This window comes from Psychrobacter cibarius (assembly GCF_016107535.1).
Classification (GTDB): domain Bacteria; phylum Pseudomonadota; class Gammaproteobacteria; order Pseudomonadales; family Moraxellaceae; genus Psychrobacter; species Psychrobacter cibarius.
In genome coordinates this window covers 1-57,671 of the sequence record NZ_JABASQ010000009.1, presented here as the reverse complement: position 1 = coordinate 57,671, position 57,671 = coordinate 1, and the positions used below count along the sequence as shown (strand labels likewise).

Annotated in this window: 50 protein-coding genes (1 of these 50 running past the window's edge); 29 read left to right on the top strand and 21 right to left on the bottom strand. The window is 42.7% G+C overall.

Going from position 1 to position 57,671, the window contains the following annotated elements:
• From clpX to rdgB, 4 genes are all read right to left on the bottom strand, one after another.
• On the bottom strand, window positions 1-200 hold the beginning of the coding sequence (gene clpX / locus JFC08_RS07490) for an ATP-dependent protease ATP-binding subunit ClpX (RefSeq protein WP_193008521.1). 1,114 nt of this gene lie to the left of the window's left edge; the window shows 200 of its 1,314 coding nt (coding positions 1-200); its start codon is at window positions 198-200; its stop codon lies beyond the left edge, outside the window.
• A 115-nt stretch (window positions 201-315) separates the two neighbouring features.
• Window positions 316-945, bottom strand: a complete 630-nt coding sequence (clpP, locus tag JFC08_RS07485) for an ATP-dependent Clp endopeptidase proteolytic subunit ClpP (protein ID WP_045448048.1) — start codon at window positions 943-945, stop codon at window positions 316-318.
• A 523-nt stretch (window positions 946-1,468) separates the two neighbouring features.
• A complete protein-coding gene (tig, locus tag JFC08_RS07480; protein WP_198330283.1) occupies window positions 1,469-2,812 on the bottom strand; it encodes a trigger factor in 1,344 nt (447 codons plus the stop codon).
• Between the two features lie 504 nt (window positions 2,813-3,316).
• Window positions 3,317-3,970 (bottom strand): RdgB/HAM1 family non-canonical purine NTP pyrophosphatase, encoded by a 654-nt coding sequence (gene rdgB, locus JFC08_RS07475; RefSeq protein WP_198330282.1) that lies wholly within the window; start codon window positions 3,968-3,970, stop codon window positions 3,317-3,319.
• Between the two features lie 555 nt (window positions 3,971-4,525).
• On the opposite strand from rdgB, the gene JFC08_RS07470 reads away from it, so the two are divergent.
• On the top strand, window positions 4,526-5,155 hold the full coding sequence (locus tag JFC08_RS07470) for a superoxide dismutase (RefSeq protein ID WP_198330281.1): 630 nt from the start codon (window positions 4,526-4,528) through the stop codon (window positions 5,153-5,155).
• A 55-nt stretch (window positions 5,156-5,210) separates the two neighbouring features.
• Here the strand turns inward: JFC08_RS07470 and JFC08_RS07465 are convergent, their stop codons facing one another.
• The 3 genes from JFC08_RS07465 to JFC08_RS07455 all read right to left on the bottom strand — a co-directional run bounded on the left by JFC08_RS07465 (window position 5,211) and on the right by JFC08_RS07455 (window position 7,989).
• Window positions 5,211-5,897 carry a hypothetical protein gene (locus JFC08_RS07465; protein ID WP_198330280.1) on the bottom strand — a complete coding sequence of 229 codons (687 nt, stop codon included), beginning with the start codon at window positions 5,895-5,897 and terminating at the stop codon, window positions 5,211-5,213.
• A 134-nt stretch (window positions 5,898-6,031) separates the two neighbouring features.
• Window positions 6,032-6,850, bottom strand: a complete 819-nt coding sequence (locus tag JFC08_RS07460; protein ID WP_198330279.1) for a DUF72 domain-containing protein — start codon at window positions 6,848-6,850, stop codon at window positions 6,032-6,034.
• Window positions 6,851-6,891: 41 nt separating this feature from the next.
• Window positions 6,892-7,989, bottom strand: a complete 1,098-nt coding sequence (locus JFC08_RS07455) for a polyprenyl synthetase family protein (protein WP_198330278.1) — start codon at window positions 7,987-7,989, stop codon at window positions 6,892-6,894.
• Window positions 7,990-8,777: 788 nt separating this feature from the next.
• Here JFC08_RS07455 and fadB point away from each other — a divergent pair.
• The 7 genes from fadB to JFC08_RS07420 all read left to right on the top strand — a co-directional run bounded on the left by fadB (window position 8,778) and on the right by JFC08_RS07420 (window position 17,471).
• The gene (gene fadB / locus JFC08_RS07450) at window positions 8,778-10,937 is read left to right on the top strand and encodes a fatty acid oxidation complex subunit alpha FadB (RefSeq protein ID WP_198330277.1); all 2,160 of its coding nucleotides are present in this window, start codon (window positions 8,778-8,780) and stop codon (window positions 10,935-10,937) included.
• A gap of 260 nt (window positions 10,938-11,197) precedes the next feature.
• Complete coding sequence (fadA, locus tag JFC08_RS07445) at window positions 11,198-12,370, top strand: acetyl-CoA C-acyltransferase FadA (RefSeq protein ID WP_198330276.1); 1,173 nt, start codon at window positions 11,198-11,200, stop codon at window positions 12,368-12,370.
• A gap of 123 nt (window positions 12,371-12,493) precedes the next feature.
• Window positions 12,494-13,423 carry a hypothetical protein gene (locus JFC08_RS07440; RefSeq protein ID WP_198330275.1) on the top strand — a complete coding sequence of 310 codons (930 nt, stop codon included), beginning with the start codon at window positions 12,494-12,496 and terminating at the stop codon, window positions 13,421-13,423.
• A gap of 17 nt (window positions 13,424-13,440) precedes the next feature.
• Window positions 13,441-15,162, top strand: coding sequence for a rhomboid family intramembrane serine protease (locus tag JFC08_RS07435; protein ID WP_198330274.1), 1,722 nt, complete (start codon window positions 13,441-13,443; stop codon window positions 15,160-15,162).
• 202 nt (window positions 15,163-15,364) lie between these two features.
• Complete coding sequence (locus tag JFC08_RS07430) at window positions 15,365-15,940, top strand: isochorismatase family protein (RefSeq protein ID WP_198330273.1); 576 nt, start codon at window positions 15,365-15,367, stop codon at window positions 15,938-15,940.
• 180 nt (window positions 15,941-16,120) lie between these two features.
• Entirely contained in the window at window positions 16,121-16,750 is a 630-nt protein-coding gene (locus JFC08_RS07425) for an HD domain-containing protein (RefSeq protein WP_198330272.1), read from the top strand.
• Between the two features lie 115 nt (window positions 16,751-16,865).
• A complete protein-coding gene (locus JFC08_RS07420) occupies window positions 16,866-17,471 on the top strand; it encodes a DUF1287 domain-containing protein (RefSeq protein ID WP_045447939.1) in 606 nt (201 codons plus the stop codon).
• Between the two features lie 290 nt (window positions 17,472-17,761).
• On the opposite strand, the gene asd is transcribed toward JFC08_RS07420, so the two are convergent.
• Window positions 17,762-18,595, bottom strand: coding sequence for an archaetidylserine decarboxylase (gene asd / locus JFC08_RS07415; protein ID WP_060491899.1), 834 nt, complete (start codon window positions 18,593-18,595; stop codon window positions 17,762-17,764).
• Between the two features lie 112 nt (window positions 18,596-18,707).
• Between asd and dtd the strand changes: the two genes are divergently transcribed.
• From dtd to phoR, 3 genes are all read left to right on the top strand, one after another.
• Complete coding sequence (gene dtd / locus JFC08_RS07410; protein ID WP_198330271.1) at window positions 18,708-19,163, top strand: D-aminoacyl-tRNA deacylase; 456 nt, start codon at window positions 18,708-18,710, stop codon at window positions 19,161-19,163.
• Window positions 19,164-19,319: 156 nt separating this feature from the next.
• Window positions 19,320-20,024, top strand: coding sequence for a phosphate regulon transcriptional regulator PhoB (phoB, locus tag JFC08_RS07405; RefSeq protein ID WP_055125876.1), 705 nt, complete (start codon window positions 19,320-19,322; stop codon window positions 20,022-20,024).
• Window positions 20,025-20,104: 80 nt separating this feature from the next.
• Window positions 20,105-21,208 carry a phosphate regulon sensor histidine kinase PhoR gene (gene phoR / locus JFC08_RS07400; protein WP_198330270.1) on the top strand — a complete coding sequence of 368 codons (1,104 nt, stop codon included), beginning with the start codon at window positions 20,105-20,107 and terminating at the stop codon, window positions 21,206-21,208.
• Here phoR and JFC08_RS07395 read toward each other — a convergent pair.
• Complete coding sequence (locus tag JFC08_RS07395; RefSeq protein WP_198330269.1) at window positions 21,205-21,807, bottom strand: M23 family metallopeptidase; 603 nt, start codon at window positions 21,805-21,807, stop codon at window positions 21,205-21,207. The two genes, phoR and JFC08_RS07395, sit on opposite strands and share 4 nt — an antisense overlap.
• 297 nt (window positions 21,808-22,104) lie before the next feature.
• On the opposite strand from JFC08_RS07395, the gene JFC08_RS07390 reads away from it, so the two are divergent.
• Window positions 22,105-22,794, top strand: coding sequence for a putative quorum-sensing-regulated virulence factor (locus JFC08_RS07390; RefSeq protein ID WP_198330268.1), 690 nt, complete (start codon window positions 22,105-22,107; stop codon window positions 22,792-22,794).
• 36 nt (window positions 22,795-22,830) lie between these two features.
• Here JFC08_RS07390 and JFC08_RS07385 read toward each other — a convergent pair whose 3' ends face one another.
• Window positions 22,831-23,721, bottom strand: a complete 891-nt coding sequence (locus JFC08_RS07385; RefSeq protein WP_198330267.1) for an alpha/beta hydrolase family protein — start codon at window positions 23,719-23,721, stop codon at window positions 22,831-22,833.
• Window positions 23,722-24,195: 474 nt separating this feature from the next.
• On the opposite strand from JFC08_RS07385, the gene JFC08_RS07380 reads away from it, so the two are divergent.
• Complete coding sequence (locus JFC08_RS07380) at window positions 24,196-24,873, top strand: LOG family protein (protein WP_198330266.1); 678 nt, start codon at window positions 24,196-24,198, stop codon at window positions 24,871-24,873.
• 138 nt (window positions 24,874-25,011) lie between these two features.
• On the opposite strand, the gene JFC08_RS07375 is transcribed toward JFC08_RS07380, so the two are convergent.
• On the bottom strand, window positions 25,012-26,616 hold the full coding sequence (locus JFC08_RS07375; protein WP_198330265.1) for an FAD-dependent oxidoreductase: 1,605 nt from the start codon (window positions 26,614-26,616) through the stop codon (window positions 25,012-25,014).
• A 526-nt stretch (window positions 26,617-27,142) separates the two neighbouring features.
• Between JFC08_RS07375 and JFC08_RS07370 the strand changes: the two genes are divergently transcribed.
• Window positions 27,143-27,577 carry a COG4315 family predicted lipoprotein gene (locus JFC08_RS07370; RefSeq protein ID WP_198330264.1) on the top strand — a complete coding sequence of 145 codons (435 nt, stop codon included), beginning with the start codon at window positions 27,143-27,145 and terminating at the stop codon, window positions 27,575-27,577.
• 109 nt (window positions 27,578-27,686) lie between these two features.
• Here JFC08_RS07370 and JFC08_RS07365 read toward each other — a convergent pair whose 3' ends face one another.
• Both JFC08_RS07365 and JFC08_RS07360 read right to left on the bottom strand, forming a co-directional pair.
• Window positions 27,687-28,775 carry a peptidoglycan bridge formation glycyltransferase FemA/FemB family protein gene (locus JFC08_RS07365; RefSeq protein WP_198330263.1) on the bottom strand — a complete coding sequence of 363 codons (1,089 nt, stop codon included), beginning with the start codon at window positions 28,773-28,775 and terminating at the stop codon, window positions 27,687-27,689.
• A gap of 227 nt (window positions 28,776-29,002) precedes the next feature.
• The gene (locus tag JFC08_RS07360; protein ID WP_198330262.1) at window positions 29,003-29,626 is read right to left on the bottom strand and encodes a YceI family protein; all 624 of its coding nucleotides are present in this window, start codon (window positions 29,624-29,626) and stop codon (window positions 29,003-29,005) included.
• Between the two features lie 466 nt (window positions 29,627-30,092).
• On the opposite strand from JFC08_RS07360, the gene JFC08_RS07355 reads away from it, so the two are divergent.
• Window positions 30,093-30,374 (top strand): type B 50S ribosomal protein L31, encoded by a 282-nt coding sequence (locus JFC08_RS07355; RefSeq protein WP_011281173.1) that lies wholly within the window; start codon window positions 30,093-30,095, stop codon window positions 30,372-30,374.
• Window positions 30,375-30,514: 140 nt separating this feature from the next.
• Here the strand turns inward: JFC08_RS07355 and JFC08_RS07350 are convergent, their stop codons facing one another.
• The 4 genes from JFC08_RS07350 to JFC08_RS07335 all read right to left on the bottom strand — a co-directional run bounded on the left by JFC08_RS07350 (window position 30,515) and on the right by JFC08_RS07335 (window position 35,084).
• Window positions 30,515-31,363 (bottom strand): SGNH/GDSL hydrolase family protein, encoded by an 849-nt coding sequence (locus JFC08_RS07350; protein ID WP_198330261.1) that lies wholly within the window; start codon window positions 31,361-31,363, stop codon window positions 30,515-30,517.
• A 4-nt stretch (window positions 31,364-31,367) separates the two neighbouring features.
• Window positions 31,368-32,765, bottom strand: a complete 1,398-nt coding sequence (locus JFC08_RS07345) for a nicotinate phosphoribosyltransferase (protein ID WP_198330260.1) — start codon at window positions 32,763-32,765, stop codon at window positions 31,368-31,370.
• Window positions 32,766-32,897: 132 nt separating this feature from the next.
• Window positions 32,898-33,947, bottom strand: coding sequence for a bifunctional nicotinamide-nucleotide adenylyltransferase/Nudix hydroxylase (locus JFC08_RS07340; protein WP_193008924.1), 1,050 nt, complete (start codon window positions 33,945-33,947; stop codon window positions 32,898-32,900).
• Window positions 33,948-34,124: 177 nt separating this feature from the next.
• Window positions 34,125-35,084: an alpha/beta fold hydrolase gene (locus tag JFC08_RS07335; RefSeq protein ID WP_198330259.1), complete on the bottom strand. Its 960-nt coding sequence runs from the start codon at window positions 35,082-35,084 to the stop codon at window positions 34,125-34,127.
• An 859-nt stretch (window positions 35,085-35,943) separates the two neighbouring features.
• On the opposite strand from JFC08_RS07335, the gene nfuA reads away from it, so the two are divergent.
• Window positions 35,944-36,627: a Fe-S biogenesis protein NfuA gene (nfuA, locus tag JFC08_RS07330; protein ID WP_198330258.1), complete on the top strand. Its 684-nt coding sequence runs from the start codon at window positions 35,944-35,946 to the stop codon at window positions 36,625-36,627.
• A 206-nt stretch (window positions 36,628-36,833) separates the two neighbouring features.
• The gene (locus JFC08_RS07325; RefSeq protein WP_060491886.1) at window positions 36,834-38,156 is read left to right on the top strand and encodes an O-acetylhomoserine aminocarboxypropyltransferase/cysteine synthase family protein; all 1,323 of its coding nucleotides are present in this window, start codon (window positions 36,834-36,836) and stop codon (window positions 38,154-38,156) included.
• Window positions 38,157-38,295: 139 nt separating this feature from the next.
• Here the strand turns inward: JFC08_RS07325 and JFC08_RS07320 are convergent, their stop codons facing one another.
• Together JFC08_RS07320 and rsmI are read right to left on the bottom strand one after the other, a co-directional pair.
• Window positions 38,296-39,315 carry an adenosine kinase gene (locus tag JFC08_RS07320; RefSeq protein ID WP_198330257.1) on the bottom strand — a complete coding sequence of 340 codons (1,020 nt, stop codon included), beginning with the start codon at window positions 39,313-39,315 and terminating at the stop codon, window positions 38,296-38,298.
• Between the two features lie 54 nt (window positions 39,316-39,369).
• A complete protein-coding gene (gene rsmI, locus JFC08_RS07315; protein ID WP_198330256.1) occupies window positions 39,370-40,338 on the bottom strand; it encodes a 16S rRNA (cytidine(1402)-2'-O)-methyltransferase in 969 nt (322 codons plus the stop codon).
• 135 nt (window positions 40,339-40,473) lie between these two features.
• Between rsmI and JFC08_RS07310 the strand changes: the two genes are divergently transcribed.
• From JFC08_RS07310 to hisC, 8 genes are all read left to right on the top strand, one after another.
• Window positions 40,474-40,959 carry a YraN family protein gene (locus JFC08_RS07310; protein WP_198330255.1) on the top strand — a complete coding sequence of 162 codons (486 nt, stop codon included), beginning with the start codon at window positions 40,474-40,476 and terminating at the stop codon, window positions 40,957-40,959.
• Between the two features lie 216 nt (window positions 40,960-41,175).
• The gene (locus tag JFC08_RS07305; RefSeq protein ID WP_045455256.1) at window positions 41,176-42,006 is read left to right on the top strand and encodes a BON domain-containing protein; all 831 of its coding nucleotides are present in this window, start codon (window positions 41,176-41,178) and stop codon (window positions 42,004-42,006) included.
• A 275-nt stretch (window positions 42,007-42,281) separates the two neighbouring features.
• Window positions 42,282-43,289 (top strand): alpha/beta hydrolase, encoded by a 1,008-nt coding sequence (locus JFC08_RS07300; RefSeq protein WP_227697695.1) that lies wholly within the window; start codon window positions 42,282-42,284, stop codon window positions 43,287-43,289.
• Between the two features lie 122 nt (window positions 43,290-43,411).
• A complete protein-coding gene (locus JFC08_RS07295; RefSeq protein WP_010200621.1) occupies window positions 43,412-43,663 on the top strand; it encodes a BolA family protein in 252 nt (83 codons plus the stop codon).
• Between the two features lie 105 nt (window positions 43,664-43,768).
• Window positions 43,769-45,037, top strand: coding sequence for a UDP-N-acetylglucosamine 1-carboxyvinyltransferase (murA, locus tag JFC08_RS07290; RefSeq protein WP_109592419.1), 1,269 nt, complete (start codon window positions 43,769-43,771; stop codon window positions 45,035-45,037).
• A gap of 147 nt (window positions 45,038-45,184) precedes the next feature.
• Window positions 45,185-45,880: an ATP phosphoribosyltransferase gene (gene hisG, locus JFC08_RS07285; RefSeq protein WP_045447985.1), complete on the top strand. Its 696-nt coding sequence runs from the start codon at window positions 45,185-45,187 to the stop codon at window positions 45,878-45,880.
• A 289-nt stretch (window positions 45,881-46,169) separates the two neighbouring features.
• A complete protein-coding gene (gene hisD, locus JFC08_RS07280; RefSeq protein ID WP_198330254.1) occupies window positions 46,170-47,465 on the top strand; it encodes a histidinol dehydrogenase in 1,296 nt (431 codons plus the stop codon).
• A 79-nt stretch (window positions 47,466-47,544) separates the two neighbouring features.
• Window positions 47,545-48,678 carry a histidinol-phosphate transaminase gene (gene hisC, locus JFC08_RS07275; protein ID WP_198330253.1) on the top strand — a complete coding sequence of 378 codons (1,134 nt, stop codon included), beginning with the start codon at window positions 47,545-47,547 and terminating at the stop codon, window positions 48,676-48,678.
• Window positions 48,679-48,802: 124 nt separating this feature from the next.
• Here the strand turns inward: hisC and JFC08_RS07270 are convergent, their stop codons facing one another.
• Together JFC08_RS07270 and JFC08_RS07265 are read right to left on the bottom strand one after the other, a co-directional pair.
• Window positions 48,803-50,473, bottom strand: a complete 1,671-nt coding sequence (locus JFC08_RS07270) for an anthranilate synthase component I family protein (RefSeq protein ID WP_227697694.1) — start codon at window positions 50,471-50,473, stop codon at window positions 48,803-48,805.
• Between the two features lie 38 nt (window positions 50,474-50,511).
• Window positions 50,512-51,747 (bottom strand): beta-ketoacyl-ACP synthase II, encoded by a 1,236-nt coding sequence (locus JFC08_RS07265; RefSeq protein WP_198330251.1) that lies wholly within the window; start codon window positions 51,745-51,747, stop codon window positions 50,512-50,514.
• A gap of 496 nt (window positions 51,748-52,243) precedes the next feature.
• Here JFC08_RS07265 and JFC08_RS07260 point away from each other — a divergent pair, with 496 nt between their 5' ends.
• The 4 genes from JFC08_RS07260 (at window position 52,244) to fusA (ending at window position 57,413) form a co-directional block, all read left to right on the top strand.
• Window positions 52,244-53,428, top strand: coding sequence for an EcsC family protein (locus JFC08_RS07260; protein WP_198330250.1), 1,185 nt, complete (start codon window positions 52,244-52,246; stop codon window positions 53,426-53,428).
• A 458-nt stretch (window positions 53,429-53,886) separates the two neighbouring features.
• The gene (gene rpsL / locus JFC08_RS07255) at window positions 53,887-54,261 is read left to right on the top strand and encodes a 30S ribosomal protein S12 (protein WP_011281154.1); all 375 of its coding nucleotides are present in this window, start codon (window positions 53,887-53,889) and stop codon (window positions 54,259-54,261) included.
• Window positions 54,262-54,467: 206 nt separating this feature from the next.
• The gene (gene rpsG / locus JFC08_RS07250; RefSeq protein WP_021814163.1) at window positions 54,468-54,941 is read left to right on the top strand and encodes a 30S ribosomal protein S7; all 474 of its coding nucleotides are present in this window, start codon (window positions 54,468-54,470) and stop codon (window positions 54,939-54,941) included.
• A 345-nt stretch (window positions 54,942-55,286) separates the two neighbouring features.
• A complete protein-coding gene (gene fusA / locus JFC08_RS07245; RefSeq protein ID WP_055125899.1) occupies window positions 55,287-57,413 on the top strand; it encodes an elongation factor G in 2,127 nt (708 codons plus the stop codon).
• Window positions 57,414-57,671: the final 258 nt, after the last annotated feature.

Genomic DNA, 57,671 nt, shown 5'->3' with positions numbered 1-57,671 from the left:
GGCGTTGGTAGCTTTTTATTGACCCAAGAAGTATCAATGTCGCTCTCATCATCACCATCTTCGGCGCTATCAGCGATTAAATCGGTACATAGCTCAATACATTCATTACAGATATTGGCATCGTCAGCGGCAATCAGCTGCTGTACATCGCTTTTGGCTTTGCCGCAAAACGAGCAATGCGGGGTGTTATCTTCTGCCATAAAAGGCGCTCCTAAAATTTAAAACTTACAAATATTTTGATTTTTTACATCAAAGCCAAAACGTATAACGCTCAGGCTTTTGATGCCCATCAAAGCTTTTGCTCTTATGCGGTAATTATAAAGAAGTAGGGCGGCGCTCTAATACTTCATCAACCAGACCGTATTCTTTGGCTTCTTTCGCATCTAACCAAAAGTCACGCTCAACGTCTTTTTCAATTTTCTCTAATGGTTGACCAGTACGTTCTGCCAAAATCTCATTTAAACGGGCACGCGTTTTTAGAATTTCACGCGCATTAATTTCGATATCGGTTGCTTGACCTTGCGCGCCGCCTGAAGGCTGATGAATCATGACACGAGCATTGGCAAGAGAGTAACGCTTGCCTTTTTGACCAGCCGCTAATAAGAATGAACCCATGCTATAAGCGCCGCCCATACAGATGGTCGATACTTCAGGTTTGATAAAGTTCATGGTATCAAAGATTGCCAAGCCTGCACTCACTGAGCCGCCTGGTGAATTGATATACAAATGAATGTCTTTGTCTGGGTTTTCTGCTTCTAAAAATAGCAACTGTGCGACGATTAGATTGGCCATATGGTCTTCGACTTGACCGGTCAAAAAGATAACGCGCTCACGCAATAGACGAGAGAAAATATCAAACGAGCGTTCACCGCGAGAGGATTGTTCAACGACCATTGGCACTAATGCTGCATGCGCAGCTTGAGGGGCGCTTTGGGTATATTGCATGCCTTGTGCGTCATTGTGCGCACTCATCAGCATATCAAAATGTGGGTTGGCAGTGATGCGATCATAATCTGTCATAAAGATGTCCTGTTTATAAGTACATAAAATAAAGGGATTGAAGCTAGCGAGCGGCTACGCTTTTATGGCTGCTCATCATGCTAGATGTTGCCGCTTTTTAATAATATTCGCTGGCTGAAATAATAAGCGCCAGATATCGCTAAAAATAATTGAGCTAATGGTAACTTTTTTATTGAGGCAATAGTAACTTTTTCATGTGAAAAATAATTTTCTATTTATAACATGAGTGCTATTAATAAAATGATTGACTCACTATTAATAAGGCGTCTGTAACCATTTATCAAGGGGCTTGGTGATAAACTGTCCATAAAGATAGCATATAAATCCCCAATAAAAATGCCCTAACACATATGTTAGAGCATTGCGTTAGAGCATTATGTTAGAGCATGTTTAGATTGAGATTAGCAAGTTGCCATTGAATGGCAACTTGCTAAGTTATCTCACTAAATTACATGCCTTGCTGCTGTTGTTGCTGTGCAGCTAATAGGTCTTGGTAGCTAACTTCTTTGTCAGTTACTTTGCCTTGCTCGATTAAATAATCAACTACTTGGTCTTCTAGTACCACAGACTCAATGTTCGCGCGCTGCTGCTTGTCATTGGTGTAATACTCGATTACTTCGCTTGGATCTTCGTAGTTTTCAGCGGCTTCTTTGATGAAGGTTTCAACGCGTTCTTGATCGACTTCTAAGCCTTTGGTATCGATAACGCGAGCAACGATAATGCCAAGACGGGCAGCACGTAGCGCTTGCTCTTCAAATAGCTCATTTGGCAGCATGTCTTTATCAAAGCTATCAGCATTGGCACCGAACTGCTGAGAAAAACGTTGCATCATCATGTTGCGTTGACGCTCGATTTCTTGCTCTAGCATAGCATTTGGTACGTCAAACTCGTTCTTTTCTAACAATGCGTCAAAAGTCGCTTGCTTAACTTGGCTACGCGCAGCGTTTTTGATTTCGCGTTCCATGTTTTTGCGTACATCTTCTTTCAGCTTCTCAACGCCGCCTTCTTTTACACCGAATAGCTCAAGGAACGCATCGTCGATTTCAGGTAGCTTAGATTTTTCAACCAATTTTACGTTGATTTTGAACTGTGCTTCTTTGCCAGCTAGGTTCTCAGCTTGATAATCTTCTGGGAAAGTTACGTCGATAGTTTTTTCTTCGCCAGCTTTCATGCCTTTGATACCCGCTTCAAAACCTGGGATCATCTGGTTGCTACCGATAACCAGTTTGAAATCTTCAGCAGAACCGCCTTCGAATTTTTCGCCATCGATAGAGCCTTCAAAGTCAAAAGTTACTTGATTGCCTTTGTCCGCTTTACCTTTTTTCTCAACGAATTCTTCACGTTGCTTTTGAAGGTTTTCGATCATAGTGTCGACGTCTTCTTCGCTTACTTTAGCCGTGTGACGCTCAACTTCGATCTCATTGATACCTTGCACGTCTACTTCTGGGAAGATTTCAACAGTGGCTTGATAAACCAAGAAATCATCTTCAAGTTTTACGTCGTCGATGTTAGGCATGCCAACCGCGCGGATGTCTTCAGATTTGATCGCTTCAAAAACGGTATCACGGATCACATCGTTGATGACTTCTTGTTGAATGCCAGCACCGTACTGTGAACGGATATGTGACATAGGGACGTTACCTTTACGGAAACCGTCAATCTTGGCAGTTTTCGCAACTTGGCGAATACGACCTTCGACTTTGTTTTGAATTTTTTCGACAGGTACTTTAACTGTCAATTGGGTTTCTTTATTAGATAACTTGTTGGTTGTGACTTGTAAATCTGTAGCCATGTTAATTACACCTTTAGGATTAAATAGTACGTTTGATTAAATAGTACTTAGGGTTAAATGGTAATAGACAAACCGTGCCTCAAATTACGGGCGTGTACCATGGGTTGCCGTTGGAATAAATAGGGGATAGCGATAGCGCGCAATGTCAAAGTCAGTACCTTGAGCAATCGCCTTTGGTCACCACTGGCGCTGACTGATACTAAAATGTGAAACGGTTATCTTAGTAATAGGCGCTATCAGATATCAATCATAAACCGTTAATGCACCGCATAATAACGCTTTTTGGTGAATTATACAGACAAATAACGGCTTTCAACAAAATTTTAAAAGTAGAACAGTATAATCTATCTGTTTATTAAAGTAAAAATTATCTCTTTATCGTCCATTCCCTTTGAATCTGCTACATCGTCAATCTTGCTTAAACTACGATTTGTGCCTCTGTGCTCGACTTTCTTGTAATAGCTAAAGGAATAAATTGAATCGACTATAGGTTTTAGGGGTTATCTACAACGGCAACTGCGCCAATAATTGCTGAATCGCCTGACCACGATGACTGATGCTATTTTTATCAGCAGCACTTAAGCTTGCGGCGCTAGCTTGTAACTCTGGCAACCAAAACAGCGGATCATAACCAAAACCACCGTCACCATGCGCTGTCTCTAAAATCTCACCCTGCCATAGACCTTGCGCGATAATCGGTAGCGGATCATCAGCATGGCGCACCATCGCCAGTACGCAAACAAATAACCCTTTAATAGGTTTGTTAGCTTGCGCATCACGGATAGGCTGCAAGTCAGCGATGAGCTTGATGTTGTTTTTATCATCATTACCATGCTCACCAGCATAGCGAGCAGAATAGATGCCCGGTGCGTTACCTAATACTGGCACACATAGTCCTGAGTCATCAGCAATCGCAGGTAGTCCGCTGATACGGCTGGCATGACGCGCTTTAATCATGGCGTTTTCTACAAAACTTAAACCATCCTCAACTGCATCTTCGATATCAAGCTCACCCTGCGGGATAATCGTCACATCCAAATCTGCCTCGGCAAACAGCCTTTTAAACTCAGCCAGTTTGCCTTTATTATTACTGGCGAGCACCCATTGATTATCAGGGGTCGATTGGGTAGAGGAGCGTGAGGTATTCGTGGTGCTCATAGGGTTATTCCGTTATGTCATTATTAAGAATATGGTTAGTGAAAGTATCATTGTTGAAAGTATGGTCAGTTTTTAAATTATAGCTGTCTCTTAATGCCAATTTCATCAGTTTATCAGTCAGCTAATTGCCTAGCACGATAGGCATGGCAAGGCATTCTGCGCTTAGTCTATAGGCATCCAAAGGCTATACTAACAGTGTTATCCATAACATTTGGTAACTGATATTTGTCGCTACTGTTGCTATAATAGCCGCCAAGCTACCGTGAATGATATCTTATGGCTTGTGAATATTAAGTTAATAAATGCTTATGAAGTCAAGCATTTGGCTTTTGAGCAAACTGTAACAAAAGTAAGTTAATTTTGGATTCATAATAATACGTGATACTGTGTTAAACAATAAACGGTATTAAGCAATAACATTCATTTCAAACAATAAACTCAGCCAATTTAGTCCGCTATTTTATAGTGTTTTTTGCGGTGTAAAAATAGCGTAAAATTCAGTTTCTATAATGAGTTTTTATCAAATGACGGCTAAACAGCAAGGATAAAATAACTATGTCAAACATTACATTGCCAGAACTACCATATGCAAAAGACGCACTAGAGCCACATATCAGTGCCGAGACGCTAGAATACCATCACGACAAGCATCACAATGCATACGTAACTAAGCTTAACGAATTGCTACCTGGTTCTGGTCTAGAAGACAAAACATTGCCAGAAATCATCCTAGCGACTGCTAACGATGATAGCAAGCAAGGTATGTTCAACCAAGCGGCCCAAGTATGGAACCACACGTTCTATTGGAACTGCATGACGCCAACGAACGGCGGCGGCGAACCTACTGGCGATCTAAAAGCTAAAATCGAAGAAGATTTCGGTAGCTATGACAAGTTCCGTGAAGAGTTCAAAAATGCAGCATTGACTCAGTTTGGTTCAGGTTGGGCATGGTTAGTTGCTGATAAAGTCGGTGGCAAACTGTCTATCGCCAAAACGGCTAACGCTGATACACCACTTGCACATGACCAAGTTGCTGTATTGACTTGTGATGTATGGGAACATGCTTACTACATCGATTATCGTAACCGTCGTCCTGACTATGTTGATACGTTCCTAGACAAACTAGTGAACTGGGACTACGCAAACGCAAAATATAAAGGTCAAGATGCTGGTGTTGAAGAGTAATCTTTAACCACTAAGTATTTGATTAATAAAAAAGGACGCTGAGAGGCGTCCTTTTTTATTTCATTCTGACTATTGTTTCAGGTTGCAGACTGCCATTGAAAGCCAATATACCAGATGTATTCATTTTTTGTAATTCATTGACAACATCCATCTCATGGAAAAATCCATCCAATTTTTGAACTATATCATCGGCTACAACAACCTTGTTTGTTCTTTGTAATCCGTCAATTACCTTTATGATATTATTTTGCAATATCTCTTCACGTGTTTCACTTTCTACCATACTAGAAGTTTGTATGGCATTTTCTAATAAGTTTTCTAACTCATTGCCCAATCCTGAAACTTTATTATCAGCGATTTCTTGCTTTCGTAATATTTCGGTCAACTTATTATCAAAAACTGACTTAATACCTTGAATTTTTTCTTCTGACTTTCGTTCAGCTTCTTCTAAGATATTATTTTTAATATCCTTATTAGAACTAATACTATCATCCCCATTCCAAATATGGTTTCTCATATCAGAAACTGTATCTTTCACCATAGAAAATGTATCTGAGTAAAGCTTATCGAAAAGTTTCTCTAGCTTCTGTACACTAGCGTCAATATCAGATGCAGCCTTAGTTGTGACCTTGGAAGATGCATCTGACATTTTAAAAAACACTAAAGATAACCAAATCGCTCCAACAGCGAGTATTAAAGAGGCTATTGAAGCGATTAAAGCTAAAAGCTCTATATTTGACATACTTTCTTCCAGTTATTCTAATAATTACAGTTGATAAGAACGATATTAAAAGTCCGTACAGATTTATATATTTGTTTTCAAAGTAATAGACTCTGAGAATATACGAGTCAGTCGCTAGTAACAAACTTTAGAAGCTACAACACCTCAAATTCAAACCTACCCAACGCTTCTCTTAACATCGCAATATTATAATAAGCATGCGCATTAACGGTATTTTGAAAGAAAATATACAGCGTATCAAAATGCTGACGCTGATTGGCAATCGCTTGCGCCCAGTCCTGCATTTCCGCCTCGCTATAGCGATAATCATGGCGGTCAGCGGCACTCATCGCATCCCACCAGTTTAGATTGTTACCATGCATACGCAGATAGCCCGTGCGCTCGGTAAATATCAATCGTGACGGTGGTAGACCACTGACTTTGGGATAATCAACGCTACACCAAATCAGACCTTGTTTGACAAAACTATCGACCACTTGCGGGGTATGCCAACCATTATGACGAAACTCAACGGCTAGTGGATAATCTTGAAACCAACTGACCAGGTTTGCCAGATATAGACGATGCTCGCGGGTACGATCAAAGCCGTGTGGGAATTGCAGTAGTAGTGGCGCGAGAGCGTTGGCTTCGATAAGCGGGGATAGGGCATTTAAAAACGCTTGCGCATGTTCGGCTGTGCCCTTGCGCGCATGAGTAAAGTCTTGATGCAGTTTGACCGCGAACTTCAACTCACTGTCTGCTTGCACGTAGGCTTTATCGACCATGCCAGCAAAGGCTTTTTGCCCGATGGGCGCGTAAAAGGTGCTATTAATCTCAACTGCGCCGTATTGCTTGGCGTACTCGCGTAAGAAGTCCGTTTTCTTTGTGCCAGTTGGATACAGCGTACCGAGCAAATCGGTATCGCTATAGCCACCAGTGCCAAGATAAATACGCGGGATAGGGTTACTGTCCATGTTGACCACTCATTACCGTTCTTTGATGGTTAAATTTTTGGCTATTTTTTACGTGCCCATAGCCATTCTATTAATGCCAGTAAAGCATCATTGTTTGCGTCATTGCGAAGCTCGCTACTGCTTGATTCATGACGACTCATTTCACGAATGATGGCTGTGCGTCCGTCATTAAATAGCGATTGCGCATAGCTAGTCGCGTTTTCGACACCCATCAATTTCACATAAGTAGATTTGTCTAATTTTTCATCGCTGCCAGCAGGTTTGCCAAGGGTATCAGTAGAGGTCGTGACGTCTAAAATATCGTCTTGAACCTGAAAGGCGAGACCAATATGTTGGGCGCACTCTTGTAATGCCATACGCTGCGGAGCGGTCGCACCAGCACAGATGCCGCCCATAAGCATAGCGGCTTCAATCAATGCGCCAGTTTTATCACGGTGGATAGCTTCTAGATCGCCTTGTGAAATATTAGCACTAGCCTCAGCATTCAGGTCAAGCATTTGACCAGAAACCATACGCCGTGCACGTGGCGCAAATATTGCGATGAGCTGGCTGGCGATAGCTGAATTATAAGGCGCAAAGGTTGGCAGCTCTGCGGTCAATACTTCAAAGGCGAGCGTCTGTAGCACGTCGCCAGCGAGTAGGGCGGTCGATTCTTCAAAGACGATATGCGCTGTCGGCTGACCACGGCGCAAGTCATCATCGTCCATACAGGGCAAGTCGTCATGTACTAATGAATAGGTATGCAGCAGCTCCACCGCCAATGCCGCACGGCGCGCCATATCATAATTGGAGTCGTTTTCTAATAGAGCTTCCAAACCATCAGCGTTAGCCATGCTGTTTTTATTGTCAGTGCTTTTATCTGTATTGTCATTAGCATTGCTTTGATTGACACTATCAAAGGCGCTGGCGACCAATAGTGGACGCACCAATTTACCTTGACCGGTCATCACATAACGGCAGGCATCAATCAACGGGCTTGGCAGGTTGGCATACTCAAACAGCACGTCTATATCTTGTGCAAGTTGCACCCGCACGGCGCTATGAAATTGCTCGGTGTTGTTATTAAAGCTAGTAAAAGATACAAGTCTTGAAGGCATAAGGCTTTCAGGTATAAAGCTTGGCGTAGAAGAAACAGTCATAACCCAACCATTTATCAGGTGAATAATAAAAATATCGCTAGTGTAGCATGATAGATTATATAGCTTATGGGCTGAGCATCATCAATGCCATATTTTTGGCAGCTTACTATTAAAAATTAGATTAAGTACACCGAAATAATGCAACAAGCCCTCGTTACGTATTGGTGATTTAACTTAGTCAGTGGATATGTTTTGATAAAGAATCAAGTTAAGCGTGTGACGGCGTGTGATGATAGGCATCTGTCATTATAATCTTTAAAAGACGAATTTTTAGTATACAATTTCAGTATACAAACCGTCACTTAAAGCACATTACTAGTCAGGTAAAGGGCTGCTGCTGATTTAAGAGTGACTTGCGAGTATGGTATTAGCTTGTGACAGTTAGGGGCATAATCCCCTACACTAATTGGCGTAAAAATGATCTGATGATTCAGGGCTAGAGGTTTGCGAGCTTATTTCAGCGAAAAATTTGCTCAACTCTCAGTCCATATTTTTAATGTTAGTATGTTCAATATCAGTACTGGTCACAATATATATAAATGAAGCGCCGTATTCACTTGTGCTAACGCGGTAACATTAAGCATAAAAAATGAATATATAACCATGAGCGCTGGATAATAAAGACATCTTCACTGCTTACTCTATACTGACTTTATAACACAGTATATTGGCAGTGTTATTACTCGTTTTACTAACAATAACTGGCTATATACTTTAATTTTAAAACTTTTAATTTTAAAACTTTTAATTTTAAAACGTAGCTTTCGTTATATAGCAAGGAGTTCCAAATGGTATACCAAGGAAATCGCATCACGGTGACAATGCTAGAGGATGGCATCGCCAACATGCAGTACAACGCCGAAAATGAGAGCGTGAACAAGTTTGATGCTGAAACCAATAAGCAATTTGGTGAAGCCGTTACTGCTTTAGAAAAAGCCGATGACGTTAAGGGTTTAATTGTTACTTCGAGCAAAGGCGTGTTTATTGCTGGTGCTGACATTACAGAATTTGTGGCGTCTTTTAAACAGCCAGAAGAAGAGATTAAAGATTGGGTTATTAATATTAATGACGCCTTTAATCGCTTTGAAGACCTGCCTTTCCCGAAAGTAGCGGCCATCAATGGCGCGGCGCTTGGCGGTGGTTGTGAGATGACCTTGGTTTGTGAATATCGCGTCATGAGCGACAAAGCCATCATCGGTCTACCAGAAACGCAATTGGGTATCTTCCCAGGTTTTGGTGGTACGGTTCGTAGTACGCGTGTCATCGGTATCGATAATGCGCTTGAGTTGATTGCGACTGGTACACCAAAGAAACCACTTGATGCCCTAAAACTGGGCTTGGTTGATGCGACCGTTGCTGCTGATGACTTGCAAGATGCGGCTATTGATTTGGTCAAAAAATGTATCTCAGGTGAGCTTGATTGGAAAGCGAAGCGTGAAGAGAAGCTGAATCCAGTTAAATTAAATCAGCTTGAGCAAGCTATGGCGTTTAACAGTGCAAAAGGTATGATCTTTGCTAAAGCCAATCCGAAGCAATATCCTGCGCCAGCACTTGCTATCGCTGCGATGGAAAAACACGTTAATTTACCACGTGATAAAGCGATTGAAGTAGAAGCGGCTGGTTTTGCAAAAGCGGCGAAAACCCCACAAGCAGAAAGCTTGGTTGGTTTGTTCTTAAGCGATCAGTTGGTTAAAAAATTAGCCAAACAGCACAGCAAAAAAGCACATGAGATCAATGAAGCAGCTGTATTAGGCGCTGGTATCATGGGCGGCGGTATCGCTTATCAGGCAGCCAGTAAAGGCTTGCCAATCATCATGAAAGATATCAAGTCTGAGCAATTAGACCTTGGTATGGGCGAAGCCAGTAAATTACTGGGTAAAATGGTCGATCGCGGCAAAATGACCCCAGCAAAAATGGGCGAAACCTTAAGCCGTATCCGTCCAACGCTTAACTATGGTGACTTTGCTGAAACTGATATCGTTATCGAAGCAGTCGTAGAAAATCCAAACGTTAAGCGTGCGGTTCTTAAAGAAGTAGAAGGTCTAGTAAAAGACGACTGTATCCTAGCGTCAAACACGTCAACGATTTCTATTACTTTCTTGGCTGAAGCACTTGAGCGTCCAGAAAACTTCGTTGGTATGCATTTCTTTAACCCAGTAAGCCGTATGCCGTTGGTTGAAGTTATTCGTGGTGAAAAGTCCTCTGAAGAAGCCATTTCTACTACGGTCGCCTTGGCTACTAAAATGGGTAAAGTGCCTGTTGTCGTTAACGACTGCCCAGGTTTCTTAGTCAACCGTGTGTTGTTCCCATACTTTGGTGCCTTTGATTTGCTCCTTAAGCAAGGTGCGGATTTTGCTCATGTCGATAAAGTCATGGAAAAATTCGGCTGGCCGATGGGTCCTGCCTATCTAATCGACGTGGTTGGTTTAGATACGGGTGTACATGGTGCAGAAGTCATGGCTGAAGGTTTCCCTGACCGCATGAAGCCTGATTATAAAGGCGCGATCGAGCTTTTATATGAAAACAAACGCCTAGGTCAGAAAAACGGCGTTGGTTTCTACAAGTATGAAATGGACAAACGCGGCAAGCCAAAGAAAGTTGCTGATGAAGCCACCTATGAGCTATTAAAAACCACCACAGATAGCGACAAGCAAACGTTTGAAGATCAAGCGATTATTGACCGCACTATGCTAGCGTTCTGTAATGAGACTGTACGTTGCCTAGAAGACAACATCGTCAGCACGCCATCAGAAGCTGATATGGCGATGATTATGGGCGTTGGTTTCCCGCCATTCCGCGGTGGACCTTGCCGTTATATCGACCAAATGGGTCTAGATAACTACTTGGCACTGTGTGAAAAATACGCGTACCTTGGCAAAGCCTATGAAGCCCCGCAAAAGATTCGCGACATGGCAGCAGCAGGCGAGACCTTTTACGCCACCGCGTAATGGGTAGTCATTACTAGGATGAAGTGCCGTACGTGTACTGTTTGAGGGTGAGAGCTATTAATCTATTTATATTTAATGGCACTATTTTTTAATAACAAATCTTTAATAGCACACGTACGATTATAGTTGGCATTCACTTAATGCTAGTACAAGGAAATCGAGCGCAGAGGTACGTATTGTACTTCAAGCGAGATTGACGAGGTAATAGCACTAAAGCGGACTGACTACACTGACAATAAAAATTGAAAAGGAAGTATAGTATGACAATCTTAAGTCCAAAAGACGTGGTCATCGTAGATGGCGTACGCTCAGCGATGGGTAAAACCAAAAACGGTATGTTCCGTCATGTCCGCGCTGATAGCATGTCTGCTGAATTGGTTCGTGCATTGGTTGAACGTAATGACTTTGACCCACGTGACGTCGAAGACATCATTTGGGGCTGTGTCAATCAGACCTTAGAGCAAGGCTTGAACATCGGTCGTAACATCGGTCTGCTAGCTGGTATTCCAAAAACTGCTGGTGGCCAAACAGTCAACCGTCTGTGTGGTTCTTCTATGCAGGCGCTACATACTGCTGCGGCGCAGATCATGACCAACCAAGGTGATGTATTCATCATCGGTGGTGTTGAGCATATGGGTCACGTTGGTATGATGCATGGTGTCGATTTGAACCCTGAAGCGTCAAAGCATTATGCTAAAGCCTCAAACATGATGGGCTTGACCGCTGAAATGTTAGGTCGCATGAACAACATCAGCCGCGAAGAGCAAGATGCCTTTGGTCTTGAGTCGCATCGCCGCGCATGGGCTGCGACCACTGAAGGTCGTTTTGACAATGAAATCATCGGTATCGAAGGTCATGACGAAGCGGGTCGCTTGCAACTATGTACTGTTGATGAAGTGATTCGCCCTGATGCGACCATGGAACAAATGCAAAAGCTACGTCCAGCCTTTGATCCAGTAGGCGGTACAGTAACTGCTGCTACCTCATCTGCACTATCTGATGGTGCATCAGCAATGTTAGTGATGAGCGCGCAAAAAGCTAAAGAGCTAGGTCTAAAGCCACGTGCTCGTATTCGTAGCATGGCAGTCGCTGGTTGTGATGCTGCTATCATGGGTTATGGTCCAGTACCTGCGACGCAAAAAGCACTTAAGCGTGCTGGCATGAGCATCGATGATATGCAAACGATCGAGCTAAACGAAGCATTCGCAGCGCAAGGTCTATCAGTACTAAAAGCATTGAACTTGACGGATAAGCAAGACATCGTCAACATCAACGGTGGCGCGATTGCATTAGGGCATCCACTAGGTTGTTCAGGTGCTCGTATCACGGTTACCTTGCTAAACGCCATGGAGCAGTCTGATACTGAAATCGGTCTTGCGACTATGTGTATCGGTCTTGGTCAAGGTATTGCAACTATTATTGAGCGTGTTTAAGTTTCAGCTAAGCTAATATTTGTTGATTAATATGCTTTAATATCTTGTAAGATGAGCGCCTCTAACTTAATGTTGGAGGCGCTTTTTTTGGTTTAAGTCATAGTAATGAAAGGTAGAGTATAAATGGCACATCATAAATCGTCAGATAAGAGGCGCTTAGATTTAGAGGTGTTTAAGTTAAAAATGCGCTATATCTTTCTTCCTTTTTTAGGTTTTAGTATTGGCGCCATTTTATTCTACAACATCATAAGATGGATGTTGGACATCTGTCTAGGGATATGGCCTCTAAAAGATACGGTCTGGAACTTAATTATCCCAATAATTATCAGTGTTATTTTAGTGCTTGTCATAATGCGAACAAGGATTCGACTGCTAAGATTTGAATTATTTGACGATAATAGCGCTAATGTATTTTACTTGGTGATGATACTTGCTTTATTTCCGCCTATATCAATCAGTCAAGCTTACTTATATGAAGCAGCATATGACATTATTGATATAAGTAATATAAGTGACATTAAATTATATCCAAAACAAAAATACTTCCAATTTGATAATAAAAGTATTGAGAAACAAGGGGTTGTTTCTTACTTCAATACTAGGGAGATGGGGAAATCTAGACAAGAGTTAAAAATATACTTATATTTTGCTACTCCTTTTTATAGAGATAAAGATATCTGGTGGGGACAGGCTTTTACTAAGGTTATTGATAATGATCTTGAAGAAAAAGAGAAAGTTCAACAAATAGAAAATTTTAAAAAGATTTCTAGACAACAATATGCAAATGAAGAGATATCTGCTGCTGATTATTTTGAAAAATTGCAAAACTCAGATACTAAGCATGGTTATTTAGAAGCGATTAGATTGTCAGGTCAGCAACATATTAATGACCCAATAATACTTGTATCTCAGTTGGGCACACTTAACGAAAAAGCATATAAAGAGTTAGCAAAATTCTTTAGGTTTTTTATCATTGGAATGTTTATTTGCTTACTATTAGTCTTAAAAGCAACGATTGATAAAAAAGCATTTCAACAGTTTAAAGTACGCTAGATTAGTGGTGATAGTGCATGGATGATAATAGCAAGCAAAGCCAGTATAGGTATAAAGATAAAAATAGAAGCAGAAACAAAAAAAGAGTAAGCAAAAGGGATAAACAGAAGCGAACACAAAGCCTAAGCGCTAAAGAATCGATCAAACTAAAACTAAAGCAAGTATTCTTGCCATATTTAGGTCTTAGTATCCTGACTATTCTGCTTTTTGGGGCTTTACGCTGGTTGCTAGATATTTATCTAGATATTCTACCTTTAAAGGAAGGCTATTGGGATTTTGGTATTCCTTTTCTGTTAGCTGTTTTAGTCGTTAGTATTTGGATGTGGCCGAGGTATGAGCTTTTAACCTTAAAGTGGGTTAAGCGCAGTAGTTCAGGCTACTTTTTTATAACGATGGTTCTAGCATTAGTGATACCGCTCGTTCTCAGCCAAAACTATTTGTCCAAAGCGGCTTACGAGGTCATTGAAGTAAATAGCTTGAATGATATTCGTCATTATCCAAAGCAAAAGTATTTCAGAGTAAATGATTTTGAGCCACTCAAATTAGAGAGCGTTTCTTATATAGAAACACAAGTAATTAGTGGACGAAATTTTGACTCAACATTGCATATTGATTATTACATTGCGACGCCATTTATAGCCGCTGAGAATATTTGGCTAGGTTCTAGCTACCACACGAAATACGATAATCGTGCAGACCAAAGTATTAAAGACAGTCAATATTCAGCATTTATTAACGACTCGCGCCATAAGTACGCAGCCAAAGACTTCTCTAATATCAGCTACTTTAAGAAACTTAAATCATCAAATAGCAGAAATGCTTACTTACACACGATTTCTACGGCTAATAGGCAATCTAATCTGCCACCCTTGGTATTAATGCCTGAAACAGGATTACTTACTGATAGTTTAGGTCGTGGTTTGGTTTGGGGATTTGGTTCGTTTTTTATTGGTATGGTGCTGTGCTTGTTGCTCGTTCTTGCAGCAGAGTTTGATAGTCAAGAAAAGAAAAGTACGCAAAAACATATACAAAAGCGAAAACATATACAAAAACAAAAGCCCGTAAAAAAACGAGCACCAGTAAGTGATGTATCAAAGAGCCTAGTAGTTTGGTTTAAAGATAATAAAGAACGACCTGCAACGTTGGTGTTAATACTGACCTGTATAGGTACATTTATACTGACCGTATTCATGGGTATGGATATCATTGATCCTTTATCTAGACAGGTAAATGGTGTAGGTGGGTTGACGATGGATGCGCTGCAAGCTGGTAAGCATTGGCGAGTAGTGACATCGCTTTTTGTACACGCAGGGATTATGCGTTTAGTAATGAGTCTGGGGATGCTTTTTGCGACAGGTTATATTTTGGAAAAAGTATTGGGTCCTATACGTTTTACGATTGCCTTTTTTATATGTGGTATTTTCGCTAATGTTTTAGGGGTGCTATATTTTGATATGGACATGGCAGGTGTTTGGGGTGCTACATTTGGCTTGTTTGGTATCGCGATACCGTTGGTGGTCTTTAAGATTTTTAATAAAAAATATCGAGAGCTATTCGGCGGTACTATCACTGCGATATTAATCATTACTTTAACCAGCATGTTCTTTGCATTTATAAACATGCTCATTTATATGGTGTATTATCTTTTAACCTTGTGTTTTGGTATTGTTTTCGGTGTGGTCATAGTCATGACTCAAAAACAGTCTTTATTACGTAATGCTAGGCGTCATAATATATAGTTATTGGCTATTCTTCATTAAGAAACTATATCAAGCAATATGAATCAAACGTGATGAATTGTTATTAATCATTATTAGAGACTATCTCCATTGACGCCCTCAGCAAACTATGACTAAATAACAGTAAGGCTAATAAAGACAATATCAATGATAAAATTAACATAGCCTTTAACAATAAAGTCAGCCGTACAAGGAGTGTGCCATGTCTACTATGATTACCGACCGTACCTATCGAATCGCTCGCGAAAATACCCAAGCGATGATAATCGATGTTCAAGAACGCTTAACACCGCATATTTATGACCATGAAAACATCGTCAAAAAAACAGTGACGCTTATTAAAGGTCTACAAGCACTGAATATCCCGATCATGCTCAATGAACAGTATAAAAAAGGGCTCGGCGATACGCTACCTGAAATACGCGAGGTGTTAGAAGGCGATAACGCCAAAAGCTTTGAAAAGGTCTCTTTTAGCGCTTGTGATAATGATGATTCGTGGCATTATTTAGCGCAGCAAAATCGAAGTATTGTTTTGCTATTTGGCGTAGAGACACATGTCTGTGTACTACAAACAGCGCTTGATTTGCTAGATAATGGCATGCAGCCCGTCATCATTGGTGATGCGGTCGGCTCACGCTTCCCATATGATAAAAAGCAAGCGATTCGCCGTATCCGCCGTGCTGGTGGCGTGATTACCACGGTTGAAACCATTCTGTTTGAGCTGTGCCGAAGCAGTCAAGACCCTGCTTTTAAAACCATCAGTAACTTGATTAAATAGTTATTTTATTCAAGATAGAACCGATAGCGCTTACTCACATAAGCGCTATTTTTTATAGTGGTGTTCATTAGCTATAGGTTGGCATGCTCTTTTATAGCGCTCATAAAATGTATAATAATTGCTTATGCGTAAAGGTAAAATGAAGCACTATATCTTCGTAGAAAAATTAAGAGAAAATTTATGCCATCAATAAAACCCCTTTTATTAACCAATCCAACGCTTGCCTCAAACATTAATATAGATCATGTCACTCATTTCTTATTAGAGCTTGATGCGCTTAAACGTATCAATCGTCGTAGCTATGTGACGCATACCACACGCAAAGAAAACTCTGCCGAACATTCATGGCATTTAGCGATGGCGTGCTGGTCTATCGCTGAACAGTTTGAGCTAGATGTCAATCATGAAAAACTACTCAAGATGGCATTGGTACATGACTTGGGTGAGATTGACGCAGGCGATACGTTTTTATTCGCAAACAGTCGTAGCGAGGCGCACATTGAAGAACGTGCGGGCATTGCTCGATTGCAAGCTGAGCGTGGCAATGGCATCATGGATTTAAATGAGATTTGGGAAGAGCAGGAGACGGGTAGCAGCAATGAAAGTCAGCTGCTCAGAGTGGTTGATCGCTTATTGCCTTTTTTATTGAATTTAAATACCAATGGAAAAACGTGGATTGATGCTAACGTCACGTGCTCGCAAGTGACTGCGGCACTTGCTTTTATCAAAGACAGCTTTCCTCCCATTCATGATTGGCTATCAAAAAATATCGACTATGCGACTCGGCAAGGGTGGTTGATTGATGCTTAAATAGAGCCATCGTTTTGCCGTTTACATGTTTGCAAACATTCATCTTTTTCAACTAGTAAAGCATTTATAGTTAGCTCAATGAGCGATTAAGTACATTATATAGAGAGATTATTAAATGAGAGTCACTGGCACTTATAAGGTTTTTGCTAAATCGCTCGTCTTTGTTAGCCTATTAACTTTGGCGCAACTAACGCAGGCTGCCGCACCTATTAGTAATGGTGACAAACTGGCGCACGATGCTAAAAAACAGATCGGCATTACCACCAGCTATGATCCTGCTTACCGCAAGTTGGATTTTCCGCGTGGCGATGTACCGATAGAAACTGGCGTCTGTACCGATGTTATCGTCCGTGCTTATCGCTTGCAAAATATAGATCTACAGCAATTAGTCAACCATGATATGAAGTCAAATTGGTCGGCTTATCCAAAGACTTGGGGGCTGAAATCAACCGATAAGAATATCGATCATCGCCGAGTGCCCAATCTTGAAGTGTTTTTTGCGCGTCACGCAAAGACATTATCGACGACTGATAAAGCCAGTTTTCAAGCAGGCGATGTGGTGACGTGGCGGCTACCGAATGGCAATTTGCCGCATACAGGTATCGTCTCCGATAAAGTCGCTGCGGATGGTACACCGCTGATTATTCACAATATCGGACGCGGTACGCAAGAAGAAAACATCTTATTTGCTTATCCCATTCTCAAGCACTTTCGTTATTAACTACTTTCATTATTAACTAGGGTGTGTCATCAATTAGATTGTGAGGCTTAAAATGAGAAAAATTGTAGATAAACAAGGAGGAAATTACCGTTAATATGAACATATTGACAAAATTTCTGACGATATTTAGCAAAATTTAGCCATTTTAAGACCACTAAATGTATTCATGTGCTAATTGATGACACGCCCTAATACGTTGCGATAAGATAATTACCCACAATAAAAGGCTCAGTTCAACATAGATTATGATGCTGGACTGAGCTTTTTTAAGTCATTAAATCGCTCAATTATTAAGCGTTAGTAGTCCCTAGTAGCTGTCCCATTTTTACCACACTATCGGCTTTCATACTGTCTTGCCAATCTGCTTTTGCGCCTTTTGGTAGAATGACAATTGCGGTTGAGCCTAAATAAAAACGACCCAGCTCATCGCCTTTTTCAAAGCTCATATTGTGCTCAGCTTCTTGAATATCATCAGTGCGGGCAATTTTACCAGTCGCCACTGTTTCGATACCAGCGACAATCATCGCCCCAACCATCACCACCGCTGCTTTACCATATGCTGTATCAAACAGACAAACCAAGCGTTCATTACGCGCAAATAAGTCTGGCACATTTGCTGCCGTAGTATTGTTGACCGAAAATAGCGTACCCGGTACATAACGGGTTTTGGTTAAGGTGCCGGCGAAGGGCATATGTACACGGTGATAGTTACTGGGCGCAAGATAAACTGTCGCAAAACTGCCATCCGCAAAATAGCGGCCATCTTCACTGTCAGCAAGCAGTTGACCAACGTCATAATAGCGACCTTTTGCTTGGAGCAATTTATGGTCGTCAATTTGACCCAACTGCGAGATAATACCATCGGCAGGACTGACGATACCATGAGGAGTCATGTCGATAGGGCGCGCGTCTTCTTTTAGCTCACGAGTAAAAAAATCATTAAAGCTCTCATAGGCGTTGAGACTTTGGCGCTCATACTCGTCCAAGCTGACGTTGTAGGCTTTAGCAAAGCTACGGATAAACGTGCGTTTAACATAAGGATGGCGGCTAGCGGCTAGGCGCCCAGCAACTTTACTCAGTTGCTGCTGCGGGACTAGCTGTTGTAAAGTAGTGAATACATTCATAATGAGGCTACCAAAATAGGGTGTGATGTAATAATTAATAAGCAAGAGAATGGCCGTATTTTATCATGGAAGGCGTATTATTGTATGGGCATAATTGGTAAGGAATCCGTAAATGAAAGCACTTATACAGCGCGTATGCCATGCTAGTGTCACCGTCGATGCGCAGTGTGTTGGTACGATTGAGCAAGGCATATTGGCTTATATTGGTTTGGGGCCTGATGACGACCTAACAAGCGCACAGCGAATGGTGGATAAAATCCTCACCTATCGTATTTTTGACAATGATGATGATCCTGCCAAGTACGGCAAACTGGATAAAAATGTCCAGCAAGTTGGTGGCGGACTGTTATTGGTATCACAGTTTACGCTAATGGCAAAAACAGACAAGGGTCGTCGCCCTGACTTTGGTGGTGCGATGGCACCTGATGCGGCGCAAGCGTTGTTTGCGCAATTGGTCGCTTATGCCAACACGCAACACTCAAACGTGGCAACTGGTCAATTTGGTGCCAATATGCAAGTGTCGAGCATCAATGATGGTCCATTGAATTTCTTGTTAGAAGTGAATTGAGTAAACCAAGCATTAGCTGTCACGAGACCTATGAAGCGCTTAAAAGTTGAATGTCATTAAACTGTCATAATTACCCCGTTTAATAGGGAGCAGCAGGCGAGCATTTATCGCCTTTTTTGTCAGCCAAATGTGGTCCTCTAACACTGAGAATGCCGTATGTATAATGAGCAAATTTTGATTGTTGAAGATGAACCTGCGATTCGTGAAATGATCGTCATGACGCTAGAGATGGCGGGATTTGATAGTCTGCAGGCAGCAGATGTATCTGAGGCGCACCAACAAGTGGTCGATCACCGCCCTGCGCTGATTTTGCTAGATTGGATGCTGCCTGGTGATAAAAGTGGCATTGATTTTTGTCGATTGCTCAAAAACGATGAGCTACTCGCTGAGATACCAGTCATTATGTTGACGGCTAAAAGTGAAGAGGACAGCAAGGTGCATGGCCTTGACGCTGGGGCTGATGATTATATGACCAAGCCTTTTTCGACACGTGAGTTAATATCCAGAATCAAAGCAGTATTGCGTCGTAGTAACGCGCTCAGTAGTGATAAACCTATCGAAATCGGCAATCTGAGCCTTGATCCCAAAAGTCAGCGGGTGACAGCGGCTGGTAAAGTGGTTGATGTTGGTCCTACGGAATATCGATTACTGGCATTTTTTATGAGTCATCCAGAGCGTGCCTATACGCGGACGCAGCTGCTAGACCAAGTATGGGGCGGTAATGTATATATCGAAGATAGAACCATTGATGTGCATATCAAACGTTTGCGGACATTACTACGACCGCATCAATGTGATACGTTGATACAGACAGTACGCGGGACAGGCTATCGATTTTCTAGCTTTATTGAACCAATTTAACGGACGGTTTTTATTCGCTATAAAAGCAGTATGTCAATCGTAGCACAGTGAAAAACGGCGAATAGTGATAAGGATGATGGATGAACACCCTAATATCGGCTCAAGGCGACCAACAAAATAAATCACTGCTAGCAACTCAGCAGAATACAACGGATCAACTCAAAAAAATTAGAAGCGCACTACGCGCATTGCGTGATGCGGTGGTTTTGCTCAATGACGATGATGGGCTCGAATGGTGGAATCAGGCCGCCGAAGATTTAATGTTGTTACAGTTATCAGATAAAGGTAAGTGCATTTTTGACTTTATTAGTGCGCCTGAATTTCGTCAGTATTATCAGGCGACGACCAACCCTAACGATGGTGCTCAGGATGGTGTGCACATTGTCTCGTGGCGCGCGCCCAAGCGTTATCTAAAGTGTGAGCTCACGCCTTTTGGCGATGAGAAGCTGCTCATTATTTATGATGTGACGCGCTTGCATCATTTAGAAGAGATGCGCCGCGATTTTGTGGCGAATGTCTCGCATGAGTTACGCACACCGTTGACCGTCATGATGGGTTATCTAGAAAATTTTTCGGATCAGCCAGATATGCCGCCGCATTGGAAGCGAGGGTTTGAGCTGATGAGCCAACAGACTGCGCGTATGAATAGAATTGTGAATGACTTATTGCTGTTATCTCGCATCGAAATCGAAGAAACCCATGAGCTCAGCTATATTGATATGACCAAGCTGCTGACCCATGTTTATGATGATGCGCAAGCGTACAATCAAGAATATGGGCATACCATTCACTTGCAGATAGACACTTATGACGGACTGTATGGCTCAGAGATGTATCTAAATAGCGCGCTTTCTAATCTGGTGATTAATGCCATCAAATACACGCCCAAGGGCGGTAATATCGCCATTAGCTGGACAAAAACGTCAGAAGGTTGCCGATTTGCCGTCGAAGACAATGGTATTGGTATTGCACCTGAGCATATCACACGGTTGACGGAGCGTTTTTATCGTATTGATAAAGGTCGTAGTCGGGCGACTGGCGGCACAGGGCTAGGTTTGGCAATCGTTAAACACGTTTTATATCAGCATGAGGCTAATTTACAAATTGAATCAGTAGAAGGGGTAGGCTCGACGTTCAGTATGGTATTTCCAGCTGCCCACATTAGATCAGCTGCGATACCCTAATCTTTTTGTAAAAGTGGATAGGGGTTCACTGCACTGCCGCTGATATAAATACCGTAATGGACGTGCGGCGGCGTACCTTTGGCATTCCCACTGTCGCCGACGTAACCGATGATATCGCCGCTATTTACCCAGTCGTTTGGGCTAAAATCGGCATAATCCTCTAGATGCGCATAATAATGTCCGGCGCCGCCCGGTCCAATGATGAACACCACGCGACCGCCTAACGTATTTTCACCGACTTTACTGACGATGCCTTGTGTCGTGGCCTGTATCGGCGTACCTCGCTTGGCAAATATGTCGATGCCTTCGTGAGAGCGACCTTGGCTACGCGCGCCGCCCCACGTATCGGTTAGGTGCTGTGCTGGTAATGGCGAGGGCAGACTGTTTTCTGTGGGCAGTGGTTGTTGTAATAAACTGAGCTGTTGCCATTTTGCCATCACAAACGACTGGGTTTGTTGACTGATACTCGGTAAGAGCTTGTCAAATACAAATAACAGCATCAATAATACAGCTGCCTTGATGAATACACTTAGTATACGGCGTAAAAAGGTTGGTTTTGAATTTGGATTTGGCGGAAGCTTATTACCATCTGCTAGCATCGATATCTCTTTATTTTTTTTGAGTTAACTCTAATGGGTAGTATAAGAGTTAACGTCTCTATTCTTTGTATACCATTGTTATTTCTAGTTTTTATCCCCATAAACATAACGTAGTTTTTAAAAGTTACGTGGCTTTTAAAATTCACGCGGCTTTTAAAATTCACGCGGCTTTTAAAATTCACGCGGCTTTTAAATTTACCTAGCTTTTACAATTGCACTTAAAACACCAATGTTGCTACCTATAGCGAAATAACTATCTATCAATAACTATGCTTAAATAACGATGGCTAAATCTTTATGACTGATACTGCGCTGATTATCGATACCGAAACCGATCAAGGTCGTGATCCGCGTCCGATTCAAGTGGCGACTATTAATGTAGCGACGGGTTTTGAGTGGATGAAATACTTTAATAGTGGGCGCTCGATATCACCCATGGTCATTAGAATTCATGGTATTACCGATGATGATGTCGCCGGTCTTGAGCGCTTTGAGTTGGAGGCGTTTGAGTTGCCGCAGTATTTGATTGGGCATAATGTGCGCTTTGATTGGCGGGTGATTGGCAGTCCGTCCGCTAAGCTAATATGTACGGTGCGGCTGGCGCGCGTCGCCTTTCCAGAGTGGAGCGCCTATGGTCAGTCGAAATGTATTGAGCAGTTATTAGGTAAAGGCGAAGCAAGTAGGCTGACGATTGCCGCTCATGATGCGCTCGGCGATGCACGCATGTGTTATCTGCTTTATCAGGCCTGCTGCGAGCGTTTAGAGATTGCACCGACAGATTTTGTGGCGGCCCATGCTATCGCCAATAAAGCCAATCCGGTGAGCAAAATGCCCTTTGGTAAACATAAGGACATGCCGATTAAAGACGTACCTATCAGCTACGTAAAATGGATGCTAGGTAACATCCATAATATGCAGCCGTCGCTTTATTCTGCTTTGACCAAGCGTGTTAAAGCAGAACAGGCAGCAAAAAACACGCAAGACTAAATAGACTTGCGCTTAAATGGATTAACTAAACAGAACTTATTGCTGCTTAGCTAACCAATCGACTGCCATTTGCCAAAGCTGCGGGGCTTTGGCATTGGTTCTGCTACTAAAATAGCGCATATGACCGATACTATTTAAGCCGAACTCTTTTGGCTCAAAAAAGCGTTTTTCGACTGGCATTTTGCTAAAGACGCGAATCATATCATCCATGTTTTTACTATTGGCAATCTCATCATCGCTAAAGCTGAGCCACAATGCCGGCATATCAAGCTCATCATAGAAGTGAGTATGAATGCTTTTGCCAAAAGCGGTCTTGATATAGCCTGCGCCATTGCACCATTCGCGCCACTGACGAGCGACGCCGCGTGGTAGCGGCTCGCCCATACCGATTTTATCCGCTGGGGTATAACCGAAGGTTAAGTTAGTGAGTGGGATAAAGGCATCCATAAAACCCATTGCTTTGAGCTTATAAGGCATGTCCATATTTTTGATGCGCCCTGATGAGCAAGCGACATTGAAGACCGACGTAATGGCTTGGTAGTTTGGCATTAAACCTATCAGCTGACCACCGGCACTATGACCAATTAAATGATAAGTCGCATCGGCAAATTCGTCTTGTAAGGCATCAAGCACGGCTGGCATATCATGGCGACCCCAACTGATTAAAGAGGCGTCACATTTAGCCAAATCAGACGATAGCGATTCGCCGATACCTTCATTATCAAAGGTTAGGACACCAAAGCCACTGGCTGCTAAATAAGTGGCAAAATTGTGATAAAACTGCCGTTTGATACCGGTAGCTGGCGCTATCATGACCGCTTTTTTCACCTCATCTTTAGGGCGATAGACAGTCGCTGCCAATGCCCGATTGCGATCAGTCATGATGCTTAGTGCATAAGTATCCGTTTGATTCTGCGTATTTTCCATGGTTTAACCTTAATATGTTTTTGTCATTTTTATGAGTAAGTGCTTTTTTATCAGTAAGTGCTTTGGGTAAATAAAGACGCTTAAGATGCGCTGAGCGTTTAATAATCAGTGTTAATCATATCGTCATTGAGCTGCGATTATTTAATCTATGGCATAACTCTGCGATAACCGCATGATGACCGAGTTACAACACCGCTTATGGTAAAATAAATCTTAGGTAGGAAGGTAGGCGAAAATGACTTCTAAGTTCTATAAGCAGGTTCTATGTGCGAGTTCTATGTGGTTTGTTTTGCACAATATTAAGCAAAAAAATTAATCAGTATTTATTTTGACCAATCAAAACACATCAACAAACCAACAGGTATGAATAAACGTGTTTTAATAGCCAAGTATTTAGTAGCTAAGAATTTAATAGCTAAGTATCTAATAGCTATATATTTAATAAAAAGTCGATATAAAAATTAAGGAAGTTTTATGCAAATGAAAATTAATAATGACACTTATGAAGTCATTACCAGTCAAGATATTACCAATATTGAAAAAGCAGTGGATAAATCAGCGTTGACGATGCCGTTAGTGGCGGTTTATTGTGGTTCGCGTTTGGGCAATAATGAAGTCTATGAGCAGGCAGCGCGCGAGCTTGGCCGTGAGCTTGCCGATAATGGCATGGGTCTGGTTTATGGCGGCGCGAGCATCGGGCTGATGGGCGCAGTGGCAGATGAAGTCATCCAAGGCGGCGCGCAAGCGGTTGGTGTGATTCCAACCTTTATGCTCAAGCACGAGATTGCTCATGAGCAGCTGACCCGCCTGCATTTGACCGATACCATGCATACCCGTAAAACGGTGATGGCAGAATATGCCGATGCCTTTATTACCTTACCGGGCGGGCTTGGGACGCTAGAAGAAATTATGGAAATCGCTACGTGGCGTCAGTTATATCAGCACGAAAAACCGATGATTATTCTGAATATCAATGGCTTCTACGACCGTATGATTGAGCATTTAAAATATACCGCTGACCAAGGTTTTATGAAACAAGAAGATTTGGAGCGTTTGGTGGTATGTAACACGATTAATGAAGCCATTGAGCTATTAAAAACAGTCGTAAAAATAGACGATGCAGTCGATACCGAAAAAATGGCTGGTAATTAAGAGTACATATTCTTATTTATAAATGCTTTGATCTGTACATGCTTTTATATATAAATGTTTTTATCTATAAAAAAAGAGAGAAGGGCTGATCGTTAGCCATTCTCTCCTTTTTTTGTTCAATTTTTAATAGAACGCTTTTTATATCTCAGTAGCACTTGCATCATTAGCCGTGTTGAAACCCTTTAAAGTTGTCTCGCCAATACCGTGATTCACATCAGCCATTGCTAATGGAAAGCCTCGTTGCTCAGCCAGTGTACGCGCGACTTTATCAATCGCCATGCTATCGTGTTTTGTCAAATACGCCCAATTATGAGCATAACGATTGCGGTTGGCTGGCGTGTCATGATCGATTAAGCCAAGTTCAGTCAATTCATCAACGATTTGATCGGCAGCAATCAAAGTCGAGGATGCTTTGACGTTTTCTGCCCGCGCATAGCGAATATTGGCATATAAGCTGACATCGGCAACGCGCAGCGTATCGTCTTGTCCAGGTATTTGCTGGCCGCCGTATAGCGCATTGCCAACCGTACGCGCGCTATGAAAGGTCGGTACAAATTCAGCCACGTAATCAATCGCTTGCTGGCTGCGCGCTTGCAGCGGCGCTTTATCCCAGCCGTCTTCGATATAGTGCAAGTATTGCGACGGCAATTTCGGTTGGGCGCTATTTTTGTTAGAGGCGACCAAGCCATCATCAAATAAGGTGATAAATTTACTCATGCCATGTATTTGAAAATAACCATTAGGATAAGGCGTTAACTGCGCCATGCCTTCAGGGGTGCCGCGCTCACCGTAAACGATAATTTCTGGTATTTGTCCGCCCGTATCGTCCCAATGAGTAATATAAGAGGATTTAAACTCGACCATACGCGTGACTTTGACACCGACCATATCATCGATGATACCGGTACGAAAACCACAAGCGTTGATTAAGTAATCAACTTCGATAGAATCCGTTTTAGTATCAGTATCAGTATCAGTATCAGAGCTCGCTGCTTGCTGATAATCAATGCGCCATCTGGTCACATGATGGTCAGCATTTGAGCAGTTTTCACAATCCACAGGCATGACCTGTTTCACTTGTGTATCGGTAAAGACATGCGCGTGCTCATAGCCTTCTAAAGCCACTTGTGCAGAAGCTGCCAAACGGAAAATATTCCAGCCATACTCTTGTACGACAATCAGCGGAAATTTAACCTTATTTAAATCCAAATACTTAGCAACTGGTATCATCCATTCGTCAACCGTACTCGGCACCGCGACCTGCTCGCGCTCAGACAAAGCAATCAGTTGCTCATGGCTATAGAGCTGATAGTAGTTTTCAGGTTCGCCAAGTACTTTATTATTAGCATCTTCGGCGATAAGCTCACGATAAGCGTCAGTCAAGATATCAAGGCGTGGTAGCAAATCTTCTGGCAAGCCTTCATCGCGAGTTGGTACGGCAAATACTGTTGGGCGAACATCGATGGTATAAGGATAAAGGCGCAATATATCGATACATTGTTTGAGGAGAGCCACACAATCTTCATCAGGAATTTCGCGGTATAGATTGCCGCCAGCATGCAAGTGACACATCGGTGGACCATCAATCAGCGATTTGTTTTTTTCAAATACATAAGTTTCAAGCCCTAATGCCGCAAGGCGAATAGCAATGGTTGCTCCTGCCGTACCACCACCAAGAATACCGACGCGTTTGGCAGAGTGCGCTTGGTTTTTCACTGGGTTTTTAATGAAAGAGTGAGTCATTGTCGTTGTCATATCCTTAATAGCAGTTACAGCAGGTCATGCTCGGTGTATTTGTTAAATGTTTTATTCTAAAATCTTATTTTAAAAAATTTGTCCTAATGGATGTTGTTCTAAGCCGTTTATAACTATTGATATGCGTGCAAAGGACGTCAAGTTCAATATGCATATAAAGCCGCAAGAGTCATATTTGTCATTGTGTAGTAATTCTTAATATGTATAGGGTATTCTACGAAAAATGACAACCAATATGATGACAAATACGTAAGTAGATAGGTGAGTTTTGTCAATGAATGGCTATGGCGCTTGATAGCAATGGCTATGCCAGTTTACCCAATTTGCAAATACATAAGCTTTTGTAAATTTATATAGGGATAGAAACGACTGCGCTGTTGCATATGCTATATTAAAACTGCTTGAAGTCAGCGATAGGTTTTTTTGCTGCTTAAATAGTCTGACGATGAGAAAAATCCAAATAGAAATTTATGATCATAATCACAATCACAATCAAAATGACAAGGAAGTTATTATGAAACGTATGCTTATATTATCGGCTCTCACTGGTGTTTTAACGCTTACTGGTTGTACTACGTTAAACAATGTATTCGGCAATGATGATTCTGGCATGCATGATGTACAAGCCACCAATAAAAATACCGCGCCAGTCGCGAGTAAAAACGGCATGTTAGTCGATGCAAGCAATCACATGACCTTATATACCTTTGACAAAGATGGGATGAACAAATCAGAGTGTGGTAGTGCCTGTCTAATTGCTTGGCCCGCATTTATGGCACCGAGTAATGCCAAAGCGTCAGGGCAGTTTGCAGCATTTCAACGCGAAGATGGCAAGTATCAATGGGCGGTAAATGGTAAACCGTTATATTTCTATGCTAATGATACAAAGGTGGGCGATAAAAATGGCGACAATAAACTGGGCGTTTGGCATATCGTCAAAACCAAGTAAAGTAAGCCCGTTGTCTACCGAAATGAAAGACAATTAGCATCAAAAAAGCAGCCATCGTAATGGCTGCTTTTTTATTGGCTTGACTGATTAGAATCGTAAAATAACGCGATCAAATATCTGCCAAAGCTTCAGCTTGTTCAGTCTCCAAGATACGTTCTTTAGTAGGCTCTTTTCTATATAAAGGGAAAAAGTCGGAGCGTAAATCATTTTCGGTGAACCAGCTATCAGCGACTAATGCTTCGTATTTTGCTGGATTAACGACGAGTCTATAAGTTTTGAATAATAACTCTTGTGAGCTAAACCCTTTTTTATACTCATACAAAGAATCTAGATTAGAGCCTACGCCGCCGCCAAGATGGAGTAATTTATAATGATTGGTTCTGCCCCAATCACGAGCCACATGGGTAATGAGTTTGGAAGGTTGTAGATGGGTATAGGCGTTGAGCGTGCCTCCGAGATGAAACTGCATAATGCCCGATTCTTTGCAGATTGTGTAGATAGAGGAGCCAATGGCTTTATTATCCTGATAGGCAGTTATCAGTAGTATTCTGTCTTGCAGATTTTCGAGCAAATTAAAGAAGTAATCATCATCAAAGAAGTAGTACTGATCTGCCTTCACCTGCGCCATCGTTTCTTTGTAAATATTGGAAAACATCACTGCATTCTCTCTGGTTAAACGCTCAATTTTTGTCACGACATCCATTTTTAAGGCTTTTTTAATGCCTCTACGATGACGATTTTGAGTCTCGCTCCAGTGCTCCTCTTCAGATTTACTCAAGTCAGACATCAATGTCAATCCATGAGTGAGTGCTTTGCCGACCGTTGGTAGCCATTCTTTATTGATGATTGGATGCAGTCGCATGAATAAAGACACACAGCCTTTTGCTAAGAGAAAACCCCTTACTTCTGCCAATATTATGTCTAATTCGGCATCAGTGAGAGACTTATCCATGACAGGACCGCCGTAACCATAAGTAGAAGTCGCATCCCAATGCTCTGAGTCGAGTTCTCTTATAATGAGAGGCAAAAAGATCTTTTTATTGTTATAAGTGGCAATCACTCCTTGAGGAGTGCCTTTATCGACAATAGCTGACGCAGCAATCCAACCAGATAAGTGATAAATATCAAAGTGATAATCAGCGATGTTTTTATCCCATTCAGTATTTATCTCGGTAAAGTCTACCTGTACTGTATCCATCTTTCTGCTCCCTCAGCGTTATGTTTTATATTCGTAAATCCGTATATATGAATATAACAATAAAAACTGAGGTTAACAAGCAAATGGAAAGTATTTATGCGATTTATTGAATATATAAATGTCGAGTGAGTTGATTCATTATTGTCAAAAAAGCAGCCACTATGATGGCTGCTTTTTTTTAGAGTATGTAGAGGAAGTAGCGATTTGTGCTTGGCTAAAAATTAGACTTATTTAGATTTTTTGTTGGTTTGCGCTTTTTTCTCTATCAACTCACCATCGATTTGGATCGGGACATTGGTGGTAATGCCATCTGCGAAAGCTGTCATACCATAGGCTGCGCGATCAATATTACCCGTTGCACGGAAGCCAATAACTGGCTCTTTGGTAAGAGGGCTGTTGGCGATTTTATTCAAAGTCACATCCAAAGTTAATGGTTTGGTTTGACCCAGCATAGTAAAGTCACCTGTGACCTTGGCTTGTTGCGGATTTATAAATTTTACGCTGGTTGATTTAAAGGTCATGGTTGGATATTTAGTGACGTTAAAAAATTCAGCCTTTTTTAAATGCTCATCACGTGCATTCCAATTGGTGTCAATGCTATCGGTTGCAATGGTGAAGCTCATATTGGTTTTACTGGGTGCTTTAACATCGTAATTAACGACCCCTTTGACGTCGTTAAAATGACCCATGGTGGTCGAAAACCCTAAATGATTGACAGAAAATCCCACACGGGTGTGCGAGTCGTCTAATTGCCATTGACTAGGCAATGCCGCACCTGCAACAGTAGTGAGTGCCAGTGCTGAGCTGATAAGCAGGGCTTTTGCGCTATTCTTCATAACAGTATTTATCATTATATTGTCCTTAGTGAGTGTTTATAAATAGTGGGTGCTTGATTAATGAGGCGAAATAAGACGGTATCCATCATTATTAACAAATGATGAATATCAAAAATAATTATCAACTAAATCTAAACATAAAATATATATTGATTATTTAAACTAAAATATTATTATACTAATATAGCGTATACTTCTCAACAAAATAGAGATCTTGGTGACAACTTAGCACATATATCACTCACAACTGCTGCTTGCGTCTAGCGGTAAAAACCGTTAAAATCGCGTTTTGATTTTCCCGCTGGGGAAAGGCTAAGTGAGCAGAGGAATGGTGTTGGGTGCTGGAATAAGCCAGTGACGCAGCTGCCATACTTATCAATGTCCCTTAGTGCCTCAGTTACGTATGTCATGACTTGCTTGACACATCGTCTAAGATGGTGTTCAAGAGTGCTATACATACATCGGACATAGAGAGTTTATTATGCGTAAAGATATCCATCCTAATTACCAAGAAGTTTTATTCCATGACACTAACGCTGACGTTTTTTTCTTAACTCGTTCAACCGTTAAAACCAAAACCACTCGTGAATACGAAGGGTCAGAATATCCATACTACCCGCTTGATATCTCAAGTGCGTCGCATCCATTCTATACTGGCGAACAACGCAAAACTTCTACTGAAGGCCGTGTTGCTAGCTTCAACAAACGCTTTGGTGCATTTGGTGGCCGTAAGAAAGCTGCTGATACTGACGCTGCAGAATAATTCACACGTATTGCGTGATATTATTTTGAGCATGTGTTTTCTCAAACATGCACAGCTATAGTATTAAGAACATAAAAAAACCGCTGACTATTCAGCGGTTTTTTTTGTTTAGATTTTTAGAAGTAACGCCTCAATGGTTTTTAATCAGTCAACTCAGCATCGGAAAGGGAAGGATTCAGTAACTGTATAATCAACTCTGACAATTGCTGCGCCCAATAGCCATACATGAGGCTGCTAGGATGAAAACCGTCACTGGCAAACATCACTTTGATATCGATTGGAGTACCGTTCGAATGCTCTGCTATCATTCTTGGAAAGTCAGTGGCCATGTAGGTAACACTATCATGAGCGGCGCAAACTTGCTGCAACGTGTTATCAAGGATAGAGGCTTTAGCACCCACAAAGTTACTTAGCGGGGCAGGTATCGCAGGCATTTGTGCCATCGGCGGCAGGCTTAAAAAAATCAACTCTCGCACGCCAAATTTACGCTGAGCGATAGCGATAATACTTTCAATTTGCTGTTGCCATTTATCCACCGAGACTTTGGATGTGGTGTCGTTAACGCCGACACTCAGCACCATCACATCAACAGGCTGGCTAGGCGCGGTTAGAACATAAAGCCTACGCAAGATATCAAAGCTGGTATGCCCCGTCGTCGCTTGCAATGACCAGTTCAGTATATCAAACTGATTTTGAATAGCGGACTGCTGCGTCAAAACAGGAATTAAGTTACCGACAAGCGCCTCTTGCTGCGTCTCACTACCGACGCCAGCCGCCGCCGAATCGCCAACGACCATTAGGTTTAATGTCCGCTTGTGCGCTTCTTTTAGCGACTCAATCGCGTCATTTAATTGAACTCGCCCGTGCCTTTCGCCATTTGGCTCAGGTAGACGTACCGTATCACGCTTAATTTTGCGCCCTTGATAAAGATAAATAGGAGCAAGCAGTACATCTCTTGCCACCGAGGCGATTTTATTGCTATTTATCATATTGCTACCATCCTGCACGCTTCCGAATAGTGGTGAGATTGTCTTCAATTAATAATTTACCATCGACATAAATATCACGCAGTAGGTTATCTGCGTCTGCAGCTAGGTCTTCAGCCTTGATGGTTTTTAGCTGTCCATTGCTGTTTTTGACCAGCGCCAAACGTCCCTTCTTTGAGCGTTTTGAGCGGCTGGTAATCGGGTCTTTATAGATGTCTGTCCATGTGCCATCGATAGAGATAGCGCTGGCTTTCATCGCCCAGCTCATGGTGTCGCGGTTGACTTGTTGTAATAGACCACCGCCCATACCAAAGGTCACGTTATCTGCGCTAAAGCCTGCTTTCATGATCACCTCAATGATCTTAGTTAAGCTTTGTGGGCTGATACCATCCCCTTGGATGACACGTACATAATCAGGCAGCACTTTATAACCTTTACTATTAATCGTCGTTCCAAATTTTACTGCCAAGCGCTCTAAGGCTTCGCGAACCACTTTGGCAGGCTCACCACTATCGGGTCGGATGACTAAGGTGCCGCCCATGTTTTTGACGTCGTCTTTCAGGCTGCCGCCCCAAATATTATCAATGGCGTTCCATAAGTCATAGCTGTCAGAGACCACTGAGAAGCTTTTACCTACGCCGCCAAACTGCTCAATCATATTGGCAAAAGCAGCGGTTTCGCCGTCACGACCCCACGCGGTCATGGTGCTATGCTCAGCGGCAGGAATAGAAAACGCGGGCATGTCTTTATCCATGTGGTACCAGCGGCTGGCAGCGACTAACGCCGTCATCGAATCGGTTCCAGCAAAGTTCACTAAATGCGCTAGGCTGCCGAGCGCGACAGACTCTTGACTAGATGCCCCGCGCGAGCCGAAATCGTGCAAACGAAAAGTGAGCGATTCGGTATTGTCTGCTGATTTTTCTAACGCCTGACGAATAATGCCTTTGCAATAATGCGAGACACTAGCGACGGTTGATGGATACCAAATGGCACGGAGTAGCGCCGTTTCGATATAGCTTGGCAGCCAATAAAACTCAGGATCGGTATTGATAACTTGGCAGACTACATTGGATACTGGCACGATGCTACCCTCAGGTATGGCTTCGATGCGCAGTGGCATGTAGCCGCCATGTTTATCAACCAAACGCTCCCAGCCAGCACGGTTAAAGGTCAAACCATGTGCTTGAATGACCATTTCGGCTTCATCAATGTCTTGATGAGTGATTGGCGTGCTTAGATATTCTTTAATAAAGGCTTGCAAGCCAAAGAACACCACATCGTAGTCACCTTTACGCGCCTCAATGTAGCTGGACAGATACTCACTACCTTTTGGGTATTGCACCCAATGTGAGGTTTTGTAGCTGTCACTATTTAGAATTAAATTATTTAAATTGCTGGTATACATCACAGAACTCCTCTGCTTTGAGTTGCCGTAGCTGCGTTAATGAAAGAACAGTTACGGCAGTTAGCCCTTGCTGTCTATCAGCTTGGGCGTGGAAAATTGTTAATGAAAAATCGGATAATCGTCTGATAAAACCTACAAACCAACCATTTTAGTAATAATTGCATAATGGTCTTCAAACATCATGGTAGCGTCAAGCTCAGCGAGTGGTAGCCAAAAAGCCGTGGCTGCATCGTCGCCGCCTTTTACTTTTGGCAAGCCTTTTGGGTCATTTTTAAGCTGAAAATAAAAGGCTTGAGTAATTGTACGACCACGTGCTGAGCGATATGGGTCATCAAAGGTATGCTGACTATGACAAGAGCCGCGCAATACTGGTTCAGGGACTTTTAGGCGAGTCTCCTCACGTAGCTCACGGATACAGGCATCGAATAAGGTCTCTTTTGGATTTAAAAATCCGCCTGGTAATGCCCACAGTCCGCGCCCTGGCATGCTGCGGCGCTCAACCAATAGAATATGTCCTGACTGGACAATCAGAGCATCTGCTGTCATAAAAGTTGGTGGATAAGGCGCTGATTCCCACTGTCTTTTATATTTATCAATAAAGTCGGCTTCTTCGTGCAGATTTTGATATTCGTCTGTCTTTTTGAAGTCATTTAGAACCTTGCGCGTCGACTCAGGCGTGCGTTCAGGAGTCGGGGTCGCACCCATTAGATAGCTATCGCGAATCGGGGTAGCGGATAGGTTGTGATAGCTCGGTACTGAGACGGACGCCCAGTTGGGGAATAGCGATAAATAATACGAGGAGCTGTCTTTGGAATGACCAATCAAGCCGATATCAGTTTGCAAATCACCAGTGATAGACTTCACGCCTGCTTGCACGTACTGTAGCCAGCGTGTGTCGTTGTAGAGTGCATCATCTAGAGCAACGCAGTGAATACGTGCTGCTTCTGCTGCTGAATATGCGCCTTTAATCATGGCAGCACGCTCAGCGACGCTGAATGGATTGCGTAAACTACGCGGTAAGTTAGCAGAGCCGATCAACATAATGACATTATCAGCACGCTTCAATGCTTCGTCGATGACCGCTTTATGTCCACGATGGAAGGGCTGGAAACGCCCGATAAAAACCAAATAACGATAGTGTTTATTGTCTTTAGCTGAACTTTGCTCTGATGATTCGCTCATATACGCCACTTTCCTACTACGAATATTTCATTGGTTAAAATTTATTGAGTAAAAAGTAATGACGCCAATACTGACACAGCCTGTCACTCGCTGACAAGTATAAAGATGTTTAGAGGTGTGCGGTTTTTGGTTATAGTCCGTACCATGTTGTAGTTAGGCTACAACCGCACCGCTATTTTAACAGGCGTGCTGCTCAATCCACGCGGTAACTGTTGGCCAAATCTCTGTCGCCGCATTGCGACTGATCATAATGCGGCTGTGCGTATAATCATCCAAATCCCCATGGCTGAGCGAGTATTCTCGAAAAATATTGGCAGGGTTTTTAAAGGGTTCAAAAAACAGCTGACAACCACGAGTAGGGGAGATGAAATTGTCGCCTTTTGCGCTGATAGCATAGATAGGTATCGTGATTTTTGGCATCTGTTGCCGGTAGTCTAAAGGTGCATCATCAGCGGCGAATGTATCCATGCTGGCTGTATTAAATGTACGTTGCTTAAGAAAACTGCTGTTAAAGTTTTTTTGTAGATTCCAGTCGTACCACTGGTTCATCATATGATAGCTTTCATTAAAAGGCCCTAGCTTGATTTTTTTAGCAGGGATATAGCCAACCAGCCGCGTGAATAATTTTGCTACAAGAATTTTAGTATGATTTATCGGATTTATTGCAGCGCCATAAGCTTGGCAGGCAAACATGCTGGCGCTATTAATTTTATCGATATAGCAGGGATGCTGGATCAAAAACATCGTTAAACCAACCCCGCCGCCGCTGTGGGTGACGCAATGTAGATTATCGAGTTTTAATTCCTCAAAAAGATAGCGAAAAGTCGCTTCATAGTCATAGGTTGCAACCGTTTCGAAGTTGAATTTTTCTTTGGGTATTGAGCTTGCGCCATGACCGCGCCATTCCATGATGTAGCAATGATGACCGAGGCGGGCTAGATACTCAGCGATTTTCAAACAGGTTTGTTTGTCCGAGAACGTGCCGTGCGTCAAAAATATGTTTTGAGATTTTATGACAAAGGTATTGGTGGTAAGGGTATCGCTCTTTGTTTCGTCTTTTGTATTATCCACAATCTTCCAAACGGCTACTTGTTCGTCGTCTTTGGTCGTTACTAGATTCAGTGTTTGTGTCATCATAAGATTGATTCAACTAAAATATGAAATTTCTGCTAGCTTAAATGTAATGTTTAACAATGAAAATTATAGTAATAAATATAAAGATGCTAAAAAATTGCGTTATAAAATAACGCTTGAATATCCTCTTTTCTTCGATATCTAAGCGATCTCTATAGTCAATATAAAAGAATATCAACTGGAGTAATGGATTGCGAAAAAATACCAACGCTACATGAATTTTGATATAGCGAGACATAATTTCTTTTACAGCTTTGGTATAGTCAACACCCTCCGGTACTAAAAGCGCGACGACTATAATAAGGGCAACAAGAATGCCTAATATAATGATCAATAAGTAAACCTATAAAAAGGTATTTAGGACAATACACTTTACCTTGTAAATAGATCTAAAACTAGCGCTAGAAAATAGCAAGCATGATAAGTGCTTTGGTTGTATGGTCTCACACAGTGTTAGACATGCCGTAGCATTCGGAAGAAAGTAGGTGGTTAGTTAGTGTTCTAGGTGCTTGATAATCACGGTAGCTGTCTTTATATAGTAGGGGATATATCAATCATTAGATAAGCGCTATTTGTCGTCTCTATTTCGTCATTGTTAATAAAGCATTGATAAAACCGATAGCAGTCATTTGTGAGCATTTTGGTTTAATTCACAGTAGCGCAGTCGGAATTGTCGTCTGAGTACGTTATAATAGCTGCTATAAATTGAGCAAAATGTTATAACAACGGCACTCCGTATTTTAAGACAACAGACCGTAATGATTGATAACCCGCATAACTTATACCCGCTACCTAATTTTAAATTCACGACACAGTAGCCATGACAGATATAGCGTTTGTGTCATAACGCATAGGACATATTATGAGTGAGCACAACCAAGCTGAGAGCCAACTAGACCAGTCAGCAGACTATGAATCAGCGCTAGATACTGAGCAAACTGTAGCAAAAAGCAATATTACTATTACTGAGTCAGCCCAAAGCTACTTAGCAGATTTGTTATCCAAGCAGGATACCGATGGTATCGGCGTGCGTATTTTCGTTGAGCATCCAGGTACGCCGCGTGCAGAGTGCTGTATGGCTTATAACCAACCGGGCGAAGAGGATAGCGCTGACCTGCGTTTTACGTATGAAAGCTTTTCTGCCTTTATCGAAGCGGCGTCAGTTCCTTATTTAGAAGATGCGGTGATTGATTATAATAAAGACCGTTTTGGTGGTCAGCTGACCTTCCGTGCACCAAATTCTAAAGTGCCTAAAGTGGGTGCGGATGCCAGTGTCGAAGAGCGTATCAACTACGTATTGCAGTCAGAGATTAATCCCGGCTTAGCGGCGCATGGTGGCGACGTACAGTTGCTTGAACTGATTGATGAAGAAGGCGTTGGGCTGACTGCGGTATTGAAGTTTGGTGGTGGTTGCCAAGGCTGTTCAGCCGTTGACATGACCTTACGTCAAGGCGTTGAAGTGCAGCTGAAACAACAAATTCCAGAGCTGACCCAAGTGATTGATGAAACCGATCATACCCGTACCGAAAACGCTTACTATAAATAGAAATCTCAGTAAAAGCCAAAGCGTTAAGTAATATCTGAAGAGTTATTTTAATTAAAAAGCCAAGTTTTGATGAACTTGGCTTTTTTTATTGCTATGATTTGGTAAATTGTTTTTTAGCTGAATTTTCAGTGGTAGATTGTTAATTAATAATTTGTTGATTAGTCATTTATTGATTAATAACTTTTATCGAAATAAAGGAATATATAATGAGTGACGAACAAGCAGCCCAGCAAACAGCCCAAAAATCAGCGACGCCTCAACGTCTTGAGACCTTGGCGATTCACGCTGGTTATAGCGTTGAGCCAACGACCAAAGCGGTCGCAGTGCCTATCTATCACACCAGCTCGTATGCGTTTGATAATACCCAGCATGGTGCTGATTTGTTTGATCTAAAAGTTGCAGGTAATATCTATACCCGTATCATGAACCCGACCAATGCCGTGTTGGAGGAACGCGTCGCGGCGCTCGAAGGCGGTATCGGTGCCCTTGCAGTAGCATCTGGCATGGCAGCCATCACTTATGCGATCCAAACCATCTGTGAAGCGGGCGATAATATCGTTGCTGTGTCGACCTTGTACGGCGGTACTTATAATTTGTTTGCCCATGCATTGCCGCGTCAAGGTATCGAAGTCCGCTTCTTTGATCACAAAAATCCTGAGGCGATTCGTGATTTGATCGATGATAAGACTAAGATGGTCTTTGCAGAAAGTATCGGTAATCCATTAGGTAACATCGTTGATATTCAAGCGCTGAGTGATATCGCACATGAATATGGTGTGCCAGTGGTGATTGATAGTACGGTTGCCACGCCTGCGTTATGTCGTCCTTTTGAGTTTGGTGCGGATATCGTGATTCATTCATTGACTAAATATATGAGTGGTACGGGTACCTCGATTGGTGGGGCGATTGTCGATAGTGGTAAATTCGCATGGGGCGACTATCCTGAGCGTTTTCCCTTATTGAATACGCCAGATCATAGTTATCACGGTGTGAACTTTGTCAAAGACGTGGGTGCAGCAGCCTTTATCGCTCGTGCTCGTGTGGCACCGCTGCGTAATACTGGCGCGGCACTTAGCCCATTGAATGCCTTTGGTATTTTGCAAGGTATGGAGACATTGAGTCTACGTATGGAGCGCCATGTACAGAATGCCCAAGCCGTTGCAGAATATCTACGTGACCATGATAAAGTTGCTTGGGTGAAATATGCAGGGTTACCGGATCATCCTGAGCATGAGCTTGCCAAAAAATATATGAAAGGCACGCCTTCTGCTATTTTGACCTTTGGAGTCAAAGGTGGTCTAGAAGCAGGTGCGCGCTTTATCGATGCGCTGCAATTGATTACTCGTTTGGTCAATATCGGTGATGCCAAATCACTAGCCTGTCATCCAGCGACGACCACGCATCGCCAGCTCAATGAGCAAGAGCTCGAAAATGCAGGTGTAAGCACTGATATGGTTCGTTTATCAATTGGTATCGAGCACATCGAAGATATCAAAGCGGATCTTGCGCAAGCATTAGCCTCGGCTTAGTATTAAACGCTTTTTATTGAACTGAGCCATGTGAGCTGAGCAATGTGAACTGAATAATTTGTCTCATAATTAATAATAAAAAAGCCCATATCAATCGATATGGGCTTTTTTATTATCAGCAATGACAGATTTTTATAAGTTAAGCAGATAGTACACGCTTTGCAATATCTCTATAATCTTGTGAGGCTAATCGTGGTCCAAACTGTTGAATCACCTGCGCCGCCACTTCGCTGGCAAGACGACCACATTCAGGCAAGCTATAGTGCTGCGACAACGCGTATAAAAATGCTCCTGCATAATTATCACCGGCACCATTGGTATCAATGACATTAGTAACGATTGGTGTAGCAACTTCATAAATCTCAATCTCTGATTTATCATCAGCTTTATGAGCGATTGTTGCACCATTGGCACCATCAGTGACGACTGCCGTCTGGCAATACTCAAGCAGTGCGCGTGCGGCTGCCTTGACTTGTTTTTTGTCCGTAAAGAGTTTGGCTTCCTCACTATTACAGAATATCACTGCCACTTTATTGCCCAGCATATTGAGTAAACCGTCTTTGGCAAACTTCACCACGGCAGGATCAGCAAAACTTACGGCAATTTTTGCAGAATGAATCCCTGCTTGGTGACGCAACTGAGTCATAGCAGGCTGAATACTCTCAGTCATGGCCAAGTAGCCTTCTATATATAGCCAGTCAGCTTGTGTCAGCGCATCAAAATCGACATTTTCTGCGGTGATTTCGCTTGAAGTACCAAGATAAGTTTGCATGGTGCGCTCGCCATCTTCAGTGACTGCGACCACACATGAACCCGTTACTCCGCCTGCATGGATAGATTTCTCTGAAGTTGCAACACCTGCTTCATGTAAGTCTTTGAGATAAAACTCGCCTTGTTGATCGTCACCAACGCGGCACGCATAAAATGGCTTGCCGCCTAAACTGGCAAAGGTATACATCGTATTAGCCGCTGAGCCACCACCAGCCTGCTTTGATGGTGCAATTTCTGCCAGTTTAAAATACGCCAATAATTGCTGTTGCTCGTCGATACCTGCCAGCGTCATATTGCCTTTGGTCAAATCAGTCTCTTCTAGCGCCGCATCTGACAGCACATATTCATGGTCAACCAATGCGTTGCCTATCGCCATTACATTGTACATTGCTCACTTCTCCTCAATGGTTTTATAACTGTCTTTAATATTAATATCCAAAAATTATTCAGCTTGTAGCTCAAGTAAGCGCTGATATAGCGCATTCTTTTTGACGCCAGTGATATCAGCGCCCAATGCAGCGGCTTTTTTAACCGATAAGTCTTCAAGCAAGCGCTGCAATAATTTATCATGAATACTGATGTCATCCGCATCCTGCGCCACATTCACGCCAGCGACGACCACGACTATCTCACCGCGCTGTTGATTGTCATCAGCTTTGACAAATTCCACCAAATCCCCAAGGGTGCTTTTATGGACAGTTTCAAAGGTCTTAGTCAATTCACGGCAAAACGTCACTTCACGATCTGCGCCAAATACCGCCGCCATGTCTTCTAAACTGGCGATAATACGGTGCGGTGCTTCATAAAATATCAGCGTTTCAGTACGTGTGTTTAGAGCGGTAAGCTGTTTTTGGCGACCGTGGGTTTTGGCGGGTAAAAACCCAATAAAGCTAAAGCGGTCTGAGGGCAATCCTGCGACTGACAGTGCAGCAATGGCAGCAGAGGCACCAATGATAGGAGAGACTCTAACGCCTGCGGCATGAGCGGCCTGTACCAGTTGATAACCTGGATCACTGATGAGTGGCGTACCGGCATCACTAATCAAAGCAACCGAATGACCTTGCCCGATCATCTCGATAATTTTGGGTGTTTGAATGGCACTATTGTGTTCATGATATGCCCAAAGCTTGTTATGACCTTTTTGCTTGGTCGCGGTATCAGCGTCTGTCACGTTATTATCGGTATTATTTTTAGTGTTGGGAGCTTCTGACTCTTTTTCGTCGTCGGTTTTACTGCCTTTGGTATCAATGCCAAAATGAGACAATAGCTTACCTGAGGTACGGGTGTCTTCACAGGCAATGATGGCGACTTGTTTTAAAACATCGATGGCATGCGGCGTCATATCGCTCATATTGCCAATCGGCGTGGCAACGATATATAGACAAGCTGGCATCGCGGTAGGGCTAGACATGAAAACCTCGGAGTATTAAAAGCGGGAATTAAAATATAATGTGGCGCGCTGACTGACAAAACTGGTCAAAAATAGAACTTAAGCAAAGCATAAAACACCATACCAGCATCTGCACGCGAAAGTGGCTAGTTTAGCATGATGTGCTATGATAATTCTGAAATGTTAACCAGACCCATCGACCTTATGTCCAGTCATAAACCTTTGAGCCTCACTTCACCAAAGCAGCGCCAAGGCAGTCTGTTCGAGCAGCAGGCGTGTGAGTTTTTACAATCGCAAGGATTGATTTTGATTGCCCAAAACTGGCAGCAGCCCAAAGTGGGTGAGCTGGATTTGATTATGCTGGAGACAGGTTCAGCATGGTCGACATTGGTATTTATCGAAGTGCGTCAACGGCAGCGTTCAGGTTTTGGTGGTGCTGCACTGAGCGTGACAGCAAGCAAACAACGTAAAGTGATTAAAACGGCGCAATATTTTTTGCAACAGCATCCTGAGTATGAGGATTATGACTGCCGGTTCGATGTCATCGCTTATGATACGGTAGGTAATCATCTTAAGACCAGTGGTCAAAATGTAGAAAATCAACCACAATGGCTCAAAGGTGCTTTTATAGCAGATACGTGATAATAGGATATAAAAGCAATCCAACTAAAAGGTAGTAAGTACTTGTCATCACATGAGCGTTACCAAAAACCTAACCGCTGATAGTAAAAATTAAGTAAAGTAGCTAAGTTATTATTAACTGAATTAACAGTTGTCAAAATAAATGTTATTAGATTAAAACTGGCTCAACCAATCGACTTTATACGATCGTCACACTCATGTTCTAAGAGGTAAATCATGACACGGATGCATTTGCGCACTGCTATTTTTGGCTCATCACGCCGCACCGCGATAGGCGTTATGCTAATGACCAGCATCGTCACTACGGGCTGTACCACCAATTATTTGACCAACAGTACAGAAGGTACGTATGGTGTGCCGATGACAGAGCGTACCATTCCGCAGCGACTACTGGATCGCAGTATTGAACATACCGTCAAAATCAATGTTTATGGGTTGAAAGAAGACCTGCAACAAACCAGTCGTATGGGTATTGATAGCTTTAATAGTGAAGTGTTATTGACCGGCGAAGTACCCACTGAGGCCATCAAAGTAGAAGTCGAAAAAGTCGTCAGCTCTATGCCAGATGTGCGTCATGTCTATAATGAGCTAAACGTCAGCGCGTCTAAAGGCTATAGCTCGACGGTTCATGATGGCTATATCACCTCAAAGCTGCTGGCAAAAGTCGCCGCGAGTGATGGTGTCAAAGCCTCACAGATAAAAGCAGTGACCAATGATGGTGTGGTTTATATCATGGGACGTATGACACCGACTCAGCAGAGTCACCTAATCGATATTGCCAATAGCACCGTTGGTGTGACTGAGCTGGTGCTGCTGACGACCGTCGTTGATGACAGGGGCGTAAAGATAAGTAAAGATGACATTATGTCTGAAAATAACTTGGTAAATCCTGCTTCAGCGCCAGTCGTTGTGGATGCTGCTAGCGTTAATAATTCTGAAGCGCCAGCGTCCGTTGGTACATCGACTCCTATCGTCGTGACCGAAGATGGCACAACCGTTGAGCAACCGTCATCAAGCCCCTATATAGACCTGTATCAAGATCAGTAAAAAGTGTTCTAAAACACAGCTGTTATTTATCAATGAAACAAAAAACAGTGGCTAAATAGTTTGTAGGGTAAGCTATTTGCCCCGTCAGTTTAAACCGTGTTTAATGACAAGAAACCTAAACACGGTTAACAGGAAAAACACGAGAACGTCTGAGCCAGCCAGTAAGATATAAAAAGCGAAGAATAGACGAGACAGGATTAGTGCTTATTTTATAAAAGGGCTATCGCAGTGCTGTTAATTTTGATTCATGTATAAATATAATAGGGATACTGGCAATGAAGGATGCAAACAAGCGCTTAGAATATAATAAAAGCCGTCAAAAAATAAATAATGAAAGCATGACTAACAATACTGCTAGCAAAGTAAGCATTCTAAAATTCACAGGTGTCGCCGCCTTAGCACTGGGTAGCGTTGCACTAGCCACCCAGAATGCGCAAGCCTTATCGCCACTGGCTATCGTCAATGGCATTACTGCTAGTGGCGGCGTTGGCGTCAGCAAAAATATTCTCTATGGTGATGAGCCCGATCAAGACTTGGATATTTATTATCCCAAGCCATTAGCACAAGCGATGAAAGCCCAAAGCGCCATCAATGATGGTGCGATTAATGATAGCTATCCGATGGTGGTGTTTGTCTACGGTGGCTCATGGGAGAGTGGTAATAAAGAACAGTATGCCTTTGTCGGTCAGAGTTTGGCGCAAGCAGGTTATGTCACCGCCGTGATTAATTATCGTAAAGCGCCTGAGCATGTGTACCCTGATTATGTCAAAGATACGGCGCAAGCGATTGCTTGGAGTATCAATAATGCTTCGAGCTTACATGCTGATCCTAAACGCTTGGCGGTCATTGGACATTCTGCTGGTGCATTTAACGCGGTTGCAGCGGTCGCCAATGAAGATTTTTTAGCGCCTTATGGTATTAAGCCAAAGGATATTACCGCGGTCGTGGGTATTGCTGGTCCTTATAGTTATGACTTCCGTAAATTTGATAGCGCCACCGCCTTTGCTGCTGATGCTACGCCAGACGAGGTCATGCCAGACCGTCAAATCAAAGGCGAGCAGCCCCCGTATTTGTTGTTGACTGCCGAAAAAGACAAAGTGGTATATGCGACCAATACGATTAAAATGACCAAAGCGTTGCAAGAGGCGGGCGTCACCGTGGAAAACGGTGAAATAAAAGGTGCCAGTCATGCGACCAGTATTGGTGCGATGGCACCGCCGCTACGTTGGGTCAATGATGTACGCGCGCAAGTACTGACGTACTTGGATAAAATGCTCAAATAATGGACGGCAATCAGAAGTTAGGTGCAGTTGCGTAAGACAGTACTGTAAGATGCTTAAACTCTTGTTATAATGTCGTCACTTTAAATCTATACCCTATCTGACACTTTAAGGCAGAATATTCTATGAGCATGAACGCTGACGATTTGATTGCATTTTTACAGACTCACTTCCCAGACGCTTTTATTCAAGCTGCCAATCAAGGTAATAAGTTTGATGTACGCGTGGTTGATGCAAGCTTTGAAGGTAAGCGTGCCGTGCAACGTCAGCAGGCGATTTATGCATTAGTCAATGATAAGATCGCCAGTGGCGATATTCATGCGCTCAATATTCAAGCGCTGACGCCTGCTGAATGGGACGTTCAATCCAAAGGCTAGACCGTTATACATATGATTTGGCTTGTTAGACTGGCTATTATGTTGGCTAGGTGTGATTGGTCTGATTTTCACTATTTTAATACTCATCGTTAGGTTGTCACTTCTATGGATCAATTTTTAATCACTGGTAGTAGTCGTATCGCAGGGGAAGTTACTATCTCAGGCGCCAAAAATGCTGCTTTGCCGTTACTTGCCGCTATGATATTGGCCGAGACGCCAACGACATTGCACAATGTACCATCGTTACAAGATGTGCGGACCTTGATTGAATTGATCGGTGGCATGGGTATCAAAATCCAAAAGCAGGACGATACTGTCACCTGCGATACCAAGAATATCGATAATTTCTATGCACCGTATGATTTGGTAAAGACCATGCGCGCATCGATTTTAGTGCTTGGACCATTGCTGGCACGTTTTGGTGAGGCAGAAGTGTCATTGCCCGGCGGCTGTGCCATTGGTTCACGTCCTGTTGACCAACACCTAAAAGCCTTTGAGGCGATGGGTGCTGAAATTAGTGTCGAAAATGGTTACGTAAAAGCACAAGCGCCAAAAGGGGGTAAGCTAATTGGCTGTAACTACTCTTTTGATATGATTACCGTTGGCGGTACTGAAAACGTCATTATGGCAGCCGCACTTGCCAAAGGTACGACCGTCTTAGGTAACTGTGCCCTTGAGCCAGAAGTCGTTGATTTGGCCAATATGTTGGTCGCGATGGGCGCTAAAATCAGCGGTATCGGTACTTCGATCATGACTATCGAAGGCGTTGAGCGCTTACACGGTTGTGAGTATTCGGTGGTACCGGATCGTATCGAAACAGGCTCATACCTTGCTGGCGCACTCATGACGCGTGGCGATGTGTTGACTAAAAACACCTCTGCGCTATTACTAACACCTGTGTTAGAAAAATTCGAAGACATGGGTGCCATTATTACCAGCGGTGATGGTTGGATTCGTGCGCAGATGAAAGGTCGCCCTAAAGCGGTTGATATCCGTACTCAGCCGCATCCAGGTTTCCCAACCGATATGCAAGCGCAGGTCATGGCTATTGCGTGTCTGGCGGATGGTACGAGTACCTTTATCGAAAATATCTTTGAAAACCGCTACATGCATGTCCCTGAGCTTAATCGTCTAGGCGCTTCTATCCAAGTAGATGGTCATACGGCCGTAGTAAAAGGCGTCGAAAACTTCACCGCTGCCCCTGTGATGGCGACTGATTTACGTGCGTCTATGTCATTGGTGATGGCAGCGGCAACTGCTGAAGGTGAAAGTTTAATCGACCGCATTTATCATATCGATCGTGGCTATGAGCATGTCGAAGAAAAGCTGCGTGCGCTTGGGGTCAATATCGAACGTATCAATACTAATGACTAATATCGATTTGCTTATCAAATCCATGACCTAAATGATTGATACGATTGGCATTGATATGAATAGCTTAGTAAGCTAGCACTATTAGTAACCTACCACTAAAAGCCCCCTTCAGCGGGGGTGTTAACTGCACATGGACACGATGTCATTATGACTGAAGCAAGCAATAGCCTACCAAATGATGGTTTATTAAATGAAGTAAATGATGAGTTTTCAGGCTTAACACTGGCCTTATCAAAAGGTCGTATTCTAGAAGAGACCATGCCACTGCTACGCGCAGCTGGTGTTGAGTTATTAGAAGATCCTGAAGCCTCACGCAAACTTATTTTTCCAACCTCAAACCCCAACGTGCGTGTATTGATTTTGCGTGCCAGTGATGTGCCAACCTACGTTGAGCATGGCGCGGCTGACTTTGGGGTGGCGGGTAAAGATGTGTTGCTTGAACATGGTGCCAACCATGTCTATGAGTTGCTTGATTTGCAAATTGCTCAGTGTAAGTTGATGACAGCTGGCGTGAAAGATGCGCCGCTACCCAATCGTCGCCTACGTATTGCGACCAAATACGTCAATGTTGCCCGCGCTTACTTTGCCAGCCAAGGTCAGCAAGTGGATGTGATTAAACTGTATGGCTCTATGGAGCTTGCGCCGTTGGTCGGATTGGGTGATTTGATCGTCGATGTGGTTGATACAGGTAATACGTTGCGCGCCAACGGTCTTGAAGCACGCGATCATATTTGTGATGTGTCCTCACGCCTTATCGTCAATCAAGTGAGCTACAAGCGTAAATTTGCGTTACTTGAGCCGATTTTAGATAGCTTCAAAAACAGCATTGCCAGCGCTTCATAAATTAATTCCTAATGAATCAATGCTTTATCAAACGATACTAATCATTGGTAATCTCAAGCATTGTCATACAAATTTTTAAACCAGTTTAGCGCTATAAGATAGATATAGCGTGCTAAACTGGTTTTGTTGTATTTGCTTGCCAGAAAGTATGAGGTTAGTATAATCTGAACAAACTAAATATATAGAAGCTGGTATATCAGCCATCACAATTATTATTAATACTCAATACCCCTCATTTTTACATCGCTAATTTTCAGCAGTTTTTTATGCTCAGATATAGGATTAAGTCATGCGCCAACTAAGTACCCAAGATGCCGATTTTGACAGTCAATTGACAGAGTTACTTGCCTTTGAAACCGTCAATGATGCTGATTTACTTAAGACTGTTGATGATATCATCGCGCAAGTTCGGCATGATGGCGATCGCGTCGTACTGGCGTTAACCCAGCAATTCGATCAGCATCCGGCGACGACAATGCAAGAGCTAGAGCTGTCTAAAGAGGCGCTTGCTGAAGCGTTTGCGAATCTTGATGATACAGTAAAATCCGCATTGACCACCGCAGCAACGCGTGTGCAGACCTTTCATGAGCGCCAAGTACAAGAGACTTGGCAGTATGAAGATGAGCTTGGTAATCGCTTGGGTCAAAAAGTCACCGCACTTGATCGCGTTGGTATTTATGTGCCTGGTGGTTTGGCCTCTTATCCATCTTCTGTATTGATGAATGCCATTCCTGCCAAAGTGGCGGGTGTTAAAGAGGTCATCATGGTGGTACCAGCGCCAAAAGGCGTGCTCAATCCATTGGTGTTAGCCGCTGCACATTTGGCACAAGTCGACCGTGTCTTTACCATCGGCGGTGCGCAAGCGGTTGCTGCCTTGGCATATGGTACCGAAACGATTCCAGCGGTGGATAAGATCACTGGCCCTGGTAATAAATATGTTGCAGCGGCAAAGCGCGCGGTATTTGGTCAAGTTGGGATTGATATGATCGCTGGTCCCTCTGAAGTATTGGTATATGCAGAGGGCGAGGCGCAAGACCGTGCTGATTGGTTGGCGATGGATTTATTGTCACAAGCTGAGCATGATCGCATTGCCCAAGCTATCTTTGTCACGACCAGTGAACAGCAGCTTGCAGACGTCGCCGCTGAAATTGAAAAAGCGCTGGCAGAGTTGCCAAAAGCCGATATCGCCCGCGATTCGCTAAAAAATCGTGGCGCACTTATTTTAGTCAAAGACCGCGTGGAAGGTATGGCCGTGATTAATCGGGTTGCCCCTGAACATTTAGAGTTGTCAGTTGATCATCCTGATGCGCTACTCAACGATATTCGTCATGCAGGTGCTATTTTCATGGGACGTCACACGCCTGAGGCGATTGGTGACTACTGTGCAGGACCCAATCACGTGTTGCCAACCTCTGGCACTGCGCGTTTCTCTTCACCGCTTGGCGTTTATGATTTCCAAAAGAAATCCTCTATTATTTATTGTACTGAAGCCGGTAGTAAGCCATTGGCTGAGACCGCAGATATTTTAGCGCAACGTGAGGACTTAGAAGCCCATGCGCGCTCAGCCCGTTATCGTTATCAGTAACGTGGCTTAATGATTACTTTTGAATTGTACTTTTGAGATTTATATTTAATAATTTATGTGGCGAATAGTAGGATAACTTATGAGTGAGTTAAAGATAGACACCAGACTTTGGTCATCTAAAGCGCGTAATTTGTCACCTTACGTTCCTGGTGAGCAGCCTCAGCATGAAAATTTATGCAAATTAAATACCAATGAAAACCCATTCCCGCCGTCACCGAAAGTAGGCGAGGCAATCGCAAAGGTTCTAGAGCAGCAAGCGGCTGATCTGCGTTTATATCCAGCGCCTGAGTCTGATGATTTGCGTGCCGCATTGGCACAACTTTATGATATTGATATCAACCAAGTGTTTGTTGGCAATGGCTCTGATGAAGTGTTGGCACTAGTATTTGCCAGCTTTTTCCTAAAAGAGCGACCTGTTTTAGCACCCGATATCAGCTATAGTTTCTATCCAGTCTATGCGCAGACCTTTGGTATCGAGCTGGTACAAATCGCCTTGGAAGAAGATTTTAGTATTGATCCTGATGCTTATCGCCAGCCTTGTAGCGGCATTATCATTGCCAATCCAAATGCCCCAACTGGATTATTATTATCGCTTGCCGATATTCGCAAGCTGGCTAGTGAGCACTCAAACTCAGTGATTGTGATTGATGAGGCTTATATTGATTTTGCGCGGGCAGTTGACGGTAGCTCAGATGCAGAAATTTCAGCAGTGAGCTTAATCAATGAGTTTGACAACATTCTTGTGACCCAAACCTTTTCAAAGTCACGTTCGCTTGCTGGATTACGCGTTGGTATGGCTTTTGGTAATGCCTCATTGATTGAAGCCTTAACCCGTATGAAAAACAGCTTTAATAGCTATCCACTGGATAAGCTGGCGCAAGTAGGGGCGACTGCCAGTGTATTGGATGTTGAGTATTTTACTCAGACCTGCCAGCAAGTCATCGACTTACGCCAATCTCTTACAGCAGAGCTGACAGCGTTAGGTTTTGATGTGTTGCCATCGCATGCCAACTTTGTTTTTGCCCGCCCTAAAGACGGTAATGCCAATACGGTAGCGAATGCGTTACGTGAGCAAGGCATTATCGTCCGTCATTTTGACAAGCCACGCATCAATGAGTATTTGCGTATCACTACCGGTACAGCAGAGCAAAACAACCGTTTGATAGATGCTTTACAGACGTTGCAGAAAGAGGCTGAAATTATTGCTGATTAATATCTGGTTCGCGATTTAAATCTTGATAATTGCATCACGATGCTTGTATTGATAAAAAAGCCTGCCAACATTATGTTGCGCAGGCTTTTTGACGAATTTATCTAGTCACGTTTTTAGAACAATCTTAAGGGCCTTTGTGGGTATTTTCTTGAGTTAAAACGCTTAATAGATTACCGACTTTATCCAAACATTCTTGGTATTCAGCATCGCAATCAGAGGCGACAGTGATACCACCGCCTGCCCATAAGCTAATATGTCTTTTTTTATCCAACTCATTATGTGATGAAGTGTTAGCTTGCAGCGTACGAATGAGCACATTCCATTGACCACTGCCATCAAAGTTCATATAGCCCAATGTGCCGCAATAAGCACCGCGCGGCGCAGTTTCTAGCTCAGATATAATTTCAACCGCTCGCTTTTTTGGGGTGCCAGTAATTGAGCCAGCAGGCAAACTACCAAACAAAACGGCGAGTGGGTGAGTGTCCGTCTGTAATTCTGCGGTAATAGTGCTGACCATATGGTGCACATTGCTAAAACTCTCAATCGCGAATAACTGCGGCACTTTTACGCTGCCTATCTTGGCATATTTACCCAAGTCATTACGCAATAAATCGACAATCATCACATTTTCGGCGCGATCTTTTTCACTATCAGTCAGTTGCTGTTTATAAGCATGGTCTTGTTGAATATTGGTGCTGCGTGGCATAGTCCCTTTGATGGGCTTAGTGATGATATGGTGCTTGCCAGTATTGATATCCTTGGTAAATGTAAAGAACAACTCAGGCGAGCAGCTCAATAATTCAAACGGATGCTGGGAAGTATTATCTTTGATTTCACGGTTAAAGGGATTAACCGCTAAGTATCCAGAAAAAGGTGCTCGGGTATTACGATGTAAAGCAGGTAAATAATCAATAAGCATCGGCAAGATGCCATTATCACTGGGATTACGATCAAAAAAACTTTGCCATTCTTGGGTTAGGTTGATTTGATAACAGTCGCCTTGCTGTAGATAGTTTTGGGTTTGATTAAATGCTTGTTGATAGTCTTGTTTACGCCATCGTGACTTTAATACTAAAGGAGCAGGCAGTGGTGATGCTGTCAGTTGCGTTTTATTGAGACAGTTATCAGCCAGATTTTTATCTACTATATCTAAATAAGAGACAAGTGCCGTGATCATTTTATTTTTTTGCTGATTATCAGAGTCGTTTTCAGAGTCGTTAGCAGTTGCCTTTATCGTTAATTCCCAACCCGTGTTGCCATGATTTTTCTCAGGTGCTAAGTAAATATCATAATGTCCTAATACGGCACAAGGCTGTGCTGCTCGCTCAATTTTGGCGGCCGGGCTTAGCTCATGAGCCGCAATATCATAACCAATAAAACCTATCAGACCATGATGATAACTTGGTTTTTCATTTAAATCGCTTACTGATTCTGAGTTTTCATTATCAGTCTCATAAGTTTGACTATAACTGATTAATTCATCTTGCCAGTCGCTATAACTCCTATAAGTGACAGTGATATCATTGTGAACGGCGTCACGATAGGTTTTTGTGACTTGATAAAGGGCTGCTTGTTCGTTAGAATTTGACGTTTTTTCAGAATAATCATAAACAGACCAGCTTACTTTTGGCAATAAGCCAATCACCGGTTGACCATCATTGTTGAGCCAAACCAATTGCCAGTTTGCCTTAGTATCTTGTGCGATTAAATACTGCTGTAGCAGCGGCATAAATTCTGCAGCCGATAGGTCACCAAAACGCCAGCTAGGTTTAGTAGCTGGCGATGGATCAGACATTATTTGCTCAGTTTTGAGAGGATGTGCTGCGAGCATAGTTAGGCGTCAAACTTCTTAATGATTAATGTGGCATTAGTACCGCCGAAGCCAAAGCTGTTGCTCATTAGTGTCTCAAGCTTGGCTTCACGCATTTCGGTGACAATATCAAAGCCTTCAGCCGCAGGATCTAAATTATCAACATTGATACTGGGTGCAATGAAGCCTTCTTGTAGCATCAATAAGCAATAAATCAGCTCTTGCGCACCAACGGCACCAAGGCTATGACCTGTCATAGATTTAGTAGAGCTGATCGCAGGTACTTGACTGATATCATCGCCAAATGCTTTAGCAATGGCTTTAAGCTCAGTGATGTCACCTAACGGCGTGCTGGTACCGTGGCTGTTTATATAGTCGACAGTTTGCAAACCAGCTTCGGCTAGGGCTTGCTGCATACAGCGCACGGCACCTTCACCACTTGGCGCAACCATTTCAGCACCATCAGAGCTGGCACCATAACCGACGATTTCAGCCAGTATATTGGCACCACGTGCTTGTGCATGTTCTAGACTTTCAACCACGACCATCGCACCACCAGCAGCAATCACGAAGCCATCACGATCTTTATCATAAGCTCTTGAGGCGCGCTGCGGTGTCTCATTATATTGAGTACTGACTGCACCCATGGCATCAAACATACAAGACTGTGTCCAATGTTCCGCTTCGCTACCACCCGCGAGTATCACATCTGCTTTGCCTAATTGAATAAGTTCAGCCGCATGACCGATACAATGGGTTGAGGTGGCACAAGCAGAGGTGAGCGAGTATGATACGCCTTGGATTTTTAGACCTGTAGCAAGCGCCGCTGACACTGAGCTGCCCATTGTTTTTGGCACAGCCATCGCGCCGACACCGCGCAGACCTTTATCCCGCATGGCATCTATGGCATTGACAATATTCTCTGTCGACGCGCCGCCAGAGCTTGCGACCACGCCCACGCGTGGATTATTATTGATGGTTTCAAGCGACAAACCAGACTGCTCAATGGCGTTTAAAACACTGACATAAGCGTATAGACTGGCATCACTAAAAAACCGCTTCAACTTACGATCGATACCACTGGTATCAAGCGTCGACTGGTCGATACTGCCGCTAACGTGTGATTTAAACCCATGCTCAGCATAAGCCTCATTAAATGTAATGCCAGACTGCCCTTGCTTTAGAGCGGCAGTAACCGTGGCTAAATCATGTCCGATACAAGAGACGATCCCTGCTCCAGTGATAACAACGCGGCGCATATTCTATTCCTTATGAGTAACGATTTTTCACAATTACTTTTAATAATCGTTTTTAAGTATGTATTTCTATTATTTAATATTAGGGTATGTTGAGCGTTAAAGTCTCATTTTACAATCATTGTGATGATCATAGTAAAACTATATGCTTGGTAACTGATTATTTATAAGTAACGAACTACTTATAAATAGAAGTACAAGTGTACTGTGAGTTATGGCACATGATAACGTATCGAGCGTCCAAAATCTTTGTACAAGTGCAAAATAACGACAAAATCGTGCTTGCTGTCTAAAGCCATCTAAAAAGACCATTTGCTTGAAGACAGCTTGCATAATGGTATCAATCATACATTAAGTGATACTTTTGGATACAAAATTTGTGATTGCGATAACATTGTTCGCACTGACATTGATTATAGTGATTGACTAGAATGGCACATCTATTATTATAAATCGCTTACAATAAAACAAAATTACTCATCACATTAAGGACATCACGATGGCGAAGCGTAGCACTCTCTCTAAAGGTATCACTACCGTTGGCTCTTTTACTCGCAACAATCTAGAGCGCATGGGCGCTATGATTGATAGCATGAATGCTAAGACGGGCAAACCGCGTCAATACAAAGCAGTCAACTTAGGCGATGAAGACTATCAGCAGGATTTGTTCCGTGAGCAAACGTTAAAAGCCACTCAGCAATTATTAGGGCCACGTTTTGCCACTTATGGTAAATATGCCAAAAAAGTAGTGCCAAACAGTTTTTTTCAGTCGACGGTCGATGGCGCTTTTGCACAAGTGGCAAATCTTGCTTCTAACTGGAGTCAGATTAATTTACCTAATGAGCATCGTTTCGCCAATATCGCAAGCTTAGATGATGAAGAGCGTTATGCATTAGCTACTGATATCGCCAATCAAAACCGTGCATTGGCAACGATAGGGGGCTTAACAGGTCTGGCTGGGCTTCCTGGTTTGCTGGCTGATACGCTTTGGCTTTTATTGGTATCATTACGTACCGTCTATCAGTTGGGTGCTGTCTACAATAAACCCCTCACAGGTAAGCAAGGCGTCAAAATGGCATATGAGCTGCTAGCGAATGCTGACCTGAGCAAGATGCAAGAAAAACAAGCATTGCTAGCAGGTATTGGTATCGGCAAAGGCTTATTGGATAATGCCCAAAGCAGTGGTCTACACAATGAGCTAAAAAACCTAGGTCTAAAGGATAAAAACGTCAACTTTTATGCAGAACAAGTTGACAGCATTGCCAGTCAGGTCGGTATTGACTTGGATAAAATCAATTTAACATGGATACGCAAATTCTTACCAGTTACCGCTGTTATCGTTGGTATGCGCTACAACAGCCAGCTCATTGATGAAGTGATTGGCGTGGCTCAAGCGACTTTTGCCCCAGAAGCCAAACTTGCCAATCGCGCAATCACTGATGATAGCGGTAATGAAGCTAAGGTAAACAAAACAGCTGACAATGACAAGCAGCAAGATGCTGAGAAAGAGTCAAGCAAGGATACCGATAGCAAGAAAGATACTGCTGAAGATAAAAATAACCATCAAGAAGTTGATGAAAAGGTCGTGAAAGAAACGCAGAAAGACGACAATTATAAGCAAGGCGGTCAGAATAAATCCTCTGATAGCAAATCAAACAAGACGGCTAACAAGAAAAGCAAATAAGAGCGTCTAAATAATCAGACTTACCTGTTTTCTTTCTTCAGCCAGCTTATATCATAGAAGGATTATGAGCTGCATATCTACTACTAATTTTGGCGATAATGTCTTCTTTCTCTTGAAAAACAAGATAATATCGCCATTTAGTACTTATAAATTGCTATTTATTTATAGTTAAACATCTTATTTAAATCGTTCGTGACGCTACTTTCGATATACTGTATGACAATCTACTTTTTAGCTGATTTTTAACTAAAAATAGATAAAGTGTTATAGTAGTAGGGTGAATGCATATCTATCAAATGTTGTAAAGTGCAATCACGCATAAGTGGTTGAAATAGCAGCAACAACTCTTTATAATACACTGTCCTAAAAATGGGTGTACCAAAATCTGTCGTTAAAGTCAGATGGATGGTGCGTTTCCCCATTTTTTTGTTTTATACCAAACGGGAGAAGGATGCCTCATGGCAACAACTAACCAATTGATTCGTAAAGGTCGCAAAACCATCAAGGAAAAGTCAAAAGTTCCTGCGTTGGAAGCGTGCCCACAACGTCGTGGTGTATGTACTCGCGTATATACTACTACCCCTAAAAAACCTAACTCAGCCATGCGTAAAGTATGTCGTGTACGTTTGACTTCAGGCTATGAAGTATCAAGCTACATCGGCGGCGAAGGTCATAACTTACAAGAGCACAGTGTTGTTCTTATCCGTGGTGGTCGTGTAAAAGATCTACCAGGTGTACGTTATCACACCGTTCGTGGTGCATTAGATTGCGCAGGCGTTAAAGACCGTAAGCAAGGTCGCTCTAAATATGGTGCTAAGAAGCCTAAAGTTTAATAACTAATCGTTATTAGCTAAGCTTTTTTATACCAAACATTAACTGTGCATGGGTCTGGTGTTGACAGTATTATTAAATTAGTAATTCACTGTTAAAACATACCGCCGTGCAGTAAGGCTGACTGACAACTCGATATAACGCCATCCAATATTCATTGGTGCGAGATTGTGAATGTCAGACACTCCTGAAGAAAAGGATATTTATTATGCCAAGACGTCGCGTCGTTGCTACCCGTGAGATCCTACCGGATCCTAAGTTTGGTAGCCAAACTGTTGCAAAATTCATCAACCATGTAATGAGTCATGGTAAAAAATCTACTGCTGAGCGTATCGTTTACGGTGCACTTGAAACAGTAAGCGAAAAACGTAAAATCGAAGATCCAGTATCTTTCTTCGAAGAAGTTTTAGAAAATGTACGCCCAATGGTAGAAGTGAAAGCTCGCCGCGTTGGTGGTGCAACCTACCAAGTACCAATGGAAGTACGCCCCTCCCGTCGTACTGCCTTGGCTATGCGTTGGTTAGCTGAAGCTGCTGCTAAGCGTTCTGAAAAATCAATGGCTTTGCGTTTGGCTGGCGAATTGAATGATGCTGCTGATGGCAAAGGCGCTGCTATGAAAAAGCGTGACGAAGTTCACCGCATGGCAGATGCTAACAAAGCGTTCTCTCATTACCGCTTCTAAGCTACTGTTTATTAGTAGTAGCTTTAGATTAGCTGGCTGAAGTCAGCTAATCTTACATTGTTATTTATTCTATTGATTGCCGCCATCATTTATCTTGTTGTAAATAGTTTTTGACTATCAACAACGAGATGGCGGACATCTATCAAGATGTCTCTCTTAATTAAGTATGCTTGTCACAAGAGAGCATCCCAAATCTGATGCCGCACTATTCTTAGTATTTGCTCTTTTTTTGTCCGTATTAGGCTCAATAATCAGTAAGTAATATGAAGCTGACCGCTTTGTCATAGAGTATGAGGTAGAGACACAATACATTATTATATACACGACTTTTCCTAGGAAAACACTATGGCTCGTAAAACTCCCCTAAAACGCTATCGCAACATTGGTATCTCAGCGCACATCGATGCTGGTAAGACAACCACTACTGAGCGTGTTTTATTTTATACCGGTGTTAGTCACAAACTTGGTGAAGTACATGATGGCGCAGCCACTATGGACTGGATGGAGCAAGAACAAGAGCGCGGTATTACTATTACCTCAGCGGCGACGACTTGTTTTTGGTCAGGTATGGCAAAACAGTTTGACGAACATCGTATCAACATCATTGACACCCCAGGTCACGTTGACTTCACGATCGAAGTTGAACGTTCTATGCGTGTACTTGATGGCGCTTGCATGGTTTACTGTGCAGTAGGCGGCGTTCAGCCACAGTCTGAGACCGTATGGCGTCAGGCAAATAAATATAAAGTTCCACGTCTTGCATTTGTAAACAAAATGGATCGCGTTGGCGCTGATTTCTATCGTGTTATTGAGCAGATCAAAACTCGTCTAGGCGGTAATCCTGTACCATTGGTTATTCCAATTGGTAAAGAAGATGATTTCGAAGGCGTTATTGATCTAGTTACCATGAAAGCTCTTTATTGGGATGAAGCATCTCAAGGTATGGAGTTTGAAGAGCGCGAAATCCCAGCTGAATTACAAGAAAAAGCAGAAGAGTATCGTGAGATTCTTGTAGAAAATGCGGCTGAAGCAACAGAAGAATTGATGAATGAGTATTTAGAAAATGGCGAGTTGTCTGTAGAGCAGATCAACGTTGCTATTCGTCAATTGACTATTGATAACCAAATCATTCCATTACTTTGTGGTACTGCCTTTAAAAACAAAGGTGTACAAAAGATGTTGGATGCGGTTATTCAGTATCTTCCAGCACCAATGGATGTACCTGCTATTAAAGGTATCCTTGATGACAAAGATGAAACTGAAGGCACTCGTGAAGCGTCAGATGAAGCGCCATTCTCAGCTTTAGCATTTAAAATCATGAATGACAAATTCGTTGGTAACTTAACCTTCGTTCGTGTTTATTCAGGTGTTTTAACGCAAGGCAGCAGTGTTTATAACCCAGTTAAAATGAAGCGTGAGCGCGTTGGTCGTATTGTACAGATGATGGCTAACTCTCAAGAAGAGTTGCAAGAAATCCGTACTGGTGATATCGCTGCGTTGGTCGGCATGAAAGACGTAACGACTGGTGATACGCTATGTGATGAGCAAAATGTTATCACGCTTGAGCGCATGGAATTCCCAGATCCAGTTATCAGCCTAGCGGTTGAACCTAAGACCAAAGCTGACCAAGAAAGAATGTCAATCGCTTTAGGTCGTTTGGCGAAAGAAGATCCATCGTTCCGTGTACATACTGACGAAGAGTCTGGTCAGACAATCATCAGTGGTATGGGTGAGCTGCATCTAGAGATTCTTGTGGATCGTATGAAGCGTGAGTTTAACGTTGAAGCGAACATCGGTGCGCCGCAGGTTGCTTATCGTGAAACGATTCGTAACACGGTTGAGCAAGAAGGCAAATTCGTACGTCAGACTGGTGGTCGTGGTAAATTCGGTCACGTTTGGTTACGTCTTGAGCCACTTGATCCAGCGGGCGATACTGAATATGAATTCGCTGAAGAAGTTGTTGGTGGTACTGTACCGAAAGAATTCCATGGTGCTGTTGATAAAGGTATCCGAGAACGCATGAAAAATGGCGTACTTGCTGGTTATCCAGTGGTTGGCGTAAAAGCGACCTTGTATGACGGTTCTTACCATGACGTCGATTCGGATGAGCTATCATTTAAGATGGCTGGTTCTATGGCATTCAGAAAAGGCTTCATGGCAGCAGATCCAGCGCTACTTGAGCCAATCATGAAAGTTGAAGTTGAAACGCCTGAAGATTATATGGGCGATATCATGGGCGATCTTAACCGTCGTCGTGGTTTGGTACAGGGTATGGAAGACCTACCTGGCGGTACTAAGCAGATCCGTGCCGAAGTACCATTAGCAGAAATGTTTGGTTATGCCACACAAATGCGCTCAATGTCACAAGGCCGTGCTACTTATTCAATGGAATTCCAAAAGTACGCTGAGATTCCAAAATCAGTTGCTGCTGACATCATCTCTAAATTCAACAATAAAGATGATGACGAGTAAGTAATCGTCTATTAAATATGACAATGTAGCTATTATCTCTATGTTGTCATAGAAGAATACGCCAATAATTGGTTAAAAGACTTGTTATTGGCGGTGATTTTCTTATAATATCTGCACATTAGTATGTGTACCCTTTTAACAATTATCTTAATGTGGTCAAGATCGTCTTTGTTATCGTATTTATACGAGCTTAGCATTTGACCCCAAAAAAAGAGGAAATACCCATGGCAAAGGCCAAGTTTGAACGCGTAAAGCCAC

What these genes read in the sequence shown, in the direction of transcription:
- fusA (WP_055125899.1), top strand. Translation starts at nt 55,287, where the DNA reads ATGGCTCGTAAAACTCCCCTAAAACGCTATCGCAACATTGGTATCTCA.
- JFC08_RS07375 (WP_198330265.1), bottom strand. Translation starts at nt 26,616, where the DNA reads ATGACTCACTCTTTCATTAAAAACCCAGTGAAAAACCAAGCGCACTCT.
- dtd (WP_198330271.1), top strand. Translation starts at nt 18,708, where the DNA reads ATGAAAGCACTTATACAGCGCGTATGCCATGCTAGTGTCACCGTCGAT.
- JFC08_RS07420 (WP_045447939.1), top strand. Translation starts at nt 16,866, where the DNA reads ATGAGAGTCACTGGCACTTATAAGGTTTTTGCTAAATCGCTCGTCTTT.
- JFC08_RS07370 (WP_198330264.1), top strand. Translation starts at nt 27,143, where the DNA reads ATGAAACGTATGCTTATATTATCGGCTCTCACTGGTGTTTTAACGCTT.
- JFC08_RS07460 (WP_198330279.1), bottom strand. Translation starts at nt 6,850, where the DNA reads ATGGACAGTAACCCTATCCCGCGTATTTATCTTGGCACTGGTGGCTAT.
- JFC08_RS07350 (WP_198330261.1), bottom strand. Translation starts at nt 31,363, where the DNA reads ATGATAAATAGCAATAAAATCGCCTCGGTGGCAAGAGATGTACTGCTT.
- JFC08_RS07380 (WP_198330266.1), top strand. Translation starts at nt 24,196, where the DNA reads ATGCAAATGAAAATTAATAATGACACTTATGAAGTCATTACCAGTCAA.
- JFC08_RS07465 (WP_198330280.1), bottom strand. Translation starts at nt 5,897, where the DNA reads ATGTCAAATATAGAGCTTTTAGCTTTAATCGCTTCAATAGCCTCTTTA.
- hisC (WP_198330253.1), top strand. Translation starts at nt 47,545, where the DNA reads ATGAGTGAGTTAAAGATAGACACCAGACTTTGGTCATCTAAAGCGCGT.
- JFC08_RS07335 (WP_198330259.1), bottom strand. Translation starts at nt 35,084, where the DNA reads ATGATGACACAAACACTGAATCTAGTAACGACCAAAGACGACGAACAA.
- clpP (WP_045448048.1), bottom strand. Translation starts at nt 945, where the DNA reads ATGCAATATACCCAAAGCGCCCCTCAAGCTGCGCATGCAGCATTAGTG.
- rdgB (WP_198330282.1), bottom strand. Translation starts at nt 3,970, where the DNA reads ATGAGCACCACGAATACCTCACGCTCCTCTACCCAATCGACCCCTGAT.
- tig (WP_198330283.1), bottom strand. Translation starts at nt 2,812, where the DNA reads ATGGCTACAGATTTACAAGTCACAACCAACAAGTTATCTAATAAAGAA.
- JFC08_RS07470 (WP_198330281.1), top strand. Translation starts at nt 4,526, where the DNA reads ATGTCAAACATTACATTGCCAGAACTACCATATGCAAAAGACGCACTA.
- JFC08_RS07430 (WP_198330273.1), top strand. Translation starts at nt 15,365, where the DNA reads ATGTCTACTATGATTACCGACCGTACCTATCGAATCGCTCGCGAAAAT.
- phoB (WP_055125876.1), top strand. Translation starts at nt 19,320, where the DNA reads ATGTATAATGAGCAAATTTTGATTGTTGAAGATGAACCTGCGATTCGT.
- JFC08_RS07305 (WP_045455256.1), top strand. Translation starts at nt 41,176, where the DNA reads ATGACACGGATGCATTTGCGCACTGCTATTTTTGGCTCATCACGCCGC.
- phoR (WP_198330270.1), top strand. Translation starts at nt 20,105, where the DNA reads ATGAACACCCTAATATCGGCTCAAGGCGACCAACAAAATAAATCACTG.
- JFC08_RS07345 (WP_198330260.1), bottom strand. Translation starts at nt 32,765, where the DNA reads ATGTATACCAGCAATTTAAATAATTTAATTCTAAATAGTGACAGCTAC.
- JFC08_RS07295 (WP_010200621.1), top strand. Translation starts at nt 43,412, where the DNA reads ATGAGCATGAACGCTGACGATTTGATTGCATTTTTACAGACTCACTTC.
- rpsG (WP_021814163.1), top strand. Translation starts at nt 54,468, where the DNA reads ATGCCAAGACGTCGCGTCGTTGCTACCCGTGAGATCCTACCGGATCCT.
- JFC08_RS07395 (WP_198330269.1), bottom strand. Translation starts at nt 21,807, where the DNA reads ATGCTAGCAGATGGTAATAAGCTTCCGCCAAATCCAAATTCAAAACCA.
- JFC08_RS07365 (WP_198330263.1), bottom strand. Translation starts at nt 28,775, where the DNA reads ATGGATACAGTACAGGTAGACTTTACCGAGATAAATACTGAATGGGAT.
- JFC08_RS07265 (WP_198330251.1), bottom strand. Translation starts at nt 51,747, where the DNA reads ATGCGCCGCGTTGTTATCACTGGAGCAGGGATCGTCTCTTGTATCGGA.
- fadB (WP_198330277.1), top strand. Translation starts at nt 8,778, where the DNA reads ATGGTATACCAAGGAAATCGCATCACGGTGACAATGCTAGAGGATGGC.
- nfuA (WP_198330258.1), top strand. Translation starts at nt 35,944, where the DNA reads ATGAGTGAGCACAACCAAGCTGAGAGCCAACTAGACCAGTCAGCAGAC.
- hisD (WP_198330254.1), top strand. Translation starts at nt 46,170, where the DNA reads ATGCGCCAACTAAGTACCCAAGATGCCGATTTTGACAGTCAATTGACA.
- rpsL (WP_011281154.1), top strand. Translation starts at nt 53,887, where the DNA reads ATGGCAACAACTAACCAATTGATTCGTAAAGGTCGCAAAACCATCAAG.
- fadA (WP_198330276.1), top strand. Translation starts at nt 11,198, where the DNA reads ATGACAATCTTAAGTCCAAAAGACGTGGTCATCGTAGATGGCGTACGC.
- asd (WP_060491899.1), bottom strand. Translation starts at nt 18,595, where the DNA reads ATGAATGTATTCACTACTTTACAACAGCTAGTCCCGCAGCAGCAACTG.
- JFC08_RS07320 (WP_198330257.1), bottom strand. Translation starts at nt 39,315, where the DNA reads ATGTACAATGTAATGGCGATAGGCAACGCATTGGTTGACCATGAATAT.
- JFC08_RS07440 (WP_198330275.1), top strand. Translation starts at nt 12,494, where the DNA reads ATGGCACATCATAAATCGTCAGATAAGAGGCGCTTAGATTTAGAGGTG.
- rsmI (WP_198330256.1), bottom strand. Translation starts at nt 40,338, where the DNA reads ATGTCTAGCCCTACCGCGATGCCAGCTTGTCTATATATCGTTGCCACG.
- hisG (WP_045447985.1), top strand. Translation starts at nt 45,185, where the DNA reads ATGACTGAAGCAAGCAATAGCCTACCAAATGATGGTTTATTAAATGAA.
- JFC08_RS07300 (WP_227697695.1), top strand. Translation starts at nt 42,282, where the DNA reads ATGAAGGATGCAAACAAGCGCTTAGAATATAATAAAAGCCGTCAAAAA.
- JFC08_RS07455 (WP_198330278.1), bottom strand. Translation starts at nt 7,989, where the DNA reads ATGACTGTTTCTTCTACGCCAAGCTTTATACCTGAAAGCCTTATGCCT.
- murA (WP_109592419.1), top strand. Translation starts at nt 43,769, where the DNA reads ATGGATCAATTTTTAATCACTGGTAGTAGTCGTATCGCAGGGGAAGTT.
- JFC08_RS07390 (WP_198330268.1), top strand. Translation starts at nt 22,105, where the DNA reads ATGACTGATACTGCGCTGATTATCGATACCGAAACCGATCAAGGTCGT.
- JFC08_RS07360 (WP_198330262.1), bottom strand. Translation starts at nt 29,626, where the DNA reads ATGATAAATACTGTTATGAAGAATAGCGCAAAAGCCCTGCTTATCAGC.
- JFC08_RS07385 (WP_198330267.1), bottom strand. Translation starts at nt 23,721, where the DNA reads ATGGAAAATACGCAGAATCAAACGGATACTTATGCACTAAGCATCATG.
- JFC08_RS07355 (WP_011281173.1), top strand. Translation starts at nt 30,093, where the DNA reads ATGCGTAAAGATATCCATCCTAATTACCAAGAAGTTTTATTCCATGAC.
- JFC08_RS07310 (WP_198330255.1), top strand. Translation starts at nt 40,474, where the DNA reads ATGATGTGCTATGATAATTCTGAAATGTTAACCAGACCCATCGACCTT.
- JFC08_RS07340 (WP_193008924.1), bottom strand. Translation starts at nt 33,947, where the DNA reads ATGAGCGAATCATCAGAGCAAAGTTCAGCTAAAGACAATAAACACTAT.
- JFC08_RS07270 (WP_227697694.1), bottom strand. Translation starts at nt 50,473, where the DNA reads ATGTCTGATCCATCGCCAGCTACTAAACCTAGCTGGCGTTTTGGTGAC.
- JFC08_RS07425 (WP_198330272.1), top strand. Translation starts at nt 16,121, where the DNA reads ATGCCATCAATAAAACCCCTTTTATTAACCAATCCAACGCTTGCCTCA.
- JFC08_RS07325 (WP_060491886.1), top strand. Translation starts at nt 36,834, where the DNA reads ATGAGTGACGAACAAGCAGCCCAGCAAACAGCCCAAAAATCAGCGACG.
- JFC08_RS07260 (WP_198330250.1), top strand. Translation starts at nt 52,244, where the DNA reads ATGGCGAAGCGTAGCACTCTCTCTAAAGGTATCACTACCGTTGGCTCT.
- JFC08_RS07435 (WP_198330274.1), top strand. Translation starts at nt 13,441, where the DNA reads ATGGATGATAATAGCAAGCAAAGCCAGTATAGGTATAAAGATAAAAAT.